The organism is Pseudoalteromonas sp. Z9A4 (genome assembly GCF_011378845.1).
Taxonomy (GTDB): domain Bacteria; phylum Pseudomonadota; class Gammaproteobacteria; order Enterobacterales; family Alteromonadaceae; genus Pseudoalteromonas; species Pseudoalteromonas arctica.
On record NZ_WTLA01000004.1, the window covers coordinates 1 to 57,671 of the forward strand.

The following is a 57,671-nucleotide window of genomic DNA, read 5'->3' on the forward strand; positions in this document are numbered from 1 at the left end:
TCTAGACGATGGGGACACATAAATGTGTCACTAGGACAACTGAATTTTTAGACTCGTTTCAGGCGAGCTTTCTTAATAACACTTCACTTTCCTATTTAAAATAAGTAAGTGGCGTCCCCAAGGGGATTCGAACCCCTGTTACCGCCGTGAAAGGGCGGTGTCCTAGGCCTCTAGACGATGGGGACACATAAATGTGTCACTAGGACAGTTGATAAGTTTAACTCACATCATGAGCTTTAAGGTAATTGCGTTTAATACAAGTAAAGACTCGAGCTTTAATTGTAACGCTATTTTCTCGGTAAAACCGCCTTTAACTAATAAAAGTTAAGTGGCGTCCCCAAGGGGATTCGAACCCCTGTTACCGCCGTGAAAGGGCGGTGTCCTAGGCCTCTAGACGATGGGGACACAGAAAACTGCTACCCTAGGACAAAACACTAATTTTTGGTGGAGCCATGCGGGATCGAACCGCAGACCTCTTCACTGCCAGCGAAGCGCTCTCCCAGCTGAGCTATGGCCCCAACTTAATCAATACCCGTCGTGATAAACACATCGTGTATCGCTTAGTGCGGGGCGCATTCTATGCACCACCCAAAATAAAGTCAACAGTTTTTTACCTAGCTTTATTTAAATGGTTTAATTTTCAACAAACTGGCTATCAAGCGTGCTAAAAAATACAATTTGAATAAGATTCTAGCCCTACTGCTTATAATAACATCACTATATCGCAGCGAATACTTAACAACACCCTACTCCCCTATTTAATGCAACAAAATTGCATCAAAGCAAAGGTATACATTTATATGCAAATTTAACTTATCTAAAAAACTACCAATTTAGGCCTCGCCAATCGCCTTAATCCTTTAAAAGTTACAATTACTTATAATAACCAGCTTAGCTCGTACTGAGAAATACTCGATTATTGTTTGAAGAACATTTTTTAAAGAGCATTGTAGCTTCGTAATTCTTTGTACAAAACTTCAGGGCGTGTTGATCTTTGGTGGGTTAATTTGCAGCAGTATGTTTGGTTTTTAGGCAAGGCAGAGCCTATGTAGTGTGGTTATTCCCATGAATAGGCGATAACGCCGCATAAATACCAAACATACGCTGCCCTTTGGGTTCTTCCTAGGGACGATCAGCTCTTTGTTGCTCGGTTTTTACTTAGCCCACTAGGTTACAAACCTCGCGCCGCGATTTAATTGTCCCTAGATTGAACAAATTTCAATCCACAAAGGTCAACACGCCCTAGTTATATGTGATCTATTTAGTCTTAACCCGAAGGGCTAGAAGTGAAGAATGCGTCTTTACGAATTGGCTAGGTTGGCTTATAGAAATAAAGTAAGTACAAAAATAGAGTTTAAGAATACTGTAAATAGGATTTGTTTTGGGAAGTTTAAATTAAATTTATTTTTAAAGACCAGCTCTACCACTAAATAACTCGCCCTAATGCTAATTCATCTTGTTCATAATCATAAAAACGACTCCAATAAAAAAACAATGAGTATCGTAAAACTAAATTTAAGATTAATAGGATTATAATTTCTACTCACTTTTAGGCGTTTAATTGAACTGCAATATCAAATTTGATGATAAAATAGACTTCAACTGTATCCTATTGTTTATAAAACCTTCATTCAGTACATTTTTATCATTCAAGTGTTGACACATTTTCAACTCTATCTATAATAGCGCCCCACAACAACGCAGCAATGCGATGTTGTTCAGATGTGGGTGATTAGCTCAGTTGGGAGAGCATCGCCCTTACAAGGCGAGGGTCACTGGTTCAAGTCCAGTATCACCCACCACTTTTTAATTAAAGTGTTCACATCTAAATTCTATATGGATAGTTAGCTCATTTAGAAAAAAGAGAGCATCACCGCTACTTACAAGCAACGGCGAAGTTCACTGGTTAAAGTCCAGTACTATTTATTTTAATAGTAGCGTTTTAATTTATATGTGGGTGATTAGCTCAGTTGGGAGAGCATCGCCCTTACAAGGCGAGGGTCACTGGTTCAAGTCCAGTATCACCCACCACATATAAAACCTATTATTATATAATAGTCGCGTTTTAAAATAGTAATATGGGTCGTTAGCTCAGTTGGGAGAGCATCGCCCTTACAAGGCGAGGGTCACTGGTTCAAGTCCAGTACGACCCACCATTCCTAGAATGGTGCATATTACAAGTATCTAAATGGGTAATTAGCTCAGTTAGAAAAAAGAGAGCATCACCTCTGTTAACAAGTAAAGGCGAAGTTCACTGGTTAAAGTCCAGTACTATTTATCTTAATAGTAGTGTTTTAATTTATATGTGGGTGATTAGCTCAGTTGGGAGAGCATCGCCCTTACAAGGCGAGGGTCACTGGTTCAAGTCCAGTATCACCCACCACATATAAACCTATTATTATGTTAATAGTCGCGTTTTAAAATTTTAATATGGGTCGTTAGCTCAGTTGGGAGAGCATCGCCCTTACAAGGCGAGGGTCACTGGTTCAAGTCCAGTACGACCCACCACTATTTACAGTGGTGCATATTAAAATGTAATTTGGGTGATTAGCTCAGTTGGGAGAGCATCGCCCTTACAAGGCGAGGGTCACTGGTTCAAGTCCAGTATCACCCACCAAATTACACATTAAGTTGTTAATTGATAAAAATAACTTAATAACAGTTATACCTATTATATGTGGGTGATTAGCTCAGTTGGGAGAGCATCGCCCTTACAAGGCGAGGGTCACTGGTTCAAGTCCAGTATCACCCACCACATATAAATATCATCAGATAATTCCTCTAGTAATAACTCCTCTTTGCCATGTTAGATACATTTAATAACTTTATAAAAACTCAATACATAAATTCTACGTAATTAACTCAGCAGTTTGAGAAATAGCATCGCCACCCTTTACAAACAATAGCGGGGTCACAGGTATCAAATCCACGATCCCCCGTCGAACCTATTATTATCTATACAATTTTTAATCGTACTATTAGGCTTTATAGCTAGAAAAACGTATTAGAAAAAATTAAATACCTAATAAATACAGCTATCATTCAAATTCCCTTGTAAGCACTTAAACTGTTGATTATAGTCTGTGTTAAATACAATAACGCTTAAGCCCATGCCAACTAAGATCTACTCAAAAGCTAAAATACTTATAGTCGAGGAGCAACCACTTACTCAAAGCTATATGAAACAATCGTTAGAAAGGCTTGGCTTTCAGCAATTGCGTTTTGCCGATCACGCAAACTCTGTAAAAGAGCAGTGCTCAAATGAAGGATTTGATCTAATTGTCTGCTCGTTCAATTTAAATAAGCATCAAGATGGCTATCAACTTTATGAAGAATTACGTGTAAAACAACTCATAAAGAATTCGACTGGGTTTATTTTTATCTCTTCAGAAACCAGTGGATCGCTTGTTCATAGTATTCTTGAACTCCAACCTGATGATTTCTTAGTAAAACCTTTTACAGTGCAAGAACTTAAAACACGTATTGAACGAATTTTAAAGCGCAAACACGACTTAAAAGCGATATACACTTTTATTGATGACGGTAACGATTCTAAAGTAATTAAACATATTGACATCGCATTGGGGAAGAAAAACAATATTTACAGCCCTATTTTGCTTCGCTTGAAAGGTGATGCTCTACTTCGCTTAAAACAAGCTCAAGAAGCAAAAGAATTTTTTAAATCTGTACTAAACATTCAAAAATTTGCTTGGGCAAAGGTTGGCTTAGTAGAGGCGCTTATAGCGAATAATGAGCATATTTTGGCGCAGCGGATGCTTACAACAATGTTAGAGCGTCAAGAAACTCGTTTAGTTGCCCTCGATTTACTGGGTAGATTAGAAATAAAACTAAATCAATATGATTTAGCACAACAATTTCTAAGTCAAGCAGCAGAAATTGCACCACGAAATATTACACGCCAAAAATCGCTAAGTAATGTGTCGCTAATTAATCACGACTACGAAAAAAATTATTTAACTCAAAAAGATATTGCCACCTTTGCAAAGCACTCAATACACGACCATCCGGATGTGTATTTAAATGCAGCACGTGCAGGTATCGACTTCGCATTAACGACAGATCAAACGGATCAAATACAACGAATTTCTAGGCAAACCAATAGGTATATTAATGACTTGAAAGAACAGTTCCCTAATAGTAAAAATCAGGCACAAATTGATATACTTAATGCTCGGTTACATTATTTAAAAGACGAGCATCAAAAGGCGAAAAAGTTAATAGAGCAACTTGATGATGACGATGCTCATATCCACTCGGTCGATGGGGCACTTGATAAAGCAAAAGCATTTCATGAATTAGGCTTTCATCAAAAGGCGCAGACCTTATTTACTAAAATAATTAGTCACTGCGAAAGGCATCCGACAATTAACGACACAACTTACTTACGTTATATTCAGCAACAACAAAGTGAGCGACGCGATATTAAAATGGGTCCGAAAGAACTTAACAACCATGCCGTTCATCAATTTAACAGAGGCCAATTAAATACTGCTCTGGAAGCTTTTACACAAGCATTTAGGGTTATGCCTCGTAATCAAAGTATCGCACTTAATTTATTACAGTGCCTATTTGATTCAACTAAGCAATCTGGCAGCTCATTTAACATCGAACTTGCTAAAAGATGCTACGTCCTTCTCGATAAAGCTAAATTACAGGCAGATCAGACGCAGCGTTTAGATAAGATTTTGCACATAGCAAAGGAAATGAGTTTAGATATTCAAAGTGCTAGTAAATAAAATATTAGAGTTTTTTCATTGATGCGGCATTAACGCAATAACGTAAGCCTGTTGGCAATGGACCATCTGGAAAGATATGGCCTAAGTGCGAATCGCACACGTTACAAATCACCTCTATGCGCTGCATACCATGGCTTGTATCGCTTACATAACCAATTGCTTCAATTGTCGCTGGTTGCGTAAATGACGGCCAACCAGTGCCGCTATCAAACTTTTCATCTGCATCAAACAATAAATTATCACAACAAATACACACATATTTACCTGGTTCGAGTAATGTACAACTACTCGAGCTACCTGGGCGCTCTGTTCCCTTTTTACGTGTAACGTAATATTCATCTTCTGATAGTTGCATCCGCCACTGCTCGTCAGTTTTGATTACTTTTTTACTTGGGGTAGGATTGCCGTTAATGGCAAAGTTAATAACATCATTCCACTTCAACATAATAACCTCATTGAATAGTTAATTAACCGTAGCCTATATAGCTATAGAAATTACGGTTAATTATTACGTTATCGAATACTCTAAAGATCAGCTAAAGAGTTTTGACCGTTAAAACTAAAGCTTGTTCAGCCGTAAAGGTAAATTCCCTAGCTAAAGGTAATATTTTGCTTTTCTGAATTAGTAAGTATTCGTTTAATAAAACTATCTAGTTCTGCTTTTTTTGCAGGTAAACTAACACTTATTTGGTGCTCATTATTGTTGTGTATTATTAGCTCGTCATCCTTAGTCATTATACGCTCTATACTCTCAATAACTAACCAATCTGGGCCGTGCTTTTTATCAAAAAATCCCATCAAACTAAAAAGTAATAAGTGTTGGGCATCTCTCTGAATAAAATCCTCTAACCGGTTTCTTGATTTAAATAGAGGCGTTAACCTATAAACGCTTGAGCAAAAAACAAACACCCACAACCCAAGTAACGCTTTAAACCACATAAACTCTAAAAGCTCAGTGGCAATCATTAAAATAATGAGCACTAACCCTATTAGTGACATCGCTATCGCTATTTTTTTATTTGCAGCGTCCATAGCTAATCCTTTTAAAGTCGCTTTTTTTATTCTGATGCTTTTTCGGTCGGCTCGGGCCAGTCATTAAAAAAAACGGTTAAGTAACGACTTTTAACCAAATACCACAGTACCCATAAAACTATCATCATTTGTACTGCTAAAAATGATGAAAATCGATAATGGCTATGCGCTGCTTGAATGCTTAACCATGTTAAATCAACAACGGCACATAAAATAAGAGGCCAGCGCATATGTCGCCATATTTTTGCTAACCTATCACTCGTACTGTGTGAGTCTCGGGGTCTGCGTAAACAAAATAAAATAGTCGGTATTATTGCAATACTCCCAATCGCGATTGCGATAAAGAAGTCATTTTTATTTTTAAAAAATAGCGACATTAAATCCAGTTCGGGTCTGCGGCTCAAAGCCGCAATAACCCAAATAAAATAACTGCGTAATAGCACAAGCACACTTAAATGAAATGCAACAGGCGTCCGGTAGCTCCCATACTTATCCCAGTATTCGGGTCCGTATCGGCTCATAGTTGATTTTTTTTATCTGCAATTGTACCAAGGACAAAAAATGCGATTATGAGTGTGACTGTCAGCCATTTTTTTCCAAAAAACAACAACCCTTTGGCTATAAGTGGGCTTAACCAAACAACCATAAAGCCAAAGCCAAAAGCGGTAATTAATACAAAACACAACACTCTAATGACAAAGTTATATCGGGAAACCGTGCTTTTTGTTAGTTTGATCACGTCGTTTGCATATAATGACACTAAGCATACCGTAAATAACATAGCGATATTATTTACGTAACCAAGTAGCCATTGCCCAGTACTTAACTGCAGTGTATTTAAAAAATGTAAAATACTATCCATGATATTTTTCCAAAAGTTTAATCAAATCGTCTTCAGTTAGTATGTCTATGCCTAGGTCTTGTGCTTTTGTGAGTTTTGAACCTGCTTTTTCACCCGCCACTAACGCATCTGTTTTAGCCGATACGCTACCAGACACCTTGGCACCAAGTTGTTGTAATCGGGCTTTTGCATCATTACGATTAAGTGTATTAAGCGTACCTGTAAGTACATATGTAAGCCCAGCGAGCGGCTGTTCTTCCTCAGAAGGTGCACTCAACGCTGGCCAGTTTACGCCTTGCTCTATAAGCGCATTAACAACTTCTAAATTATGCTCTTCATCAAAAAAGCCTCGAACATGTGTTGCAACTATTTCGCCTACATCACTTACCTGCGTTAAACTATCAATGCTGGCATTTATTATATTTTCAAGGGTAAGGAAGTGATTAGCTAAATTTTGTGCTGTTGCCTCACCTGCTTCGCGAATACCTAATGAATATAAAAACTTAGCAAGCGTAGTGCCTTTCGCCTCTTCAAGGGCTGTTACTAAATTTTTGGCTGACTTAGGTCCCATTCGTTCAAGTGACTCAAAATGTCCTTGTTTTAAAATAAACAAATCAGCGGGTGTTTTTATAAGTTCTCTATCTACTAACTGATCAACAATTTTATCGCCAAGGCCGTCTATATCCAGCGCTTTGCGTGACGCAAAGTGTTTAATTGCTTGTTTGCGTTGTGCAGGACATACAAGCCCACCCGTACAACGAGCGACAGCTTCGCCTTCAACCTTTTCAACATGAGAATCACAGATTGGGCAAGTCGTCGGGAATTCGATATCTCTGGCATCATCAGGGCGGCGCTCAAGTACAACTTGCGTTATTTGTGGGATTACATCTCCAGCACGGCGAATAATAACTGTATCACCTACTTTTACGCCTAAACGTGCAACTTCATCACTGTTATGAAGCGTTGCATTTGATACGGTAACGCCACCCACAAAAACGGGCTTCAAACGTGCAACCGGTGTAATGGCGCCAGTACGACCGACTTGAAAATCAACATCAAGTAGTTGGGTTATTTCCTCTTGCGCCGGAAACTTATACGCAATAGCCCAACGAGGAGCACGTGCTACAAAGCCTAAACGCTCTTGTAAGGTCTTTTGATTTATTTTTATTACTACGCCATCAATTTCATATTTAAGCTCACCACGGCGCGTTAAAATATCGCTGTAGTACTCGATCGCGGCTTTTGGACCTTCAACTAATTTTGTTTCTGGGCACAAAGGTAGCCCCCAATCAGTCAGCTTTTCTAATTGCTGATAGTGATCCTCAGGAATGCTGCCATCAGCAACAAGCCCGGTGCTGTACGCATAAAACATGAGTGGGCGTTTAGCGGTAATTTTAGAGTCGAGTTGACGCAAACTCCCCGCTGCTGCATTACGCGGGTTAACAAATACTTTATCACCACGTTTTTCTGCTTCAGTATTCAATTTATCAAAGCCAGCGCTGTCCATAAATACTTCGCCGCGAACTTCAAGCTCTTTTGGGTAATCACCACGTAGCTTGAGCGGTACATTACGAATGGTTTTAACATTTTGAGTAATGTTTTCACCGGTAAAACCATCACCTCGAGTAGCCGCTTGTACAAGCACACCATCGCGATAAATAATTGATACAGCTAAACCATCAAGTTTTGGCTCACAACAAAAAGTAAGCTCATCAGTACTCATTAAGCGCTCTTTTATGCGGCGATTAAACGCAGTGAATTCTTCTTCACTAAAGGCGTTATCAAGTGAGAGCATGGGTACTTGGTGCGCTACTTGCTCAAATTTACTAAGTGCTGCACCGCCTATTTTTTGTGTAGGTGAGTCGGCGGTTAAAAATCCAGGATGCTCGGTTTCTAGTGCGCTTAGTTCGCGTAATAACCTATCGTATTCAGAATCAGGAATACTGGGGGTGTCGAGCACATAATAATTATAGTTGTGTTGCTCTAATGTAGTACGAAGATGATTAACTTGCTCACTAATGCTGCTAGACATTTAAACCTCAATAAACATAAAAAAAGCCACTTTGACGATTCACCGTCCAGTGGCTTATAAAAATATAATGTATGCGTTATTTACGCTGAAAAAGAACGAACCTGCTCAACATATTGTCTTACGCGATCTACTGTCATTTCATTTCGTTCAGCATCTAAAATTTGCGCACCAAATTCATCCGCTAACTTTTTAGCTGCGCTGTGCAACATATTAAATGCAGCTAGACCATCGCCGTCGCACGGTAATGTCATAAATAAGCTTACCCCAGCGGTACTAAATTGTTCCATATTATCAATATCAAACGTACCTGGGTTGTACATATTTACTAATCTAAATAAAACAGGGCCTTGACCAGCCGGATCTAAGTGGCGATTAAAAAAGCCTTCCTCAGAATATTTAAAACCTAAAGTGTTAACTGCTGGCAATAATTTACTGCCTTGCATACTAAGCTCTTCTGGCATTTGAATATGTACAATAACAAAGTCAGACATTTGGGCAGGTGCTTCTTCAGCGCTTTGCTCTTTTGCTTCTAGGTCATCAACTATTTCTAGGTCATCTTCAATCGGCACTTCTGGCACGCTTGTATCTATTTGCGGCTCATTTGCATCAAAGTTAAGCTCGCCAAACTGTGGCTCATCACGTTCGCTTAGCATTGGCTCTTTTGGCTCAGCCTCATTACGAAAAGGCTTAGATGAAGCCGGTGCGCTTTCTTGTAATGGCTCAACCCGCTCGTTATCAGATACTTCTGGGCGGTCTTTTTTTCTCACAGACCACAATCCATGTATTAATAAACCACCAATGACAACTACACTGATAACGATTAAAACCCATCTTAATTGTTCGGCCATCCCCTCACCTTTTATTATTTGATATGCCTAAAGCCTGTATATTAATGAAAAACTAATACACTTGTTATAAAAATTTATGCATGTGCAAGTTGCACAGCTTGCTCTATATCTACAGCAACCATACGCGATACGCCAGGTTCTGCCATAGTAACACCTGTTAATCTACCTGCCATTTCCATCGCAATTTTATTATGACTAATATAAATAAACTGCACTGATTGTGACATTTCTTCAACCAAACGGCAAAAACGCACAACGTTGGCATCATCTAATGGTGCATCTACTTCGTCCAGCATACAGAAAGGAGCTGGATTGAGCCTGAATATAGAAAACACTAATGATAATGCGGTCAGCGCTTTTTCTCCACCACTTAACAAATGAATTGTTGAATTTTTCTTACCAGGTGGTCGTGCCATTATACTAACACCACTTTCAAGTAAATCGTCACTGGTTAATTCTAAATACGCACTACCACCACCAAAAACTTTAGGAAATAGCTCTGCAAAGTCTTCATTTACTTGATCGAACGTCGCTTTAAAGCGTGTTTTGGTCTCACTATCAATTTTACGAATTGCACCTTCAAGGGTATTTAACGCTTTTGTTAAGTCATCTAATTGATTATCAAGATAATCACTGCGTGCTTTAGCTAAATCAAATTCTTCAATTGCCGCTAAGTTTACTGCACCTAATTTATCTAACTGATTAGTAAATCCGGTTAACTGATTTTGCGCTGCACTTAAATTCAATGAATCAGGTAATTCATCAAGTATTGCTTTTAAGCTTTGCTTTAGCTCTTCTAATGGCTCGAGCGCAACTTGCGCTTTTATTAGTAAGCTTTGCTCTTCAATTGTTAGCTTTTGATGCTGCTCTTGCAAGCCCACCAGCTCACCTTGTGAGTTTTTAAGACTTGCTTGCTTGCTATTTAAACTTTCTTTAGCGTGAGCTAATTCTTTTTGTAGCAATACCAGTGCCTGCTCGCCTTTTTGATGCTGCGCTAAAAACTGCGTTATTTTATCGCCCAGTTCTTGCTCTGGGATCAGCAGCTCTTCTATTTCATTAAGTAATTCTTGCGCACCTTCAGATGCACTAACGTGCTCTTGCTCTGCATGGCTCAATTTGGTTTGGCTTAACTGCCATTCACTGCGTGCCTTTTGCTCTGAGAGCGTTGCCTTATGCGCTTGCGTTTTATATTGCTCAAGCATGCTTAATGCTTCGCTATAACTTTTATCACTTTGTGAGCGCAGGCTATTTGCAGCGTCTACCTCATCCGCTAAGTTAAGTTGCTGCTCATTTAACACTTCAAATTGCTCTGTTTGCTCATCAAGCACTTTATTTAATTGCAAAAGCGCAGTGGTTAATTGCTGTTTTTGTTGCTGTAACTTTTCTAGTTGCAGCTTAAAGTGCGCTACTTGCTGTTTGAGCATATCGCTGCGTGTACCGGCTACTGCTATATTTTGCGCAAGCTCATGTATGGCTTCTTTTAGCTCGCTTTGCTCGTTAATTAACTTTATTTGATCAGCTGTATGTTCATCACGAGTGTGTGTTACTTGTTTTAGCTCATCCTCGGCATTGGTTAACTGCTGAGCTTTATCCTGCAATTGCTTATGTTTTAAAAGTAATGAGTTTTCTGCATTTCGATCGGCACTTACATGCCAGTTACGACCATATAAAGCACCGTTTTTATCCATAACGGCTGTATAATAAGCATCTTTTAAGAGCGTTAGATCACCGCTCTCGCTATAAGCAATGCGCGTTAAATGATCTGGGTACACGCCGCTTGTTATGAATGCAGCTAAGCTATTTTCAGCAATGTGCTTACCACTAATTGGCCACACACTATTATCAGCTTGCTGCTGACTTACATTTAAGTTCTCTAGCGATTTAAGTGCTTGCTCTATTAAGGGCTCAAAGCCTTCTTTAACACTTAGCTGATTAAACAAACCATTAGTACTTTCACTTTCTTCATCAAGCCCTAATGTACTTTTAAGCCCTGTTATACTAGCTTTTAACTCGTTTATTGTTTGAGTAAGCGTCGAATATTGCTTTTGTGAGTTATTAACACGCTCATTTTGCACTTCAAGCTGAGCACTGCACTGCGTGTGCGCTGTTTGTTTAGCGGCAAGTTCTTGGGTTAATGTTTGTGTTTGCTGTGTTTGCTGCGTTAATTGTTGTTCTACATCGCTACTTTGTAAGTCAGTAAGCTGCGCATTTAACTGATTAAGTTGCTCGTTAACGTGGCTTATTTTCTGCTGAGTTTGTTTAATGTGACTGCTATGCAGTTGCGCATTATTATTAAGTTGTTGCTGTTGCTCACACAAAGTTTGCCAGTGTGTATTGTAGCGCTGCTTCAGTGCTAATAATTCCTCAAGCTCATGCGTTAACTTCCTAACTTGCTCTTCGCACATTAACGCGTTTTCACTTGCCTCTTGCAGGGTTTCATTTAGTTGCTCGCACACAATTTGCTGCTGCGTTTTAACTTCAGTGCTATGGGTTTGGCGTTGCTGTAATTTAATTAAATTTTGTTTAAGCGTTTGAGTTTGTTGCTTTACATTTATTTGCTGTTGCTCAGCGCGGGTAAGCTCTGTGTGTATTACATGTTGCTGATGCTGTGCATCGCTTAGTTTATCTTGCTGGGCTTGTACTTGCCCCTCTAGGCTTGCAAGTACATCGTCATGCCCTGAATTAGCGGTTTTAAAAAACGAAATTTGACCATTAAGTTTTTTAATTTGGGCACTTTTTTCAAGTTGCTGCTGATGTAACTTTTGCCATTTTAAAACCGCAATTTGCCCTTTTAACGTTCGCTCTTGCGCTTTTAACTCGCGGTATTTTTTTGCATCAACCGACTGCACAGCCAATTTATCTAACTGGCTTTGCAGCTCTTTACGCACATCTAACAAACGCTCAAGGTTTTCGCGGGTACTTTTAATGCGTGTTTGTGTTTCGCGGCGGCGCTCTTTGTACTTAGAAACGCCAGCGGCTTCTTCTAAAAATGCGCGTAATTCTTGTGGTTTACTTTCTATCAAGCGCGAGATCATCCCTTGCTCAATAATCGCGTAACTACGCGGACCAAGACCTGTACCTAAAAATATATCGGTAATATCACGCTTACGGCATTGACTGCCATTTAAAAAGTACAGCGACAGCCCGTCGCGCGTTACTAAACGCTTAATTGCAATTTGGTTTCGATCGGCAAATGTGTTTGAAGGACTACCTTTATCGTTATCAAAAACAAGCTCTACAGAAGCTTGCGATATGGCTTTACGATTAGTTGAGCCATTAAAAATAACGTCGGTCATGGCATCGCCACGCAGGTTTTTAGCAGAGCTTTCGCCTAGCACCCATCGTACTGCATCAATAACGTTGGATTTGCCACAGCCATTGGGGCCTACAACACACGTCATTTGATCAGGAAATGGAATTTTAGTGGGCTCTACAAACGATTTAAAGCCCGCTAATTTAATGGTGCTTAAGCGCATCTTATTGTTATTACCAATTTATTATTGTTATTTGTCATAAACAATTTAACCCATAATTTACTAATAGATTAAGCTTGTCGTTTAAAGTTATCTAAAATAATACCGGTTGCCATTGCAACATTAAGCGACTCTGCTCCACCAAAAGCGGGAATGGTGATTTTATTGGTCACTAAATTTGCACATGTCTCGCGTATACCATGCGACTCACTGCCCATTAGTAAAACGCCTGAGCCCGTAAATTGGGTTTTATGTACACTTTGTCCATCTAAAAAAGCACCGTAAACAGGTAAATTTAAAGACTGTAAGTAATCAGGTAAATCTACTTGGCTTACCGATACCCTTACAAATGAGCCCATTGTGGCGCTAATTGTTTTAGGGTTGTAAGCGTCTGCGCTGTCGGTGCTAGTTACTATATGTTTAATACCGTACCAATCGGCTACTCTAATTATAGTGCCTAAATTACCAGGATCAGATACGCCATCAAGCGCGAGTATTAAGCCACTTGATTGTGGTAAAGCCGCCCTTGGCATATCAACAATAGCAATGGCTGCATTATTGCTAACTAATGTACTTGCTTTAGTGAGGGTCTCTTCATCCGCTTCAATAAAATTAGCGTGCTGATACTCACCTTGGTACGCATTTATAAATTCATCAGTAGCAAAAATATTAACCGCATTTAATGGGCTGTTTAATAACTCAAGTACGTTTTTTTCACCCTGTACAAGGTATTGATTATATTGCTTTCGGTACTTTTTTTGGCCAAGTTGGCGAATAAGTTTGAGTTGGTTTTTTGAAATCATAACAGCCCCATAAAATTGTCCATCAAGTATAACAGATTTCGTTATAACATCTGAACTCGAAAAGCAGCGAATGAGGTTAATTTATCTTGCTGGCACTTCTTTCAAAGGTCAGATTAATGCGAATAAACATCCCTTTTATTGCTTCTAATTGGTTTGAATCACCAACAGATGCGGCTAATTCGTTATAAAGATTATCAGACGCTTGCTTAAAGTTTTCATCAAACTTACCTTTGGTAGCAAGCATAAATGCATCAGCCAACGTGCGTTGCCACTCATTTAAGTATTTTAGCTTTGTGTCACCAGCAAGGTTTTCGCAAATTGATTTTAATCGCACTGAGGCATGCCCTAAGTTTAGACCGGTTAGAGCCAGATCGGTAATAGCGCGTGAGTGTGAACCCTGATCGTAATTAGTTAAACGGATTAACCTATCAGCCATGCGGCGGTTGTACCAAATACTCGGAGTTTGATGGGTATTTATTTCGAGTAAATCTTTATAGGTAGCCTTAAAAACACGATGAACAAGTAACTGAACACTTGGTCCTGTAAATAACTGAAAAATCCAAAATAAAATACTCACGCCAGCAAAAATAGCGATTGCAGAACTAAGTGTATAATCAATTGAAAACGCAAGGCTCATATCCGTACTGGGCCTAACCAAAATAGTAAATGGAATACAAAACCCTAAGCCGTATGGCAATGTTTGTTGATCAGCGAGCAACAGCAAGCCCAAAAAATACGGGCCAGCTAATACAAGCAACAATATTTCTAATTGCCCACCACTTTGCGACAGTAAATTTAGCGCATAAAAAATAGTCACAAAAGTAGCAACAATTATACCTGCCAACAAACGTTTAATTACAACCTGTAAAATAGCCAAGGGTATTCGCGCCAGCATTATCGAAAATATGACCGGTAAAATCATAATTAATAATGCAGCTGAAGAACCTGTATTAATCCAAATAAATGCGCCGATAGAAAACACCAAAGCAGTTCTAAATCCAACAATAATGCCAGCTAATGGGTCGCGATATGTAAGCATACTGGGTGTATTTAATAATGTTTTATCGCGTTGTTCTAAAGCTCTGTATGCCCGTAGTAAAATTGTTAAGTCGGCTGCCACTTCTAAACTCACATTGAGCATGTGAGATTCAAATGGCGAATCACATACCGTATTTGCTCTATAGTCGGTTAGCTCTTTACGTAGCATTTTAACTTGTTCGGCGCAGTAATCAAAATCGTCAGATTCTTTAATTTGCGCGAATACGTGTTTAAGTTTACTTATTAATTTGTCTAATGTGGGAGTAATAAGGTCTGCGTGGTTTCGTTGCAGGCGACCAATTATTTGAATTGAAGCCAGTAAAGAAAGTACTTTTTGCGACAATTGATTTGCAGCACGTGATCGCCCTGGACCTTTTGGCCCTTCGTACCTTACTGCGCTGGAGTCTTCGTTTATAGATCCTAATGTTGCCATAATGCCATCAATTTGCTGATGGCGATTTTCGTGCGAGCCTTTAGAATCAAGCTCAGTTACTAAATAATCTAACGTTTGGTTTATAACCGACCGCGCTTGTACTTGCAGTAAGTGTTTAACTTTTACAGGCCAAAACAAATGGCTCACAAGGCCTGCACATATTGAGCCTATTACTATTTCACTCACGCGCGCTTGTGCAATATCAAATATGCTTTGGCTGCTCACCATTGCCGGAGTAACCATGACTAAAAGTACAATAATAGCGGCTGTTACACCTGCCATTGCAAACGCATAAACAAAGTTTGCTTGGCGTACCATTGCCGATAACGCAGAGTTTACCCCCAACCATAATGCCAATGCACCGAGCGCTAAATAAGGGTAGAGAATTAGCTGAGTTAAAAGCAATATGCCAAATAAACCACCCACTATGGTGCCTATTATTTGGCAAATTGCTTTTTCAATAACCAATCCGCTTTGCGGGCGTAATTGCAAAAATATAGCCGAGACTAACGCCCAATAAGGTCTTTCAAGATTAAGCCACATAGCAATAGTAAGCGCCATTACCATCGCTATAACGCCCTTAGTCGCAAAAATAATTGCCTGTTTTTTAGGAAAAAACAAATTTTTTAATACAACGCCCACTGTCTTCCCCTTAACGTGTAGCGAGATGTATTGTGGCGGTCATTCCTGCGCTTAACTGTGGATCTTCGGGCAATGAATCTAACTTAATATCAACAGGAATACGTTGCGATAAACGTACCCAATTAAATGTTTGTTGTACTTGTGGTAAAAGCTGCCCGTTACTTTGTGTATTCGTATTTGCAATTGCTTTACCTACACTCATTACATGCCCCGTTAATTGCTTACCACCGCTTAGAAGCGCTATTTTAGCTTTTTGATCAGGATAAATAAGCGGTATTTTACTCTCTTCAAAGTAACCCGTTACGTAAAATGAATCTGACTGCACGATAGCAAACACAGGTGTGCCTTGAGCTACATAGTTACCTTGGCGTAAATTTAGATTAATTATTTGCCCCGATGCAGGCGCAACAATTTTAGTTCTATCAACATTTAATTGCGCAATTGTTTGCTCTGTTTTAGCTAGGTTATAATTTGCCTCAGCAATTTTGGTGTTGATACGTGTTGATTCTAGTGTTTCTTCACTTATTGCCTGTTGGGTGCTTAGCTCAACACGCCTTTCGTATTTATGTTTAGCAAGTTCCCATGTATATAGCGCATTTTCTTTATTGGCTTTACTTTTATCAAGCGCTGCTTGATAACGCTTTTGATCAACATTAAAAAGAACTTCGCCTTTTTTCACACTTTGACCATCTTTAATATTTAAAGCTGTAACCCAACCCGAAACGTCTGGAGCAACTGTAACTATGTCGGCTCGAATGCGACCGTCGCGTGTCCAAGGAGTATGCATGTAGTCAGTCCACACCCAACGCCCAGCAAAAACCGCAGCTATAACAACCACTATAGTAAAAGTAATACGCAGATAGTTAATCATTCAATTTATCTTCCACTTAGTAAATAGACGGCCAGTGCCAAGTAACAAACAAATAGTGACACTTCAAACCAAGCCACCTTCCAAATACGATCGTGCCAATCTAATCGATGCAAAACAAAACGAGTCAGCGCTGTTAAAATAAACGCAATTGGGAAATAAACAATCAGCGGGCTAAATTCTAATCCCCCCAAAACTACCGCGTGAAGCATAATAAGTATCCTAATATTATTTCAACGATGATAAGCACCAATAATTTCATTTAACTTACAGCACTATAACGGTAACAATTAATAACGGTAACAATTAATTATTTTGATATATAAATCAACTTACTTAAGTGTACCTCGGCGCGCTTAATACATAATTAATAACGTTATATTTATAATACAACTAACTCTATTTATAGTTGTTTAATTAAATATTAAAAGGTAAGCAAGTTTAAAAACACGACATGTAACAATATTTATGGAGCGCATTAAATAATGAGTGTAAAAACCTATGCACTGCCTATTTTAGGTGCTTGCAGAAAAGCTGCAAACATTATAAATATTGAATTTTGCACTAAAAATAGGTAAATTAACAAAAAAAACATGGATATAATTTTAATGGAATCAATACACCCTACCCCCTCTGAAACAACTCCACCAATAAATGAGCCAGCTGAACCTATTTTTAGCGGAAAAGTGCAGTTTAGTGGTAAAGGCGGTGAGTTTTTTGGTATTTGGATTGTAAATATATTACTTAGCGTTATTACGCTTGGCATATACTCAGCGTGGGCTAAAGTACGTACGCATCGTTATTTTTATGGCCACACCCGCATAGATGGTCATAGTTTTGACTACCTAGCAACGCCAATACAGATTTTGAAAGGTCGGATTTTAGCGATTATTGTGTTTTTTATTTACACTTTCTCTATCAGCTTTATGCCTATTTTAGGCTTGTTTATTGCTTTTGGCTTTATCTTTTTAATGCCATGGATTATTAACCAAGGTTTACGTTTTAATCTGCGTATGAGCCGCCATCGTAATGTTCGCTTTGCTTTTAAAGGCAGTTATGGCGAAGCCTTTGTTAACTTTATACTTTTGCCTATCGCCAGCATATTTACGCTTTATTTATTAATGCCTTATGTTATAAAACGTATTGATAGCTATATCCATAGCAATATTAGTTACGGTGACAAACCACTTACTGTAAATCTAAAAGGCGAAACCTATTACCTAACAGCGCTTATTTGCTTTGTAGTAAGCTCTATCACCATGGTGGTATTTATGGGAATTTTAGGATTATTTGGCCTCAATTTATTAGATGTTGAAAATCAACAAAATTTAGAAAACTCTGCTGCTATGGCTATCCTTCCTATCTTTATGATGATTGCCTATGTGCTAATGATTGCCATTGTTTCTGCTGTATGGCACGCAGCTATTAGAAATCACATTTTTGATAACAGCCATTTTGAAGGCGTTGCTACATTTAAATCAGAGCTAAAACCAATTCCTTTCGCTGTTTTACTACTCACTAACATGTTGGCTATTGTATTTTCTTTAGGGCTTGCATACCCATGGACAAAAGTACGTACATCAAAAATGCTCGCTGATGTAACTAACGTCACTATTTATCCTGGTGCATTAAACCTAGTCGATACCGCGCAAGAACAGCAGTCATCATTTGCTGAAGAAGCTGCAAACGTATTTGATATTGACCTTTCTCTAACTTAAGAGCTCACTATGCATGTAAAGGGACATTTTTTCCCCATCGCATCGAGTAACTATCAAGTGTGTGTTGCAACTATTAGCGACACACACGTTGAAGTTATCAATGATGAACACGTTATAGCTCGCCACGCAATCTCAAGTCTAAAATTAAGTTCGGGGATGGCAGGACTTGCCGACGAACTAAACTTTGAAGATGGCAGTCGTTTTATCCCTCTTGATGTAAGTTACAGATGGCCATTTAAAGAAAGTAACCATCACATAATGGAGCGCCTTGAAAAAAGTAAATGGGCAATTTTAGCCGCAGTCATATTTACACCGCTTTTTATGTGGTTAGTACTTTATAAAGCGGTACCGGCCATTGCTGTTTACAGTGTTGATACCCTGCCACGTAATGTTGTGGAACAAATGGGGGAGCAAAGCTTTACACTAATTAAAAAGATTGCGCTTGACCCAAGTGAGCTGCCCGCAGAGCAGCAAACTAAAGTACAAGCACATTTTACAAGTATGCTTAATGCGTTATCGCTTGATCAATCGGTTTATAGATTATCGTTTTATAAATCAGACAGCTTTGGTGCTAACGCGTTTGCACTACCCCATGGCCGTATCGTGGTCACAGATGATTTAGCAAATTTACTTGCCGATAAACCCAATGCACTAAAAGCGGTATTGCTACACGAAATGGGCCATGTAGTCCACCAGCATAGCGTACGTATTACAGCACAATCTGCCGCAAGTACGATTGTGTTAGCGGTTGTATTTGGTGATTTAGAAGGGGTTGCAGAGGTTGCGTTAGGTACAGGTGCATCGTTTGCTCAGCAAGGATTTTCACGAGATATGGAACGCGAGGCAGATAGCTTTGCTCTCACTCAATTAGAGTCGCTTGGGTATTCGAGTAATGACTTTGCTGATGCAATAGAGGCCCTACAAGAAAGCCATACCAGCGAAAACGAACACCTAGAAAAAGTAAATGACTTTTTAGAGTACTTGTCTAGCCACCCAAGTGCACAAGAGCGTATTGACAATGCTAGGAAATAATCGCAGTTATATTCAACTTGCTCGCTACATAGTGAGTTTAAGTTGGATATATCATGGCCTTTTTCCAAAGCTTTATCATATTGCACCACTTGAAAAATTAATGACTGGCAGTGCTGGTTTTTCAGCAGAAGTGTCTGACTTAATTACACGTTCGGCGGGTGTTGGTGAAATTATATTTGGATTGTGTTTATTTGTGTTTTATAAAAATAAACACCTAGTAATTTTAAATATTTTAGCGTTAATTGGCCTTTTACTCGCTGTAGTTGCAGTGCAGCCACAATTACTTATTGAAGCATTTAACCCTGTTACTACTAACCTGCCTCTTATTGGGCTAAGCGTTATTTGGTTAAAGGAAATTAAGCTGCAGAATAATCGATATCTCTAAATAAAAAAGGGTATGCCTGCGCATACCCTTTTTTATAGTACAAAATTTGTAAAATTAGTACTTATTTTTATGCGTCCACAAATGCAGTAATTCGCTCGCAATGGTTGCTGCGGCAATTGCGGTAAGCTCACTTTGGTCGTACGAAGGTGATACTTCTACCACATCCATACCTACCATGTTTATGCCTTTTAGCGCACGCAGTACTTTAAGTACTTTATCTGACGTTAAACCACCGCACACAGGAGTGCCTGTACCAGGCGCAAACGCAGGGTCTAAACAATCTATATCAAACGTTAAGTAAACAGGTAGGTCACCTACTCGTTCAAGTATTTGCGCTGCAATATCATTTGCATGTAAATCGTTGGCATGCATTGCATCAATCACAGCAAACTCATGTTTGCTTTGATCAAAGTCGGTACGAATACCTATTTGTATACTGTGCTCAACATCAATTAGCCCTTCCATTGGCGCATGATAAAACATAGTGCCGTGATCAAATCGCGAGCCGTTGCTATAGGTATCTGTGTGCGCATCAAAATGTACCAGCGCCATTTTGCCATGTATTTTTGCGTGAGCGCGTAACAGCGGAAGCGTCACAAAGTGATCGCCCCCTAAACCTAATAACGTTTTACCTTGGCGAAGTATTTGCTCAGCAGCCATTTCTAGTTGCGCAGTAAAATACTCAGGATCGCCAACAGGGTAAGTAAAGTCCCCTGCGTCTGCCACTTTTAAACGCTCAAACAACGGAAACGTCCACGGGTACTTAGTGTCTTCCCATGCTAAATGAACCGATGCACGACGAATCGCATCAGGACCTAAACGTGCACCAGGGCGACCCGATGTCGCTAAATCAAACGGTAAGCCTAAAACGACTACGTCTGCATCAATTGCATTAATATTTTGCACCATAGGACGACGCAAAAACGTCATCCCATTTGAGTACAATGAGTGATCTGCGTGACCAAACAAAGTCGACATTGCTTATAACTCTTCTAAATAAGTGTAGCCATCAAGGCCGCTTTGCAACTCGTCTAAAACGCTTTGCTGTTCGTGTTTTTCAATTTTAGTGCTTACTAACTGCTCGTATGATTGCTGAAAACTTTCAACATCTAAATGTACATAGCGCATCATATCGGCAACAGTGTCGCCTTGGTTTATCTCGGTAATACTTGCAACGCCTTGCTCATCCATATTAACAATTGCGCTGTGCGTATCGCCAAACAGGTTATGCATATCACCTAAAATTTCTTGATAAGCACCCACCAAGAAAAAGCCCATTAAATAAGGTTTATCAGCACTAAACTCTGGTACAGGTAATGTGCTTTCAATACCTTGTCCATCTACGTAATGTTCAAGTGCGCCATCTGAATCACAGGTTATATCAAGTAATACAGCACGTTTTTTTGGTGCTTGCGTTAAGCCACTTAATGGCAATACCGGAAACACTTGATCAATGCCCCATGCATCAGGAAGCGATTGAAATAACGAGAAGTTTACAAAAAACTTATCGGCTAAACGTACATTTAACTCGTCAATAATAGGACGATGAAAACGGTTTTTGTTATCCATGTGCTTGTTAAGTTCATAACAAATACGGATATTAATTTGCTCAGCCCACGCACGCTGCGATAAGTCTAATAAACCGAGTGCAAATTGGTTATGCGCTTCAGCTAAATCACCTTGGCTGTCGTGATAAATTTCAATTAATGCACGGTCATCCGTTAAATCAGTTAACTGTACAAACGATGCCCACATATTTTTTAATAAAAGTGGTGCATCTGCCGCTGGCGCTACTAACTCTTCTGGCGTATAACTTTCAGTACCAATAACATTGGAAATAAGCACAGCATGATGCGCTGTAAGCGCACGACCCGACTCAGAAATAATAGTCGGCATTGGTTGCTCATACTGCTTACATGTATCACCAATGGTGTACACAATGTTATTTGCATATTCAGCTAAGCTGTAATTCATAGAGTTATGCGACTGGCTACGCGTGCCGTCGTAATCAACAGCCAAACCGCCGCCTACATCAAGGCAATCAATTTCTGCGCCTAATTTACGTAGCTCACAGTAAAAACGCGCAGCTTCGCTTACACCTAAACGTACGTCACGAATGTTCGCCATTTGTGAGCCTAAGTGAAAATGTACTAGCTGAAGTAAATCAAGCTGGTTTGCGTCTTTTAAACGATTAACTACATGCAAAACTTGCGATGCAGATAAACCAAATTTTGATTTTTCGCCGCCACTCGCTTGCCATTTACCTTTACCTTGCGACGCTAAACGTACACGAATACCAATGCGTGGTTTTACGTTAAGCTCTTTTGCTTGGCTAAGTACCATGTCTAGCTCAGAAAGCTTTTCAAGTACGATATACACTTTATGACCTAGCTTTTCGCCAATAAGTGCTAAACGTACGTATTCTTTATCTTTGTAGCCATTACATACAATAACAGCGCTGGTTTTTTCAGCCAGTGCTAATACCGTAAGTAGTTCAGGCTTGCTGCCTGCTTCTAAACCAAGTTGCTTTTTTTCTACTTGTGCTTGGCTTGCTACTATTTCTTCAACCACTTCACGTTGTTGGTTTACTTTTATTGGGTAAACTAATAAGTAGTCTTTAGGGTAACCATAGTTTTCAATCGCTGTATTAAATGCGCCGCATAAGCTGTGTACACGATGGTGTAAAATTTGCGGAAAACGAACTAAAGCAGGTAAGCTTAAACCTTTATCTTGTAGTTGCTTTGCGATATCTGTTAATGCAATAGTTTGCTCTGGTGCATGAGCCTTGGGCGCAACATACACATCACCTTGATCATTAATACCAAAAAAACCTTGGCTCCAATGACGAACATTGTAGCTCGTACGAGCTTGTTCTAGTGATGTTGTTTCTTTCATTTATCTTTCTCTTTTATTTAATTAATGCCAATAATGAGTATCGGCTGATTGCGCGCATTAAAAGAAAAATAGAGATTTAAGTCCAACAAGTATTTTTACTCGTAACGAGTGATTTTTGGTGTTAAACAATTAGCTAATCAATCACGGCTCGGTAACACGTATAAAATAAGGATTTAATAAATATTTCCGCATAATATTTGTGATGCTAAGAGAGAGTTTATGAGTATATTTGAGGAACAAATTTTGCGGCGTTGTAAATCAATATGCATCTTTAAGAATAGAAAAGCTCCGCAATACTTGAAACATATTGAGGAGCTAAAATATTAAATAATATAGCTTTAAAATGAATTAATTCATTAAACCTTTAAGTACATTATCTACTAATTTTTTTTGAGCTTTAGCTACGTTATCACACTTGTCACCAAGTATTTCTCTACCTTCCATTGCTGCTTTTGAACACGATTGCATTGCTTCAGATAAAAGCTCAGGATCTTCAACATAATCATCCACAGATGGGGTACATGCAGCTAGTAATAAAACAGTTGGTATAATAAGCAGTAATTTTTTCATTTGTATTTCTTCTTTTAATTAGTTTGTAACTGAGCTTAGATTTTATGCCCAGCTACTATAGCTTCGTCCTTATAAGAATTTGATCTAGTTCAAATACATCAAAAACCGAAGAAACATAAGTGTAACATTCGAACTTTATACTATTTTCATTTTTAGTTCAATTACTTACTACAAAGCATTAATTACACTTCAAGCGCCATAGTGGCAAGTTTCATTGTGCTTTCAAACGACTTAGTGCCCGCTATAAATAAACCATTGTGACAGAACACAGCGTCGTCTATACCGGTTTCATCTACAAACGCTTGATCAGATAAACCTGACCATGCTTTAGGAAGCGGCTTTCTATCTTCAAACGAGCCAGGCTCAACGGGTACTGTTTGTAATATCCATTGCCCAGAATGCGATGGGTAGACCATGTATAACGCATCGCTTGATAAAATATGCACTGTTTTTTTCCACGGTGTGTATTTTTCAAGCACGATTACTCTGGCATCTTCTGCATTTTCAATTGCTTTAGCAACGATCGCTTTTGCATTTACACTACCGTGAGCTGAGGCGATAAAACGAATGAGCATGCGAGCTGCAAATTCAACAGCTTCATCAAAACAGATATCAAAGTTACTTTCTTCTTCCCATGTAGGATTAAACATTGAGATTGTTTGGCTCAGGCTTATCCCTTTTGATACACCTTCAACATGACCACAGTCAATGGCATCAATGGTTGAAACTAAGCCTGAATCCACTCTATCAGCAACAGCTTGGTTATCATCACATAGCGCTAAGCCGTATTTTTTCCACACTAAACCAAATGATGAAAAAGGGATGCCATTCTCTCGCTCGCCTGCACCACCACGTTGATGATGATCAAAGCGATTAGTTTCAGGATCGTATTCGCCACCTACATCAATTACAAAGCCGGCACTTTCTATAAGCGCTTTATCGCGAGTACGTACCAGTTTAAACGTTGGCAAAACATGTTTAAGTACCGCAATACTAAAAACGTCATCTGCATGAAAATTACCATTGTGGGTTACTACTGTTATTTCGCTCATTTGTTTATTGCTACTTTTAGAAAAGATAAAAATTCTCGCTTTGTAAGTTAGTCACTAATTATCGAGGCAGATTTTATACGAAGACAGGTGTTAAAAACAGTGAAGTATTTTTTGCATCACCATAAAAGCATTTTTATAGTGATTAGTTTGCTCATGGCGTTTATTGCAAAGCAATAATAAGTAGCTTCTTTAAGCTAATCTAAATTAGAATAAAATGAATGATCATGGACCTGATATTTACGACACATTAAGCTTTAACATGTCGTAGCGTTAATAAGCTTATTGGCTAAGCCCTAATTCCATGAATACACTTTGTGGGTTATCTACATATGAGCCAAAACTGCTACAGCGTTTAAAGCCTAAATTTTCATATAAATTGATTGATTTTATTTGTTTTGGACCTGTTTCTAAACGTATTAACGGGATTTTCTTTTCGCCAGCTTGATGTAATAAAATCTGCATAATACGTCTTGATAGCCCTTTACCACGATGACTTGGTTTTACATATAAACGTCTTATTTCGCCATAAGGCTGAGTATCAAATTTCTCTACAATCGCACCACAGGCAATAATACCTTCATCAGTTTTTAAACCAATAGCATACACATTGGGTAAGGTTAATTCGTTTAACTCCAGAGACTGCGCTGTAGCAACAGGATATAAAGAATTTATAAGTCGGTCTATATCGTCAAATACATTTACTACATCGGGATCATTAGGGTTCAAATCGACTAACTGCATAAAGCTTCCATTCATTGTTATAAGTTTACTAAGCTTTAAATAATATATTCAAGCGGGCGTAGCTTAGCATTGTTTAACCAAAAAATCTTTAGTCCTTATTTAGCATATAATTTGGGTAATTCTAGCAGCTAGAAAAAGCAAAAATGACCTAGCACATACGAAGTTTCTACTTGGTTATTGGTTATTGGTTATTAGCAATTAATAAATATTGGCCTTTAAGTAATCAATTTTGGAGATAACCGTGTCGATAACAAGGCAAAAATTTCGTTATTTAGTTGTTATCACTAATTGCTTCTGGATTGATCTACTTCCTGCATCTACGCAGTCGTATATCAGAAATTTTTAACACTGTTAGCGTCAGATTTAATCCCAAAAATTGATTTAGTATTATTGCAGATTGGTTTTAGCACTATGCCATTTTAAATAACGCTCTTTATCCATCGGCTTTGCAACTAAGTAGCCTTGCATAGTGTCAATGTTCATTTTTTTAAGTAAGTCATATTGCTCTGCTGTTTCTACGCCCTCTGCAACTACGGCTAAGTTTAAACTTTTTCCTAAACTAATAATTGTTTGCGCAATATTAAAGCCAATTCCATTATCTAAAATTTTATCAATAAAGTTTTTATCTATTTTCAATTCTTTAACAGGAAGCGCACTTAAATAAGCTAAGCAAGAGTACCCTGTTCCAAAATCGTCAATAGAAAATAAAAAGCCAGCCGCAATGAGCTCTTTCATTTGCCTAATTGTATAATCTATATCACTAGAGAGCATTGACTCGGTTATTTCTAACTTAATTTGTGATGCTCGAATATCAAATTTATTGATAGTGTTGAACAGCTCACCTTTTAAATTTGATGAATTGAACTGACTTTGACTAATATTAATTGAAACACTAAACGAGTCGTCAATGATAGTGCTTACTTTAAGCTCGTTAATTAAAATACATATATCATGCAAAACAATATTTTGTAGTTTTTGAATAAGTCCGTATTGCTCCGCAATAGGTATAAATTCGTTTGCTGTTATCAGCCCTCTTTGAGGATGGTTCCACCTAATGAGAGCTTCAGCACCAACAACATCCCCCTGCGTATTCATCTGTGGCTGAAAGTAAGCACAAAACTCATTAGACGCAATCGCTCTCACTATGTCGGTTTCTAGCTCTGTTTGCTTTTCAAGTAATGTTTGCAAGGCTGGATCGTAAAAGCTGCTGCTATTACCCCCTTTCTTTTTAGAGCGATACATAGCAGTATCTGCAAATTTTAATATATTGCCAGCCTGTGTATTTACGCTATCAATTAGGCAAATACCGATGCTACAACTTACTTGAAACGCAAGCTTGCCCACTTCAAACTTATCATGAAAAGCTTTTTGAATTTCTTTAGTAACGCTTTTGCACTCAAGGCTAGCTTGCTGTGTATTTTGCCCAACGCATTTAAGTAGAATAATAAATTCATCACCGCCCGCTCGAGCCAACGTATCGGAGCCTTTTATTATTTCGCTTAACCTTTTTGATAACTCTACAAGTACTTCATCGCCCGCACTGTGCCCTAGCGAGTCGTTAATACGCTTAAAGTTATCTAGGTCTAAAAATAATAATGCTCCTATATTTTTGGTACATTTTACATTTTCTACACATATGCTTAATCTGTCGCTAAGCATTCTTCTATTTGGAAGGCTAGTTAATGGATCGTAAAAAGCGAGTTTATGGACTTCTTGCTCTGCTTTTTTCCTTATTGAAATATCTCTGGCCATCCATACTATATGCCTTTTTGTAGGATTGTTAGGATGGTAATGATCTAATGCAGCAGCTCGGCCTTCAAAAACTATACTCCCTTTCGGGACATTTAATTCATATTCAAATATTTGCATCTCGTTAGTCGAAAGTGTTTTTTCAATTACGTCCATTATCATCTGCGCATCTTTTTGAGGAAGCAGATCTTGAACGTTTCCACCAATAAGATCCGTAGTCGAATCAAGCAGTAACTCATTAGAGGTACCATAAATATCGGTATATACACCATCTTCACTTAAGATGAGGATGAGATCAGGCATTACTTTGGTGAAGGCTTTGAATTTTTCATTACTGTGCTGTAAATTAACGACGAGCTGTTTTGTCTTCTCAAATTCGTTACTTTTCTCAAGAGCAATACTTGAAAAGTGCACAAAAAAATCTATTAATTCTAAATCTTGCTCTGATGGAGCTTTAGGGGTGCTGTGATAAATAGCAAAGGTGCCTAACAAATCAGCTTGAGTTGAAAAAATAGGTGTTGACCAACATGACTTAAGATCAAACTTTAGCGCTAAATCTTTAAATTCCTCCCACAGCGGTGAGGTTTCAATATTTTCTACAATTGTGCGAGATCTCGAGAATGCTGCTGTACCACATGATCCCACCTTTGGCCCTATGTGAACCCCATTAAGCAAACTACAGTACTCTGGATGAATATTAGGGGCTGCGCAATGAAAAAGCTGCTGGCCTTTAACTGATAAAATAGAACACCTAGCAGATTCATCATCAATAATCTGCTCTATTGATAAACAAATTTCAGTAAGTACTTCATTTAAAGGTACCCCTAATGCAATTTTAGATAAAATACCTTGCTGGTGAGATAATAACTTTTTTAACCTATCAGTACCCATTTCCATTTGCTCGCATTATTTATACATATTGATACAACAAAAAGCCTCAAGCAGATGCTTTTTTTCTACGTAGTAAAGTTAAGTATAGTCATGATTATTAAGTTTTTTATTTTATTAGTAAAAAAGCAATCAGCCCGACCTCTATTAATAATTACATATTTATGAACGCCTATTACTACTATATGAGTAAAACCAACGTATTAAAGCTAACACTTTGTTACTTAAAAATACTGTTCAAAATAATTAAGCTATTTATACTGTCGCTAATGGTGAATATTTTTTGAGGTTACAGTGCAGATCACACAAGGTATGGAATATTTTTTTTCGGGATTTAAATTAATTAGCCAAAAAGGGTTAAAGCGTTTTGTACTTATCCCGCTTTTAATTAATGTTTTACTATTTGGTAGTTCGTTGTTTTTCTTATTTGGATGGCTAAGTGATAGCTTTAGCTACATCAGTAACATGCTACCAGAATGGTTAAGCTGGCTTGAATGGCTAATGTGGCCAATTGCTGTATTAGTCGTATTATTTAGCTACAGTATGCTATTTACTATAATTACTAATTTTATTGCAGCCCCCTTTAATGCTTTATTAAGCGAAAAAGTGGAGCTTTATTTAACGGGTCAAAAAATTAATGATGACGGTTTTTCTGAATTAGTTAAAGATGTACCTAGAATGCTTGCCCGTGAGTGGACAAAGCTTTGTTACTACCTTCCCCGCGCTATTGGCTTTTTTATATTACTTTGGATATTACCTGTCATAGGGCAAATTCTGTGGGTGTTATTTACCTGTTGGATGTACGCTGTGCAATACGAAGACTATGCGTTTGATAACCACAAAATTGACTTTAAACAGATGAAAGACGATTTAAAAGCTAAACAAGGTTTGTCATATGGGTTTGGTTTTGCCGTTATGCTATTAACCGCTATACCATTTATAAACTTAATCGTTATGCCCGTTGCAGTGTGTGGTGCAACGCGTTTATGGGTTGATAACTATCGTCCTAAATACAGAAATTAAAAGTAAAAATGGGTCTAGCGACCCATTTTTACTACCACATGAAAATGTTAGCTGTATAGATTTTGTGGCACTTTAGTCACATTTAAATGAACGGTTATTTCCTCACGATCATGATAGAGATGTTTAGCTTGTAACTCGTAATTAATACCATGTTTCTCAAGCTCTTTTCTGATCATCGAAAGACACTCATAAACACTATCAAAGCGCTTTTTCATAGGTAGCTTTAAGTTAAATATAAACTCTTTTGCGTATGCATTTACTGCCCAGTCAATCATTAGCGTCGTCACTTTGGTTGGTTTTTCTACCATATCGCACACTAACCAAGTAATATTTCTTTTTTCTGGGCGATATTTAAAACCATCTGCTCTAAAATGTTTAACTTGCCCCGTTTGCATTAAATCGTCGTTCATTGGACCGTTATCAATCGCACTTACAAACATACCACGGCGTACAAGCTGATAAGTCCAACCACCCGGGCATGCACCTAAATCAACACTGCGCATACCCGCTGCCACGCGTGATTCACGTTGCTGCTCAGGAATAAATACATTAAACGCTTCATCGAGTTTTAACGTTGAACGACTCGGTGCATCGCTTGGCATACGAAGGCGTAAAATACCCATGAAAAATGGAGAATTATTAAAGCTATACGAGTAACCAACATAAGCCGTATTGTTTGTTAAAAACATGACATGCATTACTGGGCGGTTTGCTTTTGGCTCTCGCAGTACTGTATTTTGTTTTTCGAGGGCTTTTTTAAGCGGCGTTGATATTTTTTTACAGAACGTTAAAAGCTCTTTGCCTTCATTTGTATCTGGCGTTTCTACACGTAGCTCTGAGCACAATGTAAAATCTTTAGCAGCTTCAACTACTGCACTTACACGGTCCTCTACTGGCATGTTTTCAAGTAATGTGCCGGCAAACCATTGGCGTGCAAACACCATATTTTTAAAATCGACTTTTTTGATTATTTCGTCGCTGTGATGCGCTTCAAAACATTCGTAAACAACATAACCTGTATTTGGCTTTGCTTTTACATACCCTGCAAAACCCTGCTCTGCAGCATGAAACGTTATTTCAGCAGCGGCATCGCTTTCAAAACCACTACGACAATAAATCACAACACTAGACATATTAACCCTTAAACTCTTTAAAACTTAAATCGTGCAACTTGCACTAAAATAACAATCCAACCAATAATAAAGCACAATCCACCAAGCGGTGTTATCGGCCCTAGCCACTTCATATCTGTTAGAGCGAGTAAATATAAACTGCCACTAAAAAGTAGTGTGCCCGTTATAAAAAAGCCACCAGCCCAACTCAGGTTTATGCCCCATTTAATTAAAATAGCCACCGCAATAAGTGCAAGGCCATGCACCATTTGATACTCAGCAGCTGTTTTAAAAACCCCTAATGAATACTCCGATAAACGGCTTTTTAAACCATGGGCAGCAAATGCACCTAACATAACCGAGAGCATACAAAAAATACTGCCGGCCATTAAAAATAATTTAATCATCTAATCCCCTAATCGAGTCTTAACACATCTCTACTTGTTGCTTAATAAATTCAACGGCACTTAACGCTGCTGTTTCTCTATTTTGCAGTTCAGTTACGCCACTTTTTTTACGTGGTTTTAATGAATGATCGCCATCAGTCAGCCATGTGAGTAAAGGCTGTTTTGGCATTTCCATAGTAAGTAGTTCTTCACGTGTACCAAATGTATCTCGCTCGCCCTGTAATACTAAAAAAGGGCAAACAATATCAGCAAAATGATCGGTGCGTAACTTTTCTGGCTTACCCGGCGGATGAAATGGATAACCAAATGCAATAACACCCGAAAGTCTTTGCTCTGTGCTGCACGCAAGCATTGATGCCATGCGTCCGCCCATCGATTTACCGCCTATAAATAACGGTAAATCTGGCTGCGTTTGCGCAAGTATTTGCTCATAATAAATAAGTAGCTTTGGCGCTCGCTCGGGAGGCCTACGTTTATTGGTTTGTTTAGCAATTTGCATATACTCAAAATCAAATAAACCAACATCAACACCTTGCTCGCTTATTAATTTTGCCATGTGCTGCATAAAGTCAGAATCGCTACCAGCGCCTGCGCCATGCGCAAATATAAACTGTGCAATTGCAGGTTGCGCCGTGCTTTTAAACCATTCAATCATTATTAATACTCATATTCCTGCTCATGCTCTACTAAGCTCAGCATCCACTCTTTAAACGAGACTATTTTACCAAGCTCTGTTTGCGATTCACGAAGTACTAAGTAATATGCATTTTTACTCTCTAAACTGTGATTAAACGGAATAACCAAACGCCCTGCATCTATATCAGGTTTAGCTAATACACTATTACCAATTGCCACACCTTGCCCATGCACTGCAGCTTGTAACACCATTGAAGAGTGACTAAATATAGGCCCTTGATTAACCTGAATGTTACGCACACCTGCGGTTTTCATCCACGTTTTCCAGTTTTTACGTGTCGTGTCATGCAATAAGGTGTGATGCGCTAAATCACTAGGTTGATCAAGCGGCTTTGGCCCGCTTAATAACATAGGACTACAAAGTGGTACTAAATATTCGGTATGAAGTTTGTACGCTTGTACGCCATTCCAATGACCTCTTCCATAGTAAATAGCAATATCTACGTCATCAGTCAGTGAGTTTTCATCTTGATCTTGCGCTTTTATTCGCACGTCTATCTCTGGGTGTAACTCATTGAATAAACTCAAACGAGGTACCAACCATTGAATAGCAAAACTGGGTGTTAAGCTTACTGTTAATGAACCTTTAGCACCACGGGCTAATAGCTTTTCAGTGGCATCAATAAGCTGAGTAAAAATCTCTTTTATATCTAAAAAATAGCCTTGGCCTTCTTCAGTTAATAGTAATGAGCGATTTTTACGTAAAAACAACTTTAAGCCTAAATGTTCTTCTAGTGTTTTTATTTGATGACTTACTGCCGCCTGCGTTACATAGAGCTCTTCTGCAGCCTTCGTAAAACTTAAATGGCGCGCAGCCGCTTCAAAGGCTTTTAATGCGTTTAATGGAGGTACCCGTCTTGACATAATAACCAAGCTTAGAATTAGTTTTTCTTATGCGTGGGATTATATACATCATATAAGTTTGTGTATATTAAAGGCATAAAAAAAGCGACCTGAGTCGCTTTTTAATAAACATCATGCTTAATTATAAATCGCTTGCACTTGTATCAAGTGGGGCAAAGCTTTTAATTAAATCATCAACTGCTTTCATTTGCGTTAAGTACCCTTCTAACTTACTAAGTGCTAACGCACATGGGCCATCACATTTAGCTTCGTTAGGATTTGGATGCGCCTCAATAAATAAACCTGCAATACCCAGCGCCATACCGCTGCGCGCAAGCTCTGCAGCTTGTGCACGACGACCATCAGCAGAATCAGCTCGGCCACCTGGGCGTTGAAGTGCATGTGTTGCATCAAAAATAACAGGCGCCATTGCTTTCATGTCATCCATACCCAGCATATCAACCACTAAGTTGTTGTAACCAAAGCTAGAACCACGCTCACAAAGTGCGATGTTATTATTACCCGCTTCATTAAATTTAGTAATGATATGGCGCATTTCGTGTGGCGCTAAAAACTGTGGTTTTTTCACGTTAATAATTGCACCTGTTTTAGCCATCGCCACAACTAAATCTGTTTGACGTGCTAAAAAGGCTGGTAACTGAATTACATCAACAACTTCAGCAACAGGTGCTGCTTGATGCGGTTCGTGTACATCGGTAATAAGCGGTATGTTGAAGGTGTTTTTAATCTCTTCAAATATTTTTAAACCTTCTTCCATACCAGGACCACGGTACGAATTTATTGAAGAACGGTTAGCCTTATCAAATGACGCTTTAAATACATAAGGAATATTGAGTTTCGTCGTAACTTCTACGTAGTGCTCTGCAACACGCATAGCTAAATCGCGAGATTCTAATACGTTAATACCACCGAACAATACAAACGGTTTGTTGTTTGCTAGTTCAATTTCGTTGATTTTAATAATTTTATCTTTCATTTAAATTCCTTAAGGTGCAACTGCTTGCATCATTAATCCACAAATATAAGCCATATACGTACCCACACCATAGCCCAGTACAGCTAACAGGACACCAACAGGTGCTAATGAGGGATGAAACGCTGATGCTACAACAGGTGCAGACGCTGCACCACCTACATTAGCTTGCGAGCCCACAGCCATATAAAATAACGGTGCTTTAATTAGTTTAGCTACTACTAACATTATACTTGCATGCACTAACATCCAAATGGCACCAACTAAAAATAACCCTGGGTTATTAAAAATAGCGGTTACATTCATATGCAAACCAATCGATGCAACTAAAATATATAAAAAGCTAGAAGCTACTTTTGAAGCGCCAAACGCTTCTATTTGTCTCACTTTAGTAAACGATAAGCCTATGCCAATCGTTGTTGATATAACAATTAGCCAAAAGAATTTACTGTTTAAGCTGTACTCTTTTGCCCACTCATAAGTAGTGCCAAAGTACGGACCTAAAAAGTCAGCACAAAAATGCGCTAAACCGGTTATACCAAATGCAATTGCAAGCAGCGTCATGTAATCGTTAAGAGTAGGAATGCGCGCGTGTTCAGCGTGATAGGCTTCAACACGTTTTTTTAAGTCTTCAATTGCGCTTGTATCAGCCCCCGTAGCTGCATCAATCTTTTTATGGTTTGCTGCCATTAACAATAAAACAGCCATCCAAATATTCGCGACTATTACATCTACTGTAATCATTACAGAAAATATATCACCACCAACTTCAAACATCTCTTTCATTGAGGCTTGGTTAGCACCACCGCCAATCCAGCTACCCGCAACGGTTGTCATACCGCGCCATACTGCATCGGGCCCATGACCACCAACAATACTTGGATCAAATGCACTCACGACTAAAATAGCTAATGGCCCGCCAATAACAATGCCTAATGTACCCACTAAAAACATAATGAGCGCTTTCGGGCCTAAGTTAATAATGGCTTTTAAATCAATACTAATTGTAAGCAGTATTAAACAAGCAGGCAGTAAGTAGCGCGAAGCCACATAATAAACATTGGATTTATTACCGTCTACAATACCAAAGGTATTTAATAGTGATGGCAAAAAGTAACACAGTAGTAAAGCAGGTACGTATTTATAAAATCGTTTTAAAGCTGGACGCTCACTATTTGAGGTTTTAAAAATAAATCCCAAAATAATAGCAAGCAGACCAAGCACAACGGCATCATTTGTAATTAATGCGCTTTGAGTTTCAACCATAATTATTCCTATTCTTAATGGTGCGTTTTATTATTATCTTCTAGTTCTTCTATTTGGTGTTGAATTATCTCTATTGCAGGATCGTCCGGACACTCATCGACAAAAAACTGTAAATCATCACGTGCCATTTTAGGGCAACCGAGCTGATTTAATAAGTAACCTCTGTCGCGTCTCTCATACGGGTCGTCGCCTATTAGCTCCATTAGCATCTCTACACAGGTCAAAGCATGACCAAATTTGTTTTCGCTAATGAAAGACCATTTTTGCTGAGCTAAAAATAGCTTATATACTTCGTCATCAAAAATTAACTCTAAAGGCTCTTGTTCTTGTCCATCATCTTCATCTGCGTTTTCAGGGATGATATACCAGCTTTGTTGCCCGCTGCTTGGCTCAATTATGTAGCCCTCTTCATCACTTATCGCCACATGAACACCAACATCACCCAGCGTAAGACTAAGATTTGTATCAAAGTTAGCTTGTTGTAAAAAGTGGCAAAGTATAATTGCAAGCGTTGTTGGTGAGCCACTTCGCATAGAAAGCGTATAGCTTAATGTATTTAATTTGTATTCAGGCACTTTTAAGCCTGAGGCACTAAATAGCCAATCGCTGTAAAACATATCTAATAATTTTTCGAAGCGATCGTGCTCATCACTCACTTTTAAACACAGCGCTGAAATTTGCTGTTCAAAGTCAGTTAAAGTTTCATAACATGGTGTTAAATCTATCTGAGGGTCCCATTTTGACTCTGCTTTAATACAGCGGTAAATCGCTGGAGGTGTAAATTCATCGTAAGCATCATCAAGATAAGATTCATCGTGTTCGTCAAACCCGAGGGTAGTCATTAATACTGCAACATTTTAGAAAACGAAGGCGTAGTTTACCTAACTTTAAAGCTATATACCAATATAGAGATGTTTTTGAATATTTTCTGAAAGGGAGTCGTATTTGAGCTTTACAAAACAACTATAAAGCTCAAATAGTCAGATATTACTTAAAGCAAAAAAGCTGATTTAGACGTCGCTAAATAACCTATCGCCAAAATAACAGCAGTGTTAACCAAAACGTAAGCAACTTTAGCGGTCATTTTAGTTTGTCTGGCACTTTTAGCCCCAATACCAATATATATAACCACTAATACTATTTTTTCTAATAACCAATATTGTTCAAACGGGTTTATTTTAGCCATAAATATAAGCGTAAGTGCTGACACTAATAGTAAAGTATCTATGCTGTGACTGCCGATCATTACCCCTTTATTTTTTGCTAAGTTACCACTGCCCATTCGCGAAAAAGCGCGAACATAAAATAAAATCACACTTAACATCGCAATTGCCATGTGTAAGTGCTTTACTGCTAAATAATCCATATGCCCCTATACTTCTGTTTTATAAAAATCTAATTAAGAAAACGGCTAAGAACCGCTTATACTTATCAATGAGTTTTACTGTGTTGTCTCATTTCAGACTGAAGCTGTACGTTTTCAAACGCAAGCTGTACATTTTGCGAGAAAATTTTAATTAAATGTCGCTGTATATCAGTTAAATCTTTTGGGATTCCTGATATAAATAATATTGAGTTGTGATTATACTTGCTGCTGCAATACGCAAATAAGTAATTATCTTTATAAATAATACTTTTTTCATTAAGTGCCTGATGACATGCACTCAACTGTTCAATTTGTAGTACGTTTTCAAGCTCTTTACCTTCACTTTGTTCAAAATCACCAGTGCCAGAACAAACGATTAATTTTTTATTATTTCCACTCTCTGGGTTCTGCGCAACTAAAGTGCTTGCATACACTGCTTGATCCGCAACACCAAGTAAAGATGTTAACTGCTGCATAACGCCTTCAATAAAGTGCTCTATTGAATGCGCAGAAAAAATATCACGAGACGCTATAATTATTTTCTCAAGCCCTTCGCGTGACTGTTCAATCGAAATAATATCCCGATACGAGCGCAGGCTCGACATAATAACAGTAAATAGTTTTTGAGCCGTTAACTCTGTTTTTGATTTGTAATCGTTAATGTCATAATTAACAATCACTTGCCGTTCAGGTGCTTGGCCGGGTTGACCCGTTCTTAAAATAATCCGAATATGATTATTTTTAGCTTCTTCACGAATAAACTTAGCAACTTGCAAACCGGCATCATCGGTTTCCATTACTACATCAAGCAAAACAATTGCAGCGTCGGGATGCTCTTTCACAAGCTCTTTTGCTTCAGCACCTGAGTACGCACTAATAAATTCTAAGCGTTTATTTTGAAACTCAAAATCACTCAACGCTAGCTTTGTCACAGCATGAACTTCAGGTTCATCATCAACGATTAATACTTTCCAGGTACCGAGCTCAATTTCATTGATTGCTTCTTCTGGTTCATCTGAAAATAAAAAATCACCCATCATAGTCGAAATTCCTTCATGGCATTATTTAACGCACTAGCAGGCAATTATTATTCTTTAGGGCCACTGTGCAAACGTTACACGGTCATTATCACCAAAGTCTTTCACTGTTTTAATATTCACAAATGCCATTTTTTTGAAAAAATGACGAACAGCTTCACCTTGCTCAAAACCGTGTTCTATTAAAAGATAGCCACTAGATAACAAATAGTCACGTGATTGTGTAATTATTTGTTTAATATCAGACATTCCACAATCATCAGCCACTAATGCCGACAAAGGCTCAAAGCGCACATCGCCCTGATTTAAATGTATATCACTGCTTTCAATATAAGGCGGGTTAGTGACAATTAGGTTGAATTTCTCACCATGTAACTCGCTAAACCAGTTGCTTTGCTTAACGTGAACGTTATTAATCGCCAATCGCTGCTGGTTACGTGTAGCCAGTGCAACTGCATCGCTTACTCTATCTACTGCAATAATTTGCCAATTAGGCATTTCACTACCCAATGCCAGCGCTATTGCACCAGTACCCGTGCCTAAATCAAGCACTTTAGCTGTAGCAGGTACAGCCACTTCAAGCGCTTGTTCTACTAACGTTTCGGTATCTGGTCGAGGTATTAAAGTTGTTGCGTTAACTTCAAGCGATAAGCTCCAAAATTCACGTTGCCCCGTAATATGTGCAACAGGTTCACCGTTTAAACGTCTTTGGCAAAAGGTATTAAATTGCTGTTGTTGTTCGGCATTAAGCGCATGCTCTGGCCAAGTAAAAAGGTAACTGTGAGGTTTTTGAAGAATATGTAGAAGTAAAACTTGTGCGTCTAATTTAGCACTTTCGCTGCTAGGTGCTAATAAATTAGCGCCTGCAGCAATAGCTTGTTCAAGAGTTTGGCTCACGATTACTCGTCGCCCATAGCCGCTAATAAGTCAGCTTGATGTTCTTGCATTAATGGGTCAATAACGCAGCTTAAATCACCCGCTACCACTTCATTCAAGCGATAAAGTGTTAAGTTAATACGATGATCGGTAATACGACCTTGTGGGTAGTTATAAGTACGGATACGTTCAGAACGATCGCCACTACCTACTAAGTCACGACGTTCAGATGCTTCTGCCGCATGGCGCTTTTCATCTTCAGCCTGTTGCAAACGTGCTGCAAGTACCGACATCGCTTTAGCACGGTTTTTATGCTGTGAACGTTGATCCTGACACTCAACCACAACACCGGTAGGTATATGTGTAAGTCGAATAGCAGAATCTGTTTTATTAACGTGCTGACCACCTGCGCCTGATGCACGAAATGTATCAACTTTTAAATCTGCGGTATTAATTTGTATCGCTTCGGCCTCTGGTACTTCCGCCATTACCGCAACAGTACATGCAGAGGTATGAACTCGCCCTTGTGACTCAGTTTCTGGCACACGTTGTACGCGGTGTACACCTGATTCAAACTTTAATTGACCGTAAACGCCTTCGCCACTAATATTTGCAATAACTTCTTTGTAACCACCGTGCTCACCTTCATTGGTGCTCACAACTTCTACTTTCCATTTTTTAGTTTCTGCATAGCGGCTGTACATACGGAACAAGTCGCCAGCAAAAATAGCCGCTTCATCACCGCCTGTTCCAGCGCGTACTTCAACAAACACGTTATTGTTATCTCGCGGATCTTTTGGCAACATTAATACTTGAATTTGATCTTCAATTACCAAAATTTGTGCTTTAGCTTCTTTATATTCTTCTTGCGCCATTTCACGCATTTCAGGGTCAGAATCTTTAAGCATTTCTTCTGCACTGGCTAAATCATCTTGCGTTTCTTTGTAAGTTAAAAACGTTTTTACAATCTCTTCAAGCTCAGAGTATTCTTTTGAAAGCCCACGAAAACGATTTTGATCACTAATGACCGACGGGTCGCTTAGTAGCGCTTGTACTTCTTCGTAACGCTCTACTAAGGTTTCTAATTTATTATAAACAGACTCTTTCATTTAACGGTTATTCCTGATCAATACCTAACATTTTTTTCAACTGGTTTAGCTGCGCCACTTCACCTTTTTTCGCTGCGTCTTGTATTGCACGGGTAGGCGCGTGCATTAAGCGATTGGTTAATTTATTGGCGAGCTCTAATATAATTTTTTCTGCATCTTTACCTGTATTTAGCTGACTAACAGCACGCTCTACAAGTTCTGACTTAATTGTTTGTACATCATTTCGATAATGGCGGATTAAATCTACCGAATCGAGTGAGCGCATCCACATTGCAAATTCTTTGGTGCGTTCAGTAATAATTATTTGCGCTTGCTGTGCAGCTTGCTCACGCGCTGCCATATTCTCGCTTACAATGGTTTGTAAGTCATCAACGGAATATAAATAGGCAGCATCTAGCTCACCTACTTGGCTTTCTATATCGCGCGGAACCGCAATATCTATAAATAGCATAGGCTTGTGACGGCGCTGCTTAAGCGCTTGCTCAACCACCCCTTTACCAATAATAGGTAAAGTACTGGCGGTAGAACTAATGACTATATCGGCTTCATGTAAACGTTCTGGTAACTGTGCAAGTGCGATAACATCTGCCGACACTTCATCAGCAAGGCTGCGAGCACGTTCAATTGTTCTATTAGCTACCGTTATTTTTTTAGGCTCATTTTGATATAAATGTTTAGCAACCAGTTCAATGGTTTCACCAGCACCAATTAATAGCACATTGGTTTGATCAAGCTTGCCATAAATATGTTTTGCTAAGTTAACAGCCGCAAATGCAACCGACACGGCACTTGCGCCTATATTTGTTTCAGTACGAACTTGTTTTGCTACCGAAAAGGTTTTTTGAAACAACCTATCAAAAGTAACCCCTATTGCATCGTGGGTTTTAGCACTAAAAAACGATTGCTTTATTTGCCCTAAAATTTGCGGCTCGCCTAACACCAAAGAATCCAACCCACACGCTACGCGCATTAAGTGGTTAATGGCGTCATTACCTTCATGGCAGTATATATTGCTGCTCAGTTCATGTTCATCCAAACCATGGAAACTGGCAAGCCAAGTTAACAGTGTTTGGGAATTTTGCTGAGCGAGGCTACAATAGATCTCGGTTCGATTACAGGTAGACACAATAACCGCTTCATTAAAGTCGGCATGGCCACTTAATTGTTGCAACGCCTCTGAAATTTGCTCAGGCGAAAAAGCCACTTTTTCACGTAATTCTACGGATGCGGTTTTGTGATTTATACCTAGTGCTATTATGGTCATATTTGCCAAATATTGCTGAGCCCTACTTCAAAGGCGGTAATTTTACCAAAAATCAGCGGAATATGGAAAGTAAGGAACAACATTTGATTCGACAATATTTGATTTTATTCATGTTTTTTTTATTATTAGGTGGCTGTGCCCATCAAATTGATACAAAAACAACGCTTTATGATGATTGGAAGCCACATTTAGCTGCTCAAAAAACTTGGCAGGTCGAGGGTAAACTCGCGTTTATAAGCCCAGAAGAGCGTCAATCTGCAAACTTAAATTGGCAGCAAACAACAAATTCCAATAATTTAATACTGACTACTTTTATTGGTACTCGTATTTTGTCGCTTAAACAAACAGCAAATGGTGCTGAATTAGAGTTTGACGGCGATGAGTACTTTGATACTAATGCTGCAGAGCTTTTAAAGCGTTTAACGGGTTTTACACTCCCTGTTGATAACGCCGATAACTGGCTTAAGGGCACCATTGACGATCAAAGTTTAGTCGTTGATGAACTAGGCCGCGCAAAGCAAGTATTATGGTTTGATAATGCAGGCAAGAAATGGCAAATAGATTACGGCACTTACGTACAAAACGCAGGTTACTGGTTACCTACTAAACTGACGTTAAAGCACCAACAAATAAAAATAAAAATTCAACTCTACGATTGGCAGTTTAAATAAGTATGAATAACAAAACCTCTTTTTCACTTATTGCTCCGGCAAAACTCAATTTATTTTTACATATTAATGCTCGCCGAGAAGATGGCTATCATGAACTAGAAACCTTATTTACTTTTTTAAATTTTGGTGATGAGTTGCATTTTGAGCTAACAACAGACGGTGGTATTTCTGTCGGTGGTGATACTAAAGACATACCCCTAAATGATAATCTCATCTATAAAGCCGCTTTATTATTACAAACACACTGTAAAACCTCTTTGGGTGTAAAAATAAATTTAATTAAACGCTTACCGATGGGCGGAGGTGTTGGAGGTGGTTCATCCGACGCCGCAAGTACTTTATTAGCCCTAAATAAATTATGGAAATTAGAACTAAATTTAGAAATTCTAGCCCAATTAGGACTTAAATTAGGGGCTGATGTTCCGGTGTTCATACAAGGGCAAAGCGCCATAGCGCATGGTATTGGTGAGAAATTACACCAGGTAAAACTTGAACAAAAATGGTACTGCGTTGTACACCCAAACCAACATGTAAGTACCGCAAAAATATTTACACATCCAGATTTAAAACGCGACACACCAAAAATAATAGGCGATTGGAAACACCATACTTTAACCAACGATTGTGAGCCTTTAGTTAAAAAGCTTTGCCCCGAGGTTGAAAAAACCCTCCAGTGGTTGCTAAAATACGCACCGTCGAAGATGACCGGAACAGGTTCATGTTGTTTTGTCGAATTTGCTAGTCAAGTTCAAGCACAAGATGTACTTGAAAATCTCCCCCATACTTGGCAGGGTTTTGTGGCTTCAAGCGCAAATGTCTCACCTGCTCATACGGAGTTAACCGCCATATTCGATCAATGAAGTAACGTACAAGTAATCATAAGTTAACTCGCAGTGGTATTTATCATTGCCCGTTAGTCCAAATATTCAGTGCCTGAGGAACCCTACCGTGCCTGACATGAAGCTCTTCGCTGGTAACGCAACACCTGAGTTAGCTCAAAAAGTTGCAAAACGTTTATATATTGAATTAGGCGATGCTGTTGTTGGCCGTTTTAGTGACGGTGAGATCAGTGTTCAAATAAATGAAAATGTTCGTGGCTCGGACGTTTTTATCTTGCAATCAACCTGTGCCCCTACAAACGATAACCTAATGGAACTTATCGTTATGGTTGATGCTCTACGTCGTGCATCTGCAGGTCGTATTACTGCCGTCATTCCTTATTTTGGTTATGCGCGCCAAGACCGTCGTGTACGTTCTGCTCGTGTTCCAATTACCGCTAAAGTTGTTGCCGATTTCTTATCAAGCGTTGGTGTTGACCGTGTTCTTACGGTTGATTTACACGCTGAACAAATCCAAGGCTTCTTTGATGTACCAGTAGACAACGTATTTGGCAGCCCTGTATTACTTGAAGATATGAAAGAACGCGACTTTGAAGACGTCGTTGTTGTATCTCCAGATATTGGTGGTGTTGTACGCGCACGTGCAATTGCAAAACTACTAAACGATACCGATTTAGCAATCATTGACAAACGTCGCCCTCAAGCAAACGTTTCTCAAGTAATGCATATTATTGGTGATGTTGAAGGTCGTGATTGTATTATCGTAGATGATATGATTGATACCGGTGGTACGTTATGTAAAGCAGCAGAAGCACTTAAAGAACATGGCGCTAAGCGCGTATTTGCATACGCAACGCACCCTATTCTTTCAGGTAAAGCAGCAGAAAACTTACGTGACTCGATGATTGACGAAGTAATTGTAACTGACTCAATTCCGCTATCTGACGAGCTTAAAGCCCTTGATAAAATTAAGGTACTTACGCTTGCTGACATGTTAGCAGAGACTATTCGTCGTATTAGTAACGAAGAATCTATCTCAGCGATGTTTGAACACTAAAATTAAACATTCCTGAGTATAAAAGCGCCTTTTGGCGCTTTTTTTGTAAGCGATGTTTATTTTGTCTGGGCGTGGTGGTATGATAGCGCGCCTTTTGGCTAGGGACCTTGGTCGCAAAGGCCCTACACATTTTAATAACTGGAGACATCATGTCTAACAAAACTTATACATATAACGCTGAACTTCGCGTAGAAACTGGTACTGGTGCGAGCCGCCGCCTACGTCGTGAAGACAAAGTTCCTGCAATCCTTTACGGAGCTGACAAAGAAGCTTTATCTCTTACTTTTGCTCATAAAGATATGATCAAAGCACAAGAAGACGAAGGTTTTTACACGCATATCCTTACGCTTAACGTTGATGGCGAAGCTGTTGAAGTAATCTTAAAAGATATCCAACGCCACCCATTCAAGCCTAAGCTTACTCACCTTGATTTCCAACGTGTAGATGCTACTCATAAATTTCAAACTAAAGTTCCTCTTCACTTCATCGGTGAAGATATTGTAACTAAAGCTGGCGCAACTGTTGTTCACCAGTTAACTGAAGTTGAAATTACGTGTCTTCCAAAAGCACTTCCAGAATTCATTGAAGTAGATGTTTCTAAGTTTGTTGTTGGCGATTCTGTTCATATTTCTGACCTTACTTTCCCTAAAGGCGTTAGCTCTGTAGATTTAGGTAAAGGCGAAGGCCATGATCAGTCTATCCTGACTATCAAAGCAAACAAAGCAGCTCCAGTTGAAGACGACGCTGCAGCAGCAGAATAATTTTTAAGGTCTCGCAACCTTGAATTCTATTCAAATGCTTGTGGGCCTGGCTAATCCAGGCCCCGAATACGCAAACACACGCCACAATGCAGGTGCTTGGTTCATCGAGCAAATCGCTGCACGCTACAACTGCACCCTAAAATACGATCCTAAATATCACGGCCTTACAGGCAAAGTGATCATTCAAGGCCAAGAATTCAAATTATTGATCCCCACTACTTACATGAATTTAAGTGGTAAAGCGGTCGGTAGTTTAGCTAATTTTTTCAAAATCCCTGTCGAGGACATTTTAGTTGCCCATGACGAATTGGATTTAGACCCAGGCGTTGCCAAGTTAAAAAAAGGCGGCGGGCATGGCGGTCATAATGGTTTAAAAGACATTATTGCAAAAATGGCAAATCAAAAAGACTTTATGCGCTTGCGCATTGGTGTAGGTCATCCGGGGCATCGTGAAATGGTTACTGGTTGGGTGCTTGGAAAAGCGGCCAAAGCAGACCAAGAAAAAATGGATGCTGCTGTTGATGAAGCAGTTCGTTGCATGGAAATACTTGCAAAAGATGGTGTGTTAAAAGCACAAAACAGACTACATTCGTTTAAACCCTAATAACTTGGGTTCAAGCACATCGTTTAAACGAATCTAAACAAGGTATCTTACTATGGGTTTTAAATGTGGCATCGTTGGCTTGCCTAACGTTGGTAAATCAACGCTTTTCAATGCACTAACTAAAGCGGGTATTGAAGCCGCTAACTTTCCTTTTTGTACCATTGAGCCTAATACAGGTGTGGTACCTGTGCCAGATCCTCGTCTAGACGAACTTGCTAAAATTGTTAATCCTCAACGAGTTCTTACCACTAGTATGGAATTTGTAGACATTGCTGGCTTAGTAAAAGGCGCATCTAAAGGTGAAGGCCTTGGTAACCAGTTTTTAGCTAACATTCGTGAAACTGATGCAATTGGCCACGTAGTTCGCTGTTTTGAAGATGAAAACATCATACACGTAGCAGGCACTATTGACCCTGCTGACGATATTGACGTAATCAACACTGAGTTAGTGCTTGCTGATATGGATAGTGCTGAAAAAGCTCTTTTCCGTAATTCAAAAAAAGCTAAAGGTGGCGATAAAGACGCTAAAGAGCAAAATGCTGTACTTGAAAAAGTAAAAGTGCATCTTGACGAAGGCTTAACTTTACGTGGTTTAGCACTAACTAAAGAAGAAAAAGCAGCAATTAGCTCTATAAACTTCTTAACGATTAAACCAACAATGTATATTGCAAACGTTGCTGAAGATGGTTTTGAAAATAACCCATACCTTGATCGTGTACGCGCAATTGCCGCAGCTGAAGATGCGATTGTTGTTCCTGTATGTGCAGCTATCGAATCTGAGCTTTCAGAATTAGATGACGAAGATAAGCTTGAGTTTATGGCTGATCTTGGCCTAGAAGAGCCAGGTCTTAACCTTGTTATTCGTGGTGGTTATGAATTACTACAATTACAAACTTACTTTACAGCTGGCGTAAAAGAAGTACGCGCATGGACAATCCCTGTAGGTGCTACAGCACCACAAGCAGCGGGTAAAATCCATACCGACTTCGAGCGTGGCTTTATTCGTGCGCAAACTATTGCTTTTGACGACTTTGTTGCCTTTAAAGGTGAGAGTGGCGCAAAAGAAGCAGGTAAGATGCGTCAAGAAGGTAAAGAGTACATTGTTAAAGATGGCGATGTAATGAACTTCTTGTTCAACGTATAAGTACAAATTAAACCAATTTCACTTGGTAATAATTTTTAAAGGCTCGTTTTTACGAGCCTTTTTTGTATTTAAGTATTATAAAAATAATAATTGAGCACAATCAGGGCCTGTTGACCTTTTAGGATTGAAATTTGTTCAATCTAGGGGCTATTTAATCGCGGCGCGAGGTTTGTAACCTAGTGGGCTAAGTAAAAACCGAGCAACAAAGAGTAAATTGCCCCTAGGCAGAACCCTTCGGGCAGCGCATGTTTGGCATTTATTCTGCGTTATCGCCTATTTATGGGGAATAACCACACTACATAGGCTTTGCCTTGTCTAAATACCAAACACACTGCTGCAAATTTAACCTCAAAAGATAAACAGGCCCTAGTCTATCTTTGTAATATCGCTCAATTAAAGAAGTACAGGGTTAATTAAGATTCTGCGTATTTAAGGAAGCTAAAAAAACAGCATTTTTATTAAAATTTAGCCTGTTAGCTTAATTTTCCTGCAAACAAACACTGTTAAGTGTTTTTTTGCAAAAAAGGTGTTGACGAATTTGGGTCATATCAGCATAATACGCCCCGCACTCAGCGATGAAGTGCTAACAAAAAAAGATGGCTAAGTAGCTCAGCTGGTTAGAGCACATCACTCATAATGATGGGGTCACAGGTTCAAATCCCGTCTTAGCCACCATTTATTTTTTTGTTGCTCAATGAAGAGTTTAAAATAACTACCTGTACTTTATTGTACAAACGATGCGGGAGTGGCGGAATTGGTAGACGCGCTGGATTTAGGTTCCAGTAACTTCGGTTGTGAGAGTTCAAGTCTCTCTTTCCGCACCATTTCTTGATAAGAATTAAAACTATCAATTGTTATTGTTGGGATATCGCCAAGCGGTAAGGCACCAGGTTTTGATCCTGGCATTCCCAGGTTCAAATCCTGGTATCCCAGCCAACAATGGCTAAGTAGCTCAGCTGGTTAGAGCACATCACTCATAATGATGGGGTCACAGGTTCAAATCCCGTCTTAGCCACCATTTCTTCTTTTAGAAATGGCTCTGCAAGAGTTAAATTGCAGCTCAATGAAGAGTTTAAAATAACTACCTGTACTTTATTGTACAAACGATGCGGGAGTGGCGGAATTGGTAGACGCGCTGGATTTAGGTTCCAGTAACTTCGGTTGTGAGAGTTCAAGTCTCTCTTTCCGCACCATTTCTTGATAAGAAATAAAATTATCATTAATTCTTTTTTGGGATATCGCCAAGCGGTAAGGCACCAGGTTTTGATCCTGGCATTCCCAGGTTCAAATCCTGGTATCCCAGCCAACTTCTTCTACCAAGGAAAGTTGGATAAAAGAATTGCTCTAGCTTAGAGTTTAAATTGGCAAATTGTTGATGCGGGAGTGGCGGAATTGGTAGACGCGCTGGATTTAGGTTCCAGTAACTTCGGTTGTGAGAGTTCAAGTCTCTCTTTCCGCACCATGTTCTTATAAGAACTAAAATTATAAAGAATTCTTTGTTGGGATATCGCCAAGCGGTAAGGCACCAGGTTTTGATCCTGGCATTCCCAGGTTCAAATCCTGGTATCCCAGCCAACTTCTTCTACAAAGGAAAGTTGGATAAAAGAATTGCTCTAGCTTAGAGTTTAAATTAGCAAATTAGTGATGCGGGAGTGGCGGAATTGGTAGACGCGCTGGATTTAGGTTCCAGTAACTTAGGTTGTGAGAGTTCAAGTCTCTCCTTCCGCACCATGTTCTTATTAAGAACTAAAACTAATTCAAATTTACAGTTGGGATATCGCCAAGCGGTAAGGCACCAGGTTTTGATCCTGGCATTCCCAGGTTCAAATCCTGGTATCCCAGCCAATTTGACTCCCCTGTCTAAAACTTCTCAATACTCATTAAATTAAACTTACTTTTTCTGCACTTAAATAAACATTTATAAATTCATCTATATTTATCGGTTTACTATATAAATACCCTTGCAAATAATCACAGTTCATACCTAATAGCGCTTGCTCTACCTCTTTTGTTTCTATTCCTTCAGCTACTACGTCACAATTTAATCGACTCGCTAAAAATAATGTAGACTCAACAATGGCATAATCTGGTGGGTTAATGAGCATATCTTTGATAAACGACTGATCTATTTTTATTTGATTGATTGGCAGCTCTCTTAATAACGACAATGATGAAAAGCCAGTACCAAAATCATCAACACTAAATTTAAACCCGCGCATACTCAACTGCTGCATCATTTTTCTTGCAGCCGGAATATTTGTCATCATTGCACCTTCAGTAATTTCAAATATTAGTGAGTCACTTAAAGTAGGATCGGTTGTAAGTAGGTTAATTATAAAATCGTAAAACTCACTACTCTCAATATCTTTAGTCGATAAATTGACATGTATAGTACCGATAAAGCCAAATAGTTTGAGTTTTCTAATATGGTTAACCGCTTCTTGTACAACCCATTTCGATAAAGGAAAAATAAGCCCTGTACGCTCAGCTACGGTTATAAACTTTTCAGGACTAATAAAGCTACCATCATCTTGCGGCCATCGGATAAGCGCCTCTAGGCCATGTAATTGTAAATCTTTAGAGTCCATTATGGGTTGTAAATAAAGTTCAAACTCACCTTTATGTAATGCCACTTTAATTTTGGCTGATAAATCAAAAAAGTCCTCAGCTCGTTTACCTATTGCAGATGAGTAACTTACTAAAGGTTGAAATGTTTTTTTAGCTTCATGCAGTGCCAAGTCAGCTTTTTTTAATAGCTGATCGGGCAATCGGCTATCATCAGGAAAACGGCTTACGCCTATACTTAATTGTATTTTAACCATTTGCTCATTCGTACAAAACGGACTTTTGACGGCTGAGTTTAAAATGTTTACACAATAATTCATGCTTTCATCTGTATCGGTATGCAATAAAAAAGCAAACTCATCGCCACCTATTCGATATAACTTAGCAATGCCGCATAATTCTTTATTTAATTTATTGGCAAATGCAGCCAAGAGTTGGTCACCACACTGATGCCCAAACGCATCATTAATTTGTTTAAAGTTATTTAAGTCGATATAAAATAGTGAAAATGGGGAAGGATATTCAACTTGTTTACTTAAAGATTTAAAAAATTTATCGCGGTTAGGTAGAGTTGTTAAGTTATCGTGCTCAGTTTGATATTTTTGATACTGCGTTGCTTGCTCTATTTTAAGAATACTTTTTAAGCTCAGTTTAATCACTAAAAAAACAAACCCACCACCGCCAAGTAACAACATAGCCACCATATTCATAACGACGGGTGCAATGTCGTGGTTTGAAAAATAATAAAGTATCCACCAATACCCTATAATAAAAAAAATAATAGCGCATAGCAGTACACTCCATGCTCTTTGCGATGTTTTTTTGCAAACTTTAACGGTTGTTTTTAAGCTAGCAACAAGCAGTAGCGCACCTAAAATAATTATTACTGTAAAAAAATTATCCACACACAGGCTCTTTAAAGTTATTAAATTGCGATTTAGTGATGTAACACCAGTTAAATTAAAACCGTGTTCAATATAGCCGAGTCACTATTTGCTGACTTAAAAACAGACATAAAAAAAGGCTCATAAATGAGCCTTTCTAATATCTACTTTAAATTTAGCCTAAATCACCACTAATTGCGTATTTTAAAACCCAGTTTTTTATTGGCCCCGTATTATTAGCCATTTTTAAAAACTGGCTGCGTGCCCATTTAAGTGGCGTAATTTGATTAGAAAACCCAAAGTAACACGCGTCCATCATGCTCATCATTAATAAATTAGCCCTGCGGCGAGCTCGCTCGTATTCTTTAAGTTTTAGTGGGCAACCTATATCTCCTGCTTCGTTTAAAACCTCAGCAAGTGCCACTACGTCCTGAAAACCTAAATTAACGCCCTGCCCTGCAAGTGGGTTAATTGTATGCGCTGCATCGCCTACTAAAACCATGCGCCCTTGCGAATAATTATTAGCATGTTGGCGAGTAAGCGGAAATACTGCATGGGTTTGTACTTCAAAGTCTCCAGCAAGTTCTGGGAATTTATTCAGTATGTGCGTTTTTAACTGAGTTGGGTTTAGCCCTTTAAATGCTTGCAATGTATTTGCATCGTCGTACCAAATTAAATTAGCGTACGGTGCCTGCATTGGTAAAAATGCTAACGGCCCACTTGGTGTAAACTGTTGCCATGTTTTAATTTGTTGCGGTGCATCGAGTTTAATTAATACCCCCATGCAATGCTGTTGGTACTGCCAACCCGTAATACCAATATTAGCTTTAGCACGCAGCTGCGATTGCCCACCATCGGCGGCAATTACTAAATCAGCTGTATAGGTTTGATCACCATACACAAGCGTAATTAAATCATCCGTTTGCTCTATTTTAGTTACCGGCAATGATTGCTCAATAACCTCAATCTTATAATGCCCAAATTGCTGCCACAAACTTGCTTGAATTAAACTATTTTCAATCAAGTGGCCTAAATGTGTCGTGTTTATGTCGGCGCAATCAAATAATAAATTGTCACCACCGCGCTCAAAAGCCTCTAATTGTTGATAAGGTGCTATGCGGTTTTGCCTTAAAAGAGGCATTGCCCCTAATTCATCAAGTAAATTTTCTGAAAAACGATTAATGGCAGACACTCTAATATCCACTTTATCGCTACTAAGAATGTGCGATGGGTCTATTAGGTGTTTTTCAATTATGCGCACGCTAAAGCCTTGCTGAGCCAGCTTTATCGCCATAGCCGCGCCAACCATGCCCCCGCCAACCACTATCACATTATTTTTGGTCATGTTTTTCATCATTTTATTATTACTTGAGTCTGTTTTGATTGTATCAAAATTAATTTGTTTTATACCAGAGGATATCCCTAACAGCACATTAAACTCGCCCTGTATTGATTTGAGATCACAAACATGAAAACTATACTTGGATCTGGGCGGGTATCCAGCTAAAATACGCCTCCTTTAAGTGAGCATGCTTGCTCCTTAATCCTGTTTCTAGCACATTTTTGTGCCACTATCGAATTGAACACGAGGCAATATTTCAATGAGCAAAAAGCTGCATATTAAAACCTGGGGTTGTCAGATGAACGAATACGACTCTCAGAAAATGGCTGAACTTTTAGATGCCACCAACGGCTACCAGCTAACTGATGATGCAACAGATGCCGACGTAATCTTACTTAACACCTGTTCAATTCGTGAAAAAGCACAAGAAAAAGTATTTCACCAGTTAGGTCGTTGGAAGTTGTTAAAAGACGACAAGCCAGACTTAATAATTGGTGTAGGTGGTTGTGTTGCCTCACAAGAAGGTGACTCTATTCGCCAACGCGCACCATTTGTAGATGTTATTTTTGGCCCGCAAACATTGCATCGTTTACCAGAAATGATTAAACAAGTGCAAGGCAACAAAGGCTCATCGGTTGTTGATATTTCATTCCCAGAGATTGAAAAGTTTGACCGCCTGCCAGAGCCAAAAGCGGATGGCCCATCTGCGTTTGTATCAATTATGGAAGGCTGTTCTAAATACTGTACTTTTTGTGTTGTACCATATACTCGCGGCGAAGAAGTTAGCCGCCCAGTAGATGACGTACTACTTGAAATTGCACAACTTGCTGAGCAAAACGTACGTGAAGTAAACCTACTAGGCCAAAACGTAAACGCATACCGCGGCGACACGCACGATGGCGAAATATGTTACTTCTCAGATTTAATTCGTCTTATTGCTGCTATTGATGGTATTGACCGTATTCGTTACACCACCTCGCACCCGGTAGAATTTACGCCTGATATAATCGACGTTTACGCTGATGTACCAGAGCTTGTAGATCACTTACACCTACCAGTACAAAGTGGTTCAGACCGTATATTAAACCTAATGAAACGTGGCCATACGGCAATTGAATACAAATCGACAATTCGTAAGTTACGCAAAATTCGTCCTAACTTAAGCATGTCGTCAGATTTCATTATTGGTTTCCCAGGCGAAAGTAAAGAAGACTTTGAAGCAACCATGAAGCTTATTAGCGACATTGGTTTTGATATGAGCTTTAGCTTTATTTACAGTGCCCGCCCAGGTACGCCAGCGGCAGATTTGCCAGATGACGTAACAGAGCAAGAGAAAAAAGAACGCTTATACTTACTACAAAACCGTATTACACAAATGGCGCAGCAAATTAGCCGTCAAATGTTCGATACAGAGCAACGTATACTTGTTGAAGGTCCTTCTAAAAAGAACCCAATGGAGTTACGTGGCCGTACCGAAAATAACCGTGTAGTAAATTTTGTTGGCCCGCACACAGTGATCGGACAGTTTGTTGACGTACGTATTACCGAAGCACTACCTAACTCTTTACGTGGTGACTTAATTCGTACAGAATCAGAAATGAACTTACGACGTGAAATCGCGCCTTCAGCTATTTTAACTAAAGCTGCAGCTGCAGAGCCAAAACCAGACACTGTTAACGAAATTGGCGTAGCTTCTTTCGTTCCTTAGTCATACTATTAGCGCCAGTTAACGCTGGCGCAGTACTATAGGAAGCAATTTTGAGTAATCAGTTAAAAACATTAGAGATTTATTTAGAACCTGCCGATAACAAACGCCTTTCTTCTTTATGTGGCCCGTTTGACGAAAACATCAAACAAGTTGAACGCCACCTGGCTGTTGAAATAATTCACCGTGACAACTTTTTTAAAGTAACCGGTAAACTACACAACTGCGCCGGCGCTGTAGAAATCTTAAAAAACCTTTATGTTGATACTCAGCCAGTTCGTGGTGTTTTAGGCGAAATAGAACCCGAAGCCGTTCATTTAGCTATTACCGAATCAAAAGCCCTAGAGCAAGACGCATCAAGCAGCGCTTACGGCAAAGAAATGGTGATTAAAACGCGCCGTGGTGTTATTAAACCACGTAACGATAACCAAGGTGTTTATGTCGCTAATATTTTAAACCACGACATTACCTTTGGTATTGGCCCTGCTGGTACTGGTAAAACCTACCTTGCAGTTGCTGCCGCCGTTGACGCCCTTGAGCGCCAAGAAATACGCCGCATATTATTAACGCGCCCTGCTGTAGAAGCGGGCGAAAAGCTTGGTTTTTTACCCGGTGATTTAAGTCAAAAAATAGACCCGTACCTGCGCCCTCTTTACGACGCTCTTTTTGAAATGCTAGGTTTTGAAAAAGTAGAAAAACTCATCGAAAAAAATATCATTGAAGTCGCCCCGCTTGCTTACATGCGCGGACGTACTTTAAACGATGCCTTTATTATTTTAGATGAAAGCCAAAATACCACCGCCGAGCAAATGAAAATGTTTTTAACCCGTATAGGGTTTAACTCAAAAGCGGTTATTACAGGCGATATAACACAGGTCGATTTACCTCGTGGTACACGTTCAGGCCTTCGCCATGCAATGGAAGTACTTGATGGCGTAAACGAAATTAGCTTTAACTACTTTAAAGCCCAAGACGTAGTACGCCACCCTGTTGTAGCACGCATAGTTGAAGCCTACGAGCGTAACGACGAAAGCGAGCGACTAAAGCGCATTGAAAAGCAAAATGCAAAAGACGCACTTGCTGCTCTTCAACAGCCTACTACTAAAGAGTAATACTTTGACAACCGAACTTGATTTACAAATAGCCTGTGAGTTTGACAACCTCCCAAGCGAAGAGCAATTTGCACTGTGGGCCGACAAAGCCCTTAGCCAATACCGTGACGAGTCAGAACTCAGTATCGTTATTAGCGACGAAGCGCAATCGCAACAACTTAATAACGACTATCGCGGTAAAAATAAACCGACCAACGTACTGTCGTTCGAATTTGAAGCACCACCAGGAATAGATATTCCCTTGGTTGGTGATTTAATTATTTGCCCAGCCATTGTATTAGCTGAAGCAATTGAGCAAGAGAAGTCATTTCATGACCACTTTGCTCACATGGTTATTCACGGATGCTTGCATTTGCTTGGATTTGACCATATAAAGAGTGACGATGCTTTAGAGATGGAAAGCATCGAGAAGCAATTACTTGCAGAGCTAAACATAGCAGACCCATACCGGGACGATATTTAAATTAACGGAGCAATTAGACGCAATGAGCGACGGTAACTCGCAATCTAGCCAGGGTTCTTCTGGCAAAACGTGGTTGGGCAGAATAGCCCAAATGTTGCAAGGGGAACCCCAGAATAGAGAAGAGCTGGTCGAAGTTATTGCCGATGCGCAAGAACGAGACGTAATCGATCCTGAAACAAAAGAGATGATAGAAGGTGTGCTTGGCGTGTCTGAGCTTAAAGTGCGAGACATAATGGTTCCGCGCTCACAAATGATCACTCTTGAGATCGACAGCCCGCTTGAAGAGCTAATTCCAATGATGGTTGACTCAACTCACTCACGTTTTCCAGTGGTGATTGAAGACAAAGACCATGTAGAAGGTTTTTTACTCGCTAAAGATTTATTGCCACTGATCTTAAATAAAGACGAGCATTTACCATCAATACGCGATTATTTACGCCCAGCAATGGTAGTACCTGAGAGCAAACGTGTTGATACATTGCTAAACGAATTCCGTCAGCAACGCTACCATATGGCTGTTGTTATTGACGAATACGGCGGCGTATCGGGCTTGGTAACGATTGAAGATATTCTTGAAATAATTGTTGGCGAAATCGAAGATGAGCACGACGAAGAAGAAGAACATCAAGATATTCGTCGACTTGCTAAACATGTTCACGTAGTGCAAGCACTCACACCTGTAGATGACTTTAACGAGCATTTTAAAACAGGCTACAGCACAGACGAAGCCGATACTATTGGCGGAACTGTACTGCACGCATTTGGCCATATGCCAAGCCGTGGTGAAACGATTGACATAGAAGGTTACCAATTTAAAGTAACCAACGCCGACAATCGTCGTATTTTGCAACTGCAAGTCACCGTTCCTAAGGCTGATGATAACGACAGTGAAGAAACTGCTAACTAGACTTACCCTATTAGCAAAAGATAAAAAAGCATGGCTCGCACTCGTTGCGGGCCTTGTTTTAACTTTTGGCTATGCCCCCTTTGAAATTTGGCCCATCGTATTTATTAGCCTTGGTACCATAATTTTTTGCGTTAACCCCAATAATACCGGTAAAGCACACGCAAAAACCGCTGCTAAGTATGGCTTTATATTTGGCCTAGGCTGGTTTGGTGCTGGTATAAGCTGGGTACATGTTTCTATTGCCACCTTTGGCGGTATGCCGCTTATAGCGTCGCTCTCGTTAATGGCATTTTTGTGCGCCTACTTAGCGTTATTTCCTGCACTTGCCTTTTGGGCAACTACACGCTTTGCCACTGGTCCTAAAAGCTTTGGCGCATTGCTTATTGCCTGCTTTGCAATTAGCGAGTATTTACGTGGCACCGTACTTACCGGTTTCCCGTGGTTAAGTTTTGGCTACACACAAACCGACGGACCTTTAAGGCTGCTTGCCCCTTATATTGGCGAGTTTGGCTTAACACTTACCTGTGTCGCTATTGGCTTTGCACTATATAGACTTACCCAAAAAGATTTTAAAACCCCAGCGGTTACTGCTACAGCTGTTGCGCTTATTTTTACAGGCGCAAACACCACAGGCAGTATTCATTACACAGATAAAAACATGTCTGTATTGCTCGTACAAGGGAACATACAGCAACACCTGCGCTTTGAGCCAAGTGAGTTTTGGACCACAATGAGCAAATACCAAGACCTGACACGCCCACATTGGGATGCCGACTTAATAGTATGGCCAGAAGCCGCAGTGCCTGAAATAGAGATGCTTGCTGATTCATACCTAGCCAATTTAGACAGTGCCGCCTCGTTTAATAAAACCGCCCTTGTTACCGGTATTGTTGACTACCAGCGAGACACCAAAAACATATTTAACACGCTTATTGTGGTCGGTAATAGAGAACGCGGCGACGAGCACGGGCATTATCATTACCTTGATAAAAACCGTTATCAAAAACACCAGCTATTACCTATTGGCGAATTTGTACCGTTTCAAGACTTTTTGCGACCTATTGCCCCATTATTCGATTTACCTATGTCGTCGTTTACGCGTGGCGACAAAGTGCAAAACAACTTGCGTGCCAACGGCTTTAATTTACTACCCGCTATTTGCTACGAAATTGTTTTTGCAGATTTAGTACGCGGTAATTACAAAAGCGATTCCGACCTACTCTTTACGGTAAGTAACGATGCCTGGTTTGGTGACTCTATTGGGCCTTTGCAACACATGCAAATAGCCCGTATGCGCGCGCTCGAACTACAACGCCCTCTAGTGCGAGTTACCAACAATGGTGTAAGCGCCGTATACGACCCTATAAGCTACACACAACAAACCATGCCTCAGTTTGAAGCTACTACATTAAAAGCCAACATTAAGCTTATAAAAGGCGACAGCGTGTACAGCCAATATGGAAACATGTTTGTGTGGGGGGTTGTATTGTTGCTAGGTGTCGCTGGGTATGCCAGTAAAGGTTATAAATTTTAATAGGAAAAACTTGCCAGTTTAGAAACGCTATTGAGCTTGTAACATCTTAGTAAGAATGTAAGATATATTTCATCCTATAAAGTATAGTTATTTAATCTCGAGGTACTATGCATAAAATATTATCTGAATCTGCATTAAAATCTATAGCTACCGTAATTAGAGATAGAATTTATGTCCCTGTATATGAAAGAAAAAGAACTATTTTTTTATGTGGCGCAGATATAAAAGACAAAAAAAAGGGTCGCTCAAAAATGGCGACTATTCTCACTGAGAATCAAAGTAGAATTCCCTATGAGTTACTCTATCCTGAAAGCTTATTTGATGATCTTTTGGCAGGACAAGGCCAACTAAGCCTTTTAGCCCTAGAGAATATTTTAGCAGATTCGGTTGATGCAATAGTTTTGCTGCCTGAAAGTCCAGGCTCTTTTGCTGAACTTGGTGCTTTTTCAAGTAATCCTAAATTAGTAAATAAGATTATTTGTATTGCAAATAAACGCTATAAAAATAAGAGGAGCTTTCTTAACTATGGTCCAAATAGATTAATTAAAGCCTCTGAATCTGGAAAAGTTATAGATTTAGATTATGAAGAGCTTGATAACCCTAAAAGTAGCTCAAAAATTTTCAGAACAATATCAGACTCTGTAACTAAAATTCAAAAGCAAAGTCCCGTGAAGAAAAACGTGACTAATATATTAGAAGCTGAAAACTTTATCCTTCCTTGTATTTACCTGATAGAAAATGTAACTTTTAATAGTCTAAAAAGCTTATTAAAATATGCTACTGATCAAGACGAAATTATGTCAAAAATAGCAACACAATCGGCTCTAACAAAGCTTCAATCTAAAAGACTAATAAAAAAGACAACTAACGGATATGATATGACTAAGAATGGAGAGGAGCATGTCCTATCTATTTTCACTAGCAATCATTTAGATCTTGTCAGAATAGAAATCATGAACTTTCAATTCCGTGGGAAATCGGGAATAGAGTGTGCTAGAATGCAAAAACGCACCTTTAGCGAGTTGTTTTCTGATAAATCAGAAATACGGCTGGGTAGTGATTCGCTGTCCATCAGTTAAGCCATTAAATTGACGTATTTAGTTCTTGCTCGCTAAAACTACGTTTTAGACTCGCAAGTTCTAAATTCGATATTATGACGTAAAGGTGCGTAACCTCAAATGCCAAACCATCAAATTGTAACATCACTAAGTCGGTTGAAAAACCTTGGTTTACCACCTGTAACTAATCTTAAAGAATTAGCAAGTCAAATGCGCCTTTCTTCTGGCTTATTACAGCAATTAGTATACAAATCAGATGAGCATTATAAAGTTTACTACTTAGATAAAAAGTCTGGAGGAAAACGAGAAATAGCTCAGCCATCTAGATCAATGAAAGCAGTACAGGCATGGATATTAAGAAAAATATTATACCGCCTTTTTTCGTCTCAAAACTCAAAAGGCTTTGAGACTGGTGAGTCTATATTAAATAATGCCACCCCACATATAGGTGCCCATGTTTTGTTAAACATTGATCTTGAAGATTTTTTTCATTCAATTCCTGCATCACATATATATAGTATTTACCTTTCTATTGGCTACAATAAAAAGATAAGTAACATACTTACATCTTTATGTACTTTTAAAGGCCGCCTTCCTCAAGGTGCTCCCACATCACCAAAATTATCAAATTTAGTATGCCATAGATTAGACGCTAGAATTCAAGGCTACTCTGGGCCTAAAGGTATAATATACACAAGATACGCTGACGACATAACTTTATCAGCATTCAACGAGAGTAAGATTAGAAAAGCTCATCCAATAATACGAAGCATACTCGTGGATGAAGGATTCACTGTTAATCAAAGCAAAACTAAGATTTGTGGCACTAGGAAACGGAAAGAGGTTACTGGGTTAATAATATCAAAAGATAGTGTAGGAATTGGCCGAAAAAAGTATAGAGAAATGCGCTCTGAAATCTATACTATGCTACAAACTGATCCATCAAAACTTCCAAAGATAAATGGGTGGCTATCCTACATAAAAAGTGTCGATACTACGAACTATAACCGACTTATAAAGTATATAACAAAATTAAAAACTACCTTCCCTGATAACCTTCTTTTTGAGAAAATTTTATTTATCCAAAAGAAATAAAGCAAATACAAAATTATGTCACTTAATTCGTGACGTTAACTTTTTATATATTGCATCTTTATCGCGCTTACCAATTGCGAGCACATAAACCACTACTTCATCGTCAATAACTTCGTAAGCTAAGCGATACCCTGCCGTGC

49 protein-coding genes, 20 tRNA genes and 1 pseudogene (1 of these 70 running past the window's edge) are annotated in these 57,671 nt (G+C 39.1%); 35 read left to right on the plus strand and 35 right to left on the minus strand.

The window, feature by feature from the left end:
• Window positions 1-109: 109 nt before the first annotated feature.
• The 3 genes from GQR54_RS04550 to GQR54_RS04560 form a co-directional block, all read right to left on the minus strand.
• A tRNA-Glu gene (locus tag GQR54_RS04550) sits at window positions 110-185 on the minus strand.
• 144 nt (window positions 186-329) lie between these two features.
• Window positions 330-405: transfer RNA gene (locus GQR54_RS04555), tRNA-Glu, on the minus strand.
• 37 nt (window positions 406-442) lie between these two features.
• Window positions 443-518 (minus strand) — tRNA-Ala (locus tag GQR54_RS04560).
• 1,208 nt (window positions 519-1,726) lie between these two features.
• Here GQR54_RS04560 and GQR54_RS04565 point away from each other — a divergent pair.
• The 8 genes from GQR54_RS04565 to GQR54_RS04600 all read left to right on the plus strand — a co-directional run bounded on the left by GQR54_RS04565 (window position 1,727) and on the right by GQR54_RS04600 (window position 4,757).
• A tRNA-Val gene (locus GQR54_RS04565) sits at window positions 1,727-1,802 on the plus strand.
• Window positions 1,803-1,955: 153 nt separating this feature from the next.
• A tRNA-Val gene (locus tag GQR54_RS04570) sits at window positions 1,956-2,031 on the plus strand.
• A gap of 49 nt (window positions 2,032-2,080) precedes the next feature.
• Window positions 2,081-2,156: transfer RNA gene (locus tag GQR54_RS04575), tRNA-Val, on the plus strand.
• 151 nt (window positions 2,157-2,307) lie between these two features.
• Window positions 2,308-2,383: transfer RNA gene (locus GQR54_RS04580), tRNA-Val, on the plus strand.
• A 49-nt stretch (window positions 2,384-2,432) separates the two neighbouring features.
• A tRNA-Val gene (locus GQR54_RS04585) sits at window positions 2,433-2,508 on the plus strand.
• A 33-nt stretch (window positions 2,509-2,541) separates the two neighbouring features.
• A tRNA-Val gene (locus GQR54_RS04590) sits at window positions 2,542-2,617 on the plus strand.
• Between the two features lie 62 nt (window positions 2,618-2,679).
• Window positions 2,680-2,755 (plus strand) — tRNA-Val (locus tag GQR54_RS04595).
• Between the two features lie 355 nt (window positions 2,756-3,110).
• The gene (locus GQR54_RS04600) at window positions 3,111-4,757 is read left to right on the plus strand and encodes a response regulator (RefSeq protein ID WP_166376689.1); all 1,647 of its coding nucleotides are present in this window, start codon (window positions 3,111-3,113) and stop codon (window positions 4,755-4,757) included.
• A gap of 4 nt (window positions 4,758-4,761) precedes the next feature.
• Here GQR54_RS04600 and msrB read toward each other — a convergent pair whose 3' ends face one another.
• From msrB to GQR54_RS04655, 11 genes are all read right to left on the minus strand, one after another.
• A complete protein-coding gene (gene msrB / locus GQR54_RS04605) occupies window positions 4,762-5,202 on the minus strand; it encodes a peptide-methionine (R)-S-oxide reductase MsrB (RefSeq protein WP_166376690.1) in 441 nt (146 codons plus the stop codon).
• A gap of 146 nt (window positions 5,203-5,348) precedes the next feature.
• Complete coding sequence (locus GQR54_RS04610; protein WP_166376691.1) at window positions 5,349-5,789, minus strand: hypothetical protein; 441 nt, start codon at window positions 5,787-5,789, stop codon at window positions 5,349-5,351.
• 26 nt (window positions 5,790-5,815) lie between these two features.
• Window positions 5,816-6,310, minus strand: a complete 495-nt coding sequence (locus tag GQR54_RS04615) for a DUF2919 domain-containing protein (RefSeq protein WP_166376692.1) — start codon at window positions 6,308-6,310, stop codon at window positions 5,816-5,818.
• Window positions 6,307-6,651, minus strand: a complete 345-nt coding sequence (locus tag GQR54_RS04620) for a DUF3392 family protein (RefSeq protein WP_166376693.1) — start codon at window positions 6,649-6,651, stop codon at window positions 6,307-6,309. Before GQR54_RS04620 ends, GQR54_RS04615 begins: the two co-directional genes overlap by 4 nt.
• Complete coding sequence (ligA, locus tag GQR54_RS04625) at window positions 6,644-8,662, minus strand: NAD-dependent DNA ligase LigA (protein ID WP_166376694.1); 2,019 nt, start codon at window positions 8,660-8,662, stop codon at window positions 6,644-6,646. The genes GQR54_RS04620 and ligA overlap by 8 nt, the downstream gene beginning before the upstream one ends.
• 80 nt (window positions 8,663-8,742) lie before the next feature.
• On the minus strand, window positions 8,743-9,510 hold the full coding sequence (gene zipA, locus GQR54_RS04630) for a cell division protein ZipA (RefSeq protein WP_166376695.1): 768 nt from the start codon (window positions 9,508-9,510) through the stop codon (window positions 8,743-8,745).
• A 74-nt stretch (window positions 9,511-9,584) separates the two neighbouring features.
• Window positions 9,585-12,986, minus strand: coding sequence for an AAA family ATPase (locus tag GQR54_RS04635; RefSeq protein WP_166376696.1), 3,402 nt, complete (start codon window positions 12,984-12,986; stop codon window positions 9,585-9,587).
• 68 nt (window positions 12,987-13,054) lie between these two features.
• On the minus strand, window positions 13,055-13,786 hold the full coding sequence (locus GQR54_RS04640) for an RNA methyltransferase (protein ID WP_166376697.1): 732 nt from the start codon (window positions 13,784-13,786) through the stop codon (window positions 13,055-13,057).
• Between the two features lie 76 nt (window positions 13,787-13,862).
• Complete coding sequence (locus tag GQR54_RS04645) at window positions 13,863-15,899, minus strand: FUSC family protein (protein WP_166376698.1); 2,037 nt, start codon at window positions 15,897-15,899, stop codon at window positions 13,863-13,865.
• Window positions 15,900-15,909: 10 nt separating this feature from the next.
• Window positions 15,910-16,770: an HlyD family secretion protein gene (locus tag GQR54_RS04650; protein WP_166376699.1), complete on the minus strand. Its 861-nt coding sequence runs from the start codon at window positions 16,768-16,770 to the stop codon at window positions 15,910-15,912.
• Window positions 16,771-16,775: 5 nt separating this feature from the next.
• Complete coding sequence (locus GQR54_RS04655; protein WP_024611208.1) at window positions 16,776-16,979, minus strand: DUF1656 domain-containing protein; 204 nt, start codon at window positions 16,977-16,979, stop codon at window positions 16,776-16,778.
• 396 nt (window positions 16,980-17,375) lie between these two features.
• Here GQR54_RS04655 and GQR54_RS04660 point away from each other — a divergent pair, with 396 nt between their 5' ends.
• From GQR54_RS04660 to GQR54_RS04670, 3 genes are read left to right on the plus strand one after another with little or no spacing between them, the layout of a single operon-like run.
• The gene (locus tag GQR54_RS04660; RefSeq protein ID WP_166376700.1) at window positions 17,376-18,485 is read left to right on the plus strand and encodes a YjgN family protein; all 1,110 of its coding nucleotides are present in this window, start codon (window positions 17,376-17,378) and stop codon (window positions 18,483-18,485) included.
• A gap of 9 nt (window positions 18,486-18,494) precedes the next feature.
• Complete coding sequence (locus GQR54_RS04665; RefSeq protein WP_166376701.1) at window positions 18,495-19,517, plus strand: M48 family metallopeptidase; 1,023 nt, start codon at window positions 18,495-18,497, stop codon at window positions 19,515-19,517.
• Window positions 19,504-19,902 (plus strand): DoxX-like family protein, encoded by a 399-nt coding sequence (locus GQR54_RS04670; protein WP_166376702.1) that lies wholly within the window; start codon window positions 19,504-19,506, stop codon window positions 19,900-19,902. The genes GQR54_RS04665 and GQR54_RS04670 overlap by 14 nt, the downstream gene beginning before the upstream one ends.
• A 54-nt stretch (window positions 19,903-19,956) precedes the next feature.
• Here GQR54_RS04670 and speB read toward each other — a convergent pair whose 3' ends face one another.
• The 6 genes from speB to GQR54_RS04700 all read right to left on the minus strand — a co-directional run bounded on the left by speB (window position 19,957) and on the right by GQR54_RS04700 (window position 27,800).
• Window positions 19,957-20,880, minus strand: a complete 924-nt coding sequence (speB, locus tag GQR54_RS04675) for an agmatinase (protein ID WP_166376703.1) — start codon at window positions 20,878-20,880, stop codon at window positions 19,957-19,959.
• Window positions 20,881-20,883: 3 nt separating this feature from the next.
• On the minus strand, window positions 20,884-22,797 hold the full coding sequence (speA, locus tag GQR54_RS04680) for a biosynthetic arginine decarboxylase (RefSeq protein WP_033029053.1): 1,914 nt from the start codon (window positions 22,795-22,797) through the stop codon (window positions 20,884-20,886).
• A 348-nt stretch (window positions 22,798-23,145) separates the two neighbouring features.
• Complete coding sequence (locus GQR54_RS04685; protein ID WP_166376704.1) at window positions 23,146-23,367, minus strand: EexN family lipoprotein; 222 nt, start codon at window positions 23,365-23,367, stop codon at window positions 23,146-23,148.
• Between the two features lie 182 nt (window positions 23,368-23,549).
• On the minus strand, window positions 23,550-24,419 hold the full coding sequence (locus GQR54_RS04690; protein WP_166376705.1) for an MYG1 family protein: 870 nt from the start codon (window positions 24,417-24,419) through the stop codon (window positions 23,550-23,552).
• Between the two features lie 279 nt (window positions 24,420-24,698).
• Window positions 24,699-25,160, minus strand: coding sequence for a GNAT family N-acetyltransferase (locus tag GQR54_RS04695; protein WP_166376706.1), 462 nt, complete (start codon window positions 25,158-25,160; stop codon window positions 24,699-24,701).
• A gap of 387 nt (window positions 25,161-25,547) precedes the next feature.
• On the minus strand, window positions 25,548-27,800 hold the full coding sequence (locus GQR54_RS04700) for an EAL domain-containing protein (RefSeq protein WP_166376799.1): 2,253 nt from the start codon (window positions 27,798-27,800) through the stop codon (window positions 25,548-25,550).
• Between the two features lie 291 nt (window positions 27,801-28,091).
• Between GQR54_RS04700 and cysZ the strand changes: the two genes are divergently transcribed.
• Window positions 28,092-28,820, plus strand: coding sequence for a sulfate transporter CysZ (gene cysZ / locus GQR54_RS04705; protein WP_166376707.1), 729 nt, complete (start codon window positions 28,092-28,094; stop codon window positions 28,818-28,820).
• A 47-nt stretch (window positions 28,821-28,867) separates the two neighbouring features.
• Here cysZ and rlmM read toward each other — a convergent pair whose 3' ends face one another.
• The 12 genes and pseudogenes from rlmM to hemA form a co-directional block, all read right to left on the minus strand.
• Window positions 28,868-29,953 carry a 23S rRNA (cytidine(2498)-2'-O)-methyltransferase RlmM gene (gene rlmM / locus GQR54_RS04710; RefSeq protein WP_166376708.1) on the minus strand — a complete coding sequence of 362 codons (1,086 nt, stop codon included), beginning with the start codon at window positions 29,951-29,953 and terminating at the stop codon, window positions 28,868-28,870.
• A gap of 17 nt (window positions 29,954-29,970) precedes the next feature.
• Complete coding sequence (locus GQR54_RS04715) at window positions 29,971-30,339, minus strand: DUF423 domain-containing protein (protein ID WP_007583972.1); 369 nt, start codon at window positions 30,337-30,339, stop codon at window positions 29,971-29,973.
• A gap of 19 nt (window positions 30,340-30,358) precedes the next feature.
• Window positions 30,359-30,994, minus strand: a complete 636-nt coding sequence (locus GQR54_RS04720; protein ID WP_166376709.1) for an alpha/beta family hydrolase — start codon at window positions 30,992-30,994, stop codon at window positions 30,359-30,361.
• A 2-nt stretch (window positions 30,995-30,996) separates the two neighbouring features.
• Window positions 30,997-31,899 carry a transcriptional regulator GcvA gene (locus GQR54_RS04725; protein ID WP_166376710.1) on the minus strand — a complete coding sequence of 301 codons (903 nt, stop codon included), beginning with the start codon at window positions 31,897-31,899 and terminating at the stop codon, window positions 30,997-30,999.
• A 121-nt stretch (window positions 31,900-32,020) separates the two neighbouring features.
• Window positions 32,021-32,875, minus strand: coding sequence for a 3-deoxy-8-phosphooctulonate synthase (gene kdsA / locus GQR54_RS04730; protein ID WP_166376711.1), 855 nt, complete (start codon window positions 32,873-32,875; stop codon window positions 32,021-32,023).
• Between the two features lie 9 nt (window positions 32,876-32,884).
• Window positions 32,885-34,138, minus strand: coding sequence for a DUF819 family protein (locus GQR54_RS04735; protein ID WP_007583967.1), 1,254 nt, complete (start codon window positions 34,136-34,138; stop codon window positions 32,885-32,887).
• Window positions 34,139-34,152: 14 nt separating this feature from the next.
• A complete protein-coding gene (locus GQR54_RS04740; RefSeq protein ID WP_166376712.1) occupies window positions 34,153-34,980 on the minus strand; it encodes a tetratricopeptide repeat protein in 828 nt (275 codons plus the stop codon).
• A 149-nt stretch (window positions 34,981-35,129) separates the two neighbouring features.
• The gene (locus GQR54_RS04745; protein WP_166376713.1) at window positions 35,130-35,504 is read right to left on the minus strand and encodes a SirB2 family protein; all 375 of its coding nucleotides are present in this window, start codon (window positions 35,502-35,504) and stop codon (window positions 35,130-35,132) included.
• Between the two features lie 89 nt (window positions 35,505-35,593).
• Window positions 35,594-36,541 (minus strand): annotated as a pseudogene (locus GQR54_RS04750) (DUF3369 domain-containing protein); the annotation flags it as partial.
• Window positions 36,542-36,598: 57 nt separating this feature from the next.
• A complete protein-coding gene (prmC, locus tag GQR54_RS04755) occupies window positions 36,599-37,438 on the minus strand; it encodes a peptide chain release factor N(5)-glutamine methyltransferase (protein ID WP_010554719.1) in 840 nt (279 codons plus the stop codon).
• Between the two features lie 2 nt (window positions 37,439-37,440).
• On the minus strand, window positions 37,441-38,526 hold the full coding sequence (gene prfA, locus GQR54_RS04760) for a peptide chain release factor 1 (RefSeq protein WP_007583962.1): 1,086 nt from the start codon (window positions 38,524-38,526) through the stop codon (window positions 37,441-37,443).
• Between the two features lie 7 nt (window positions 38,527-38,533).
• Window positions 38,534-39,790, minus strand: a complete 1,257-nt coding sequence (gene hemA, locus GQR54_RS04765; protein ID WP_010554718.1) for a glutamyl-tRNA reductase — start codon at window positions 39,788-39,790, stop codon at window positions 38,534-38,536.
• Window positions 39,791-39,873: 83 nt separating this feature from the next.
• Between hemA and lolB the strand changes: the two genes are divergently transcribed.
• The 16 genes from lolB (at window position 39,874) to GQR54_RS04845 (ending at window position 46,711) form a co-directional block, all read left to right on the plus strand.
• Window positions 39,874-40,461 carry a lipoprotein insertase outer membrane protein LolB gene (gene lolB, locus GQR54_RS04770; protein ID WP_166376714.1) on the plus strand — a complete coding sequence of 196 codons (588 nt, stop codon included), beginning with the start codon at window positions 39,874-39,876 and terminating at the stop codon, window positions 40,459-40,461.
• 2 nt (window positions 40,462-40,463) lie between these two features.
• Window positions 40,464-41,321 (plus strand): 4-(cytidine 5'-diphospho)-2-C-methyl-D-erythritol kinase, encoded by an 858-nt coding sequence (gene ispE, locus GQR54_RS04775; protein WP_010554716.1) that lies wholly within the window; start codon window positions 40,464-40,466, stop codon window positions 41,319-41,321.
• Window positions 41,322-41,409: 88 nt separating this feature from the next.
• Complete coding sequence (locus GQR54_RS04780) at window positions 41,410-42,357, plus strand: ribose-phosphate pyrophosphokinase (RefSeq protein ID WP_007583957.1); 948 nt, start codon at window positions 41,410-41,412, stop codon at window positions 42,355-42,357.
• 149 nt (window positions 42,358-42,506) lie between these two features.
• Window positions 42,507-43,118: a 50S ribosomal protein L25/general stress protein Ctc gene (locus GQR54_RS04785; RefSeq protein ID WP_008171830.1), complete on the plus strand. Its 612-nt coding sequence runs from the start codon at window positions 42,507-42,509 to the stop codon at window positions 43,116-43,118.
• A gap of 19 nt (window positions 43,119-43,137) precedes the next feature.
• Complete coding sequence (gene pth / locus GQR54_RS04790; RefSeq protein WP_007583954.1) at window positions 43,138-43,722, plus strand: aminoacyl-tRNA hydrolase; 585 nt, start codon at window positions 43,138-43,140, stop codon at window positions 43,720-43,722.
• Window positions 43,723-43,774: 52 nt separating this feature from the next.
• Complete coding sequence (gene ychF / locus GQR54_RS04795; RefSeq protein ID WP_007583951.1) at window positions 43,775-44,866, plus strand: redox-regulated ATPase YchF; 1,092 nt, start codon at window positions 43,775-43,777, stop codon at window positions 44,864-44,866.
• Between the two features lie 598 nt (window positions 44,867-45,464).
• Window positions 45,465-45,541 (plus strand) — tRNA-Met (locus GQR54_RS04800).
• A gap of 64 nt (window positions 45,542-45,605) precedes the next feature.
• Window positions 45,606-45,690 (plus strand) — tRNA-Leu (locus GQR54_RS04805).
• 37 nt (window positions 45,691-45,727) lie between these two features.
• Window positions 45,728-45,802 (plus strand) — tRNA-Gln (locus GQR54_RS04810).
• A 5-nt stretch (window positions 45,803-45,807) separates the two neighbouring features.
• Window positions 45,808-45,884 (plus strand) — tRNA-Met (locus GQR54_RS04815).
• Window positions 45,885-45,974: 90 nt separating this feature from the next.
• Window positions 45,975-46,059: transfer RNA gene (locus GQR54_RS04820), tRNA-Leu, on the plus strand.
• A gap of 38 nt (window positions 46,060-46,097) precedes the next feature.
• Window positions 46,098-46,172 (plus strand) — tRNA-Gln (locus GQR54_RS04825).
• A gap of 71 nt (window positions 46,173-46,243) precedes the next feature.
• Window positions 46,244-46,328, plus strand: a tRNA-Leu gene (locus GQR54_RS04830).
• A gap of 38 nt (window positions 46,329-46,366) precedes the next feature.
• Window positions 46,367-46,441: transfer RNA gene (locus GQR54_RS04835), tRNA-Gln, on the plus strand.
• A 71-nt stretch (window positions 46,442-46,512) separates the two neighbouring features.
• Window positions 46,513-46,597 (plus strand) — tRNA-Leu (locus tag GQR54_RS04840).
• 39 nt (window positions 46,598-46,636) lie between these two features.
• Window positions 46,637-46,711 (plus strand) — tRNA-Gln (locus GQR54_RS04845).
• A 35-nt stretch (window positions 46,712-46,746) separates the two neighbouring features.
• Here the strand turns inward: GQR54_RS04845 and GQR54_RS04850 are convergent.
• Both GQR54_RS04850 and GQR54_RS04855 read right to left on the minus strand, forming a co-directional pair.
• Window positions 46,747-48,336 carry a bifunctional diguanylate cyclase/phosphodiesterase gene (locus GQR54_RS04850; RefSeq protein WP_166376715.1) on the minus strand — a complete coding sequence of 530 codons (1,590 nt, stop codon included), beginning with the start codon at window positions 48,334-48,336 and terminating at the stop codon, window positions 46,747-46,749.
• 154 nt (window positions 48,337-48,490) lie between these two features.
• Window positions 48,491-49,747, minus strand: a complete 1,257-nt coding sequence (locus tag GQR54_RS04855; protein WP_166376716.1) for an FAD-dependent oxidoreductase — start codon at window positions 49,745-49,747, stop codon at window positions 48,491-48,493.
• Window positions 49,748-49,916: 169 nt separating this feature from the next.
• Here GQR54_RS04855 and miaB point away from each other — a divergent pair, with 169 nt between their 5' ends.
• From miaB to GQR54_RS04890, 7 genes are all read left to right on the plus strand, one after another.
• Window positions 49,917-51,365, plus strand: coding sequence for a tRNA (N6-isopentenyl adenosine(37)-C2)-methylthiotransferase MiaB (gene miaB, locus GQR54_RS04860; protein WP_101216148.1), 1,449 nt, complete (start codon window positions 49,917-49,919; stop codon window positions 51,363-51,365).
• A 50-nt stretch (window positions 51,366-51,415) separates the two neighbouring features.
• Window positions 51,416-52,474 carry a PhoH family protein gene (locus GQR54_RS04865; RefSeq protein WP_166376717.1) on the plus strand — a complete coding sequence of 353 codons (1,059 nt, stop codon included), beginning with the start codon at window positions 51,416-51,418 and terminating at the stop codon, window positions 52,472-52,474.
• Between the two features lie 4 nt (window positions 52,475-52,478).
• On the plus strand, window positions 52,479-52,937 hold the full coding sequence (gene ybeY / locus GQR54_RS04870; RefSeq protein ID WP_002958542.1) for an rRNA maturation RNase YbeY: 459 nt from the start codon (window positions 52,479-52,481) through the stop codon (window positions 52,935-52,937).
• A 22-nt stretch (window positions 52,938-52,959) separates the two neighbouring features.
• Complete coding sequence (gene corC, locus GQR54_RS04875) at window positions 52,960-53,844, plus strand: CNNM family magnesium/cobalt transport protein CorC (RefSeq protein ID WP_007585597.1); 885 nt, start codon at window positions 52,960-52,962, stop codon at window positions 53,842-53,844.
• On the plus strand, window positions 53,825-55,378 hold the full coding sequence (gene lnt, locus GQR54_RS04880) for an apolipoprotein N-acyltransferase (protein ID WP_346766070.1): 1,554 nt from the start codon (window positions 53,825-53,827) through the stop codon (window positions 55,376-55,378). The genes corC and lnt overlap by 20 nt, the downstream gene beginning before the upstream one ends.
• Window positions 55,379-55,485: 107 nt before the next feature.
• Entirely contained in the window at window positions 55,486-56,457 is a 972-nt protein-coding gene (locus GQR54_RS04885; RefSeq protein ID WP_206017615.1) for a retron St85 family effector protein, read from the plus strand.
• A gap of 99 nt (window positions 56,458-56,556) precedes the next feature.
• A complete protein-coding gene (locus GQR54_RS04890) occupies window positions 56,557-57,531 on the plus strand; it encodes a retron St85 family RNA-directed DNA polymerase (RefSeq protein WP_166376719.1) in 975 nt (324 codons plus the stop codon).
• Window positions 57,532-57,549: 18 nt separating this feature from the next.
• On the opposite strand, the gene GQR54_RS04895 is transcribed toward GQR54_RS04890, so the two are convergent.
• Window positions 57,550-57,671 carry the end of a type II toxin-antitoxin system RelE/ParE family toxin gene (locus GQR54_RS04895; RefSeq protein ID WP_166376720.1) on the minus strand. 166 nt of this gene lie beyond the right edge of the window, so only the last 122 of its 288 coding nucleotides appear in the window; its start codon lies off the right edge, out of view — the gene reads right to left on this strand; the stop codon is at window positions 57,550-57,552.

Bases quoted from the DNA above. Each gene is read 5' to 3' on its own strand.
- GQR54_RS04600 (WP_166376689.1), top strand. From the start codon at position 3,111: ATGCCAACTAAGATCTACTCAAAAGCTAAAATACTTATAGTCGAGGAG.
- msrB (WP_166376690.1), bottom strand. From the start codon at position 5,202: ATGTTGAAGTGGAATGATGTTATTAACTTTGCCATTAACGGCAATCCT.
- GQR54_RS04610 (WP_166376691.1), bottom strand. From the start codon at position 5,789: ATGGACGCTGCAAATAAAAAAATAGCGATAGCGATGTCACTAATAGGG.
- GQR54_RS04615 (WP_166376692.1), bottom strand. From the start codon at position 6,310: ATGAGCCGATACGGACCCGAATACTGGGATAAGTATGGGAGCTACCGG.
- GQR54_RS04620 (WP_166376693.1), bottom strand. From the start codon at position 6,651: ATGGATAGTATTTTACATTTTTTAAATACACTGCAGTTAAGTACTGGG.
- ligA (WP_166376694.1), bottom strand. From the start codon at position 8,662: ATGTCTAGCAGCATTAGTGAGCAAGTTAATCATCTTCGTACTACATTA.
- zipA (WP_166376695.1), bottom strand. From the start codon at position 9,510: ATGGCCGAACAATTAAGATGGGTTTTAATCGTTATCAGTGTAGTTGTC.
- GQR54_RS04635 (WP_166376696.1), bottom strand. From the start codon at position 12,986: ATGCGCTTAAGCACCATTAAATTAGCGGGCTTTAAATCGTTTGTAGAG.
- GQR54_RS04640 (WP_166376697.1), bottom strand. From the start codon at position 13,786: ATGATTTCAAAAAACCAACTCAAACTTATTCGCCAACTTGGCCAAAAA.
- GQR54_RS04650 (WP_166376699.1), bottom strand. From the start codon at position 16,770: ATGATTAACTATCTGCGTATTACTTTTACTATAGTGGTTGTTATAGCT.
- GQR54_RS04655 (WP_024611208.1), bottom strand. From the start codon at position 16,979: ATGCTTCACGCGGTAGTTTTGGGGGGATTAGAATTTAGCCCGCTGATT.
- GQR54_RS04660 (WP_166376700.1), top strand. From the start codon at position 17,376: ATGGAATCAATACACCCTACCCCCTCTGAAACAACTCCACCAATAAAT.
- GQR54_RS04665 (WP_166376701.1), top strand. From the start codon at position 18,495: ATGCATGTAAAGGGACATTTTTTCCCCATCGCATCGAGTAACTATCAA.
- GQR54_RS04670 (WP_166376702.1), top strand. From the start codon at position 19,504: ATGCTAGGAAATAATCGCAGTTATATTCAACTTGCTCGCTACATAGTG.
- speB (WP_166376703.1), bottom strand. From the start codon at position 20,880: ATGTCGACTTTGTTTGGTCACGCAGATCACTCATTGTACTCAAATGGG.
- speA (WP_033029053.1), bottom strand. From the start codon at position 22,797: ATGAAAGAAACAACATCACTAGAACAAGCTCGTACGAGCTACAATGTT.
- GQR54_RS04685 (WP_166376704.1), bottom strand. From the start codon at position 23,367: ATGAAAAAATTACTGCTTATTATACCAACTGTTTTATTACTAGCTGCA.
- GQR54_RS04690 (WP_166376705.1), bottom strand. From the start codon at position 24,419: ATGAGCGAAATAACAGTAGTAACCCACAATGGTAATTTTCATGCAGAT.
- GQR54_RS04695 (WP_166376706.1), bottom strand. From the start codon at position 25,160: ATGCAGTTAGTCGATTTGAACCCTAATGATCCCGATGTAGTAAATGTA.
- GQR54_RS04700 (WP_166376799.1), bottom strand. From the start codon at position 27,800: ATGGGTACTGATAGGTTAAAAAAGTTATTATCTCACCAGCAAGGTATT.
- rlmM (WP_166376708.1), bottom strand. From the start codon at position 29,953: ATGTCTAGTGTTGTGATTTATTGTCGTAGTGGTTTTGAAAGCGATGCC.
- GQR54_RS04715 (WP_007583972.1), bottom strand. From the start codon at position 30,339: ATGATTAAATTATTTTTAATGGCCGGCAGTATTTTTTGTATGCTCTCG.
- GQR54_RS04720 (WP_166376709.1), bottom strand. From the start codon at position 30,994: ATGATTGAATGGTTTAAAAGCACGGCGCAACCTGCAATTGCACAGTTT.
- GQR54_RS04725 (WP_166376710.1), bottom strand. From the start codon at position 31,899: ATGTCAAGACGGGTACCTCCATTAAACGCATTAAAAGCCTTTGAAGCG.
- kdsA (WP_166376711.1), bottom strand. From the start codon at position 32,875: ATGAAAGATAAAATTATTAAAATCAACGAAATTGAACTAGCAAACAAC.
- GQR54_RS04735 (WP_007583967.1), bottom strand. From the start codon at position 34,138: ATGGTTGAAACTCAAAGCGCATTAATTACAAATGATGCCGTTGTGCTT.
- GQR54_RS04740 (WP_166376712.1), bottom strand. From the start codon at position 34,980: ATGACTACCCTCGGGTTTGACGAACACGATGAATCTTATCTTGATGAT.
- GQR54_RS04745 (WP_166376713.1), bottom strand. From the start codon at position 35,504: ATGGATTATTTAGCAGTAAAGCACTTACACATGGCAATTGCGATGTTA.
- prfA (WP_007583962.1), bottom strand. From the start codon at position 38,526: ATGAAAGAGTCTGTTTATAATAAATTAGAAACCTTAGTAGAGCGTTAC.
- hemA (WP_010554718.1), bottom strand. From the start codon at position 39,790: ATGACCATAATAGCACTAGGTATAAATCACAAAACCGCATCCGTAGAA.
- ispE (WP_010554716.1), top strand. From the start codon at position 40,464: ATGAATAACAAAACCTCTTTTTCACTTATTGCTCCGGCAAAACTCAAT.
- GQR54_RS04785 (WP_008171830.1), top strand. From the start codon at position 42,507: ATGTCTAACAAAACTTATACATATAACGCTGAACTTCGCGTAGAAACT.
- ychF (WP_007583951.1), top strand. From the start codon at position 43,775: ATGGGTTTTAAATGTGGCATCGTTGGCTTGCCTAACGTTGGTAAATCA.
- miaB (WP_101216148.1), top strand. From the start codon at position 49,917: ATGAGCAAAAAGCTGCATATTAAAACCTGGGGTTGTCAGATGAACGAA.
- corC (WP_007585597.1), top strand. From the start codon at position 52,960: ATGAGCGACGGTAACTCGCAATCTAGCCAGGGTTCTTCTGGCAAAACG.
- GQR54_RS04885 (WP_206017615.1), top strand. From the start codon at position 55,486: ATGCATAAAATATTATCTGAATCTGCATTAAAATCTATAGCTACCGTA.
- GQR54_RS04890 (WP_166376719.1), top strand. From the start codon at position 56,557: ATGCCAAACCATCAAATTGTAACATCACTAAGTCGGTTGAAAAACCTT.